The following is a 57671-nucleotide window of genomic DNA, read 5'->3' on the forward strand; positions in this document are numbered from 1 at the left end:
GATGGTCAAAGCTTCAGCACGAAGTTGAGGTTATCGTTCCCTACGCTCCGCGTGGGAAATGCAGGTCTCGACGCTCTGCGTCGCAAGAGGACGCGGAGCGTCCGGAACGGCATGCGACGCAGAGCGTCGCACGATAATTGTTCATCCACACAGCCTCAACGCCCGGTCTTTTTCCGACCCATGACGTGCGAGAACACCGCATGCAAATCGTCCGAGGCACTGTCTTGGTCGAGGTTGAGCTTGCCGTCGATGTGGTCCATGTGATGCATCATCAACTCGACGGCGAGCGGCGCATCGCGCGCTTCTATGGCGTCGATCAGTTGGGTGTGTTCGTCATAGGAACAATGTGTGCGGTTGCCGGTTTCGTACTGGGCAATGATCAATGAAGTCTGCGATACCAGGCTGCGCTGGAAGCTGATCAGCGGCGCGTTTCTGGCGGCTACGGCCAGTTGCAGATGGAATTCGCCGGAGAGACGGATGCCTGCACCTCGATCACCACGGGCAAAGCTGTCGCGCTCGTCGCTGACCATCTGACGCAGTTCGGCCAGTTGCTCGGCAGTGGCGTGCGCGACTGCCAGTTCAGTGATTGCCTTCTCGACCATGCGCCGGGCAAAAAATACCTGGCGCGCCTCTTCGACGCTGGGGCTGGCGACCACCGCGCCACGATTAGGGCGCAACAGCACCACACCTTCATGCCCCAGTCGCGATAGAGCGCGACGAATGATGGTGCGGCTGACACCAAAGATCTCACCCAGCGCCTCCTCACTCAATTTGGTGCCCGGCGCCAGCCGCTGCTCCAGAATGGCATCGAAAATATGCTCGTAAACGACATCGTCCTGAGTAACGCTGCGGCTGGCGCTGGTCGTGCCGCGCGGCTGTTTCTTGAGAGGCAGGGACTGGTCGTTCATGGGCACTCGTGCGCAGATGGATTACGGCGTTGGGACTGGCGCATTGTACACAGGGCAAAACCGGAAACGCGCGCAAAAAAAGGCCCGCAGTGTGGGGCGGGCAAGAGGCACTCAGCTGCCCCGATACGTCGAGTAGCTGTACGGCGAGATTAACAGCGGTACATGAAAGTGTTCCTGACCTGCATCAATGCCAAAGCGCAGCACCACTTCATCGAGAAAGGCCGGTTCATTCAATACCACGCCTCGCGCACGGTAATAATCGCCAGCCTGAAAGTGCAGTTGATAAACCCCGGACTGATAAGTGTCTCCCTGCAACAGGGGCGCATCGCAACGTCCGTCGCTGTTGGTGACAGCGCTGACAACGTGCAGAAGCTGCTGGCCTTCGACCCGATACAACTCAATGCGGATGGCACTGCCTGGGCAACCGTGGGCAGCGTCCAGCACGTGTGTGGTCAATTTCCCCAAAACTTCACTCCTCACATCCGGCGATGGTGAAACAGTGCACCAATGAAGTGCTCTGCATGGTGCGATTGCGACCGATTAAGACACTTTCGCAAAACCCTGTACACAATAAAATCTTCAGTGGATTGCAGCTGACGCCTGTGCTGCTCGCCAATCGTCGAATTACCTGAAAAGAAAGGAAGCAAAGGAAAAATATCAGATTTTTTTCGATTAGCTGACCACTCAGGCAGGTTTCTTGCTTGCTTTATTTGAACCGGCACAAATCGGTAACGAAACCTACAGGGTTACAAGCCGAAAATAAAATTGTATACAATCTGCGCGTTGAAGTGCCTTGTCTGCCATGCGCACCGCACCTGGCTTAACGCACATAACGCACAAAAGGAAGCTTGCAGTGAGCGCTGACTACCCACGCGACCTGATCGGTTACGGCAACAACCCGCCTCATCCACGCTGGCCGGGCAACGCGCGCATTGCCTTGTCATTCGTGCTGAATTACGAGGAAGGTGGCGAGCGCAATATTCTGCACGGTGACAAGGAATCAGAAGCCTTTCTGTCCGAGATGGTTGCTGCGCAGCCATTGCAGGGCCAGCGCAATATGAGCATGGAATCGCTGTATGAATATGGCAGCCGCGCAGGTGTCTGGCGCATTCTCAGGCTGTTCAAGCAGTTCGATATTCCCCTGACCATCTTCGCCGTGGCCATGGCCGCGCAGCGTCATCCCGAGGTGATCCGCGCCATGGTCGCCGACGGTCACGAAATCTGCAGCCACGGTTATCGCTGGATCGACTATCAGAACATGGAAGAAGCCGACGAGCGTGAACACATGCGCCAGGCGATTCAGATCCTCACCGAGATCAGTGGCGAACGGCCGCTGGGCTGGTACACCGGGCGCACCGGGCCCAATACGCGGCGACTGGTGATGGAGGAAGGCGGTTTTCTCTATGATTGCGACACCTACGACGACGACCTGCCGTACTGGGAGCCGAACAACCCCACCGGCAAGCCGCATCTGGTCATCCCCTACACGCTGGACACCAACGACATGCGCTTCACCCAGGTGCAGGGCTTCAACAATGGCGAGCAATTCTTTCAATACCTCAAGGACGCGTTCGACGTGCTGTATGCCGAAGGCGAAGACGCGCCGAAGATGCTTTCCATCGGTCTGCATTGCCGCCTGATCGGTCGCCCTGCCCGGCTGGCCGCGCTCAAGCGTTTCATTGAGTACGTCAAAGGCCATGAGCAGGTGTGGTTCACCCGACGTGTCGATATCGCCAGGCACTGGCACACTGAACATCCGTTTACCGGCAAGGCCGAGCAATGAGCACGTTTAAAACACTGACACCTTCAAGCCTGGGCCGGGACGCATTCATCGCAGCCTTTGCCGATATCTACGAACACTCACCGTGGATCGCGCAGCAGGCTTTCGACGAGGGTGCAGGCCCCGAACTGGATAAGGTCGAGGCCCTGCACGCCCGCATGAGCAAACTATTGCTCGGTGCCCCTCACGCGCAACAGCTGGCGCTGATCAATGCCCACCCGGACCTGGCCGGCAAGGCGGCTATCCAGGGTGAGCTGACTCAGGCCAGTACCGATGAACAGGCAGGCGCCGGTATCCACCACTGCACGCCTGAAGAGTTTCAGCGTTTTACCGAGTTGAACGAGGCTTACAAGGCACGTTTCGGCTTTCCGTTCATCATGGCGGTCAAGGGCAGCGACAGACATAAAATCCTGGCGGCGTTCGAGCAACGCATCCATCACTCGCCCGAGGCCGAGTTCGCTTGCGCCCTGGCCGAGATCAACAAGATCGCACTGTTTCGTCTACAGGCGCTTTGAGCGTCGCCGTTATCAACCTGTTCAGAAGGCAGACAAGAAGCATGAAAGTTTACGCCGCACCGTTCGAGAAGTTCGTGAACCTGGCCGACGCGCGCCTGGGCACCAAAATCCTTTCGGTCACCGATGACTGGTTCGCAGATGCCAACCGGTTGTTCCAGCCGACCCCGGCGGTCTGGAAAGAAGGCGTGTTCGACGACAACGGCAAGTGGATGGACGGCTGGGAGTCGCGCCGCAAGCGTTTCGAAGGATACGACAGCGCAGTGATCCGCCTCGGTGTAGCTGGCACCATCAAGGGTGTAGACATTGATACCTCGTTTTTCACCGGCAACTTTCCGCCTTCCGCTTCGCTGGAAGCGTGCTTTCTGGCCTCTGGCGAACCCGATGAAAACACCGCCTGGACCGAAGTGCTGCCGTCTGTGGAGCTGCAAGGCAACAGCCATCATTACCACGAGATCACCAACGATCAGGCGTTCAGCCACCTGCGCTTCAATATCTACCCGGACGGCGGCGTAGCGCGCCTGCGGGTCTACGGCGTGCCGCATCGCGACTGGTCGAAAGTCAGCGAGGACGAGCAGATCGATCTGGTGGCGGCACTCAACGGTGGCCGGTCGATTGCATGCTCGGACGAGCACTACGGCAGCATGAGCAACATCCTCAACCCCGGCCGTGGCGTGAACATGGGCGACGGTTGGGAAACCGCCCGCCGTCGCACACCGGGCAACGACTGGGTCATTGTGGCGCTGGGGCACAAGGGCGAAGTCGAGAAAGTCATTGTCGACACTCTGCACTTCAAGGGCAATTACCCGGACAGCTGCTCGATCCAGGGTGCTTTCGTCAAGGGCGGTACCGACAGCCAGATCGAAACCCAGAGCCTGTTCTGGCGCGAACTGCTACCAAGCCAGAAGCTGACCATGCACGCCGAACACGAGTTCGCCGAGCAGATCAGCGCCATCGGCCCGATCACCCATATCCGCCTGAACGTATTTCCGGACGGGGGCGTGAGCCGCCTGCGAGTGCTGGGCAAGGTGTCCAGGTAACAACGTGTGAACTCTCGTTCCCACGCTCCGCATCATACACAGGCCTGATTTGGATTCTGGCCGAAGGCTGTAGGAGCGAACTTGTTCGCGAAGGCTTTGTTCCAAACGGTACATCTTCAGGGGGTGTACCGGCCCTTTCGCGAACAAGTTCGCTCCCACGCCCTTCGGGCAGAAGCAGGCGAGAACCGTATTCCAGGCGCGCCAAGTGCGATAAACCCTGAAGCCATTGAAGAAGAATCCGCATGCGCAAATTGATAATCGAGCCACTGACCAAGGAAGCTTTTGCGCCATTCGGTGATGTGATCGAAACCGATGGCAGCGATCATTTCATGATCAATAACGGCTCGACCATGCGCTTTCATCGTCTGGCTGAAGTGCAGACCGCGCAACCGGATGACAAGGCGATCATCAGCATATTCCGCGCCGAAGCGCTGCCGATGCCGTTGACCATTGGCATGCTGGAGCGTCACCCGCAGGGCAGCCAGGCCTTCATCCCGCTGCTCGGCAACCCCTTTCTGATCGTGGTCGCGCCGGTTGGCGATGCGCCTGAATCAGAGCTGACCCGCGCCTTCGTGTCGAACGGCAGGCAGGGTGTCAATTACCATCGCGGCGTCTGGCACCATCCGGTGCTGACGATCGAAAAGCGGGATGACTTCCTGGTGGTTGATCGCAGTGGCGAAGGCAACAACTGCGACGAGCATTACTTTGCCGAGAGCCAGTTGCTGGTTCTCGATCCCAACCCACTGGAAGGGTAAAAACCGTGCTGGCACATATGATGGAATGGCTGAATCTGGGCGTACGCTGGATTCACATGATTGTGGGCGTGGCCTGGATCGGCGCATCGTTCTACTTTGTCTGGCTGGAGAACAACCTCAACCGCAGCAACCCGCGTGAAGGGTTGTCTGGTGATTTATGGGCGATCCACGGCGGTGGCATTTATCACCTGGAGAAGTACAAGCTCGCGCCGCCGACCATGCCGGAGAATCTGCACTGGTTCAAATGGGAAGCGTATTCAACCTGGCTGTCGGGCGTGGCCCTGTTGTGCGTGGTGTTCTACGCCAATCCGACGTTGTACCTGTTGGCGCCGGGCAGCAGCCTCAGTGGTGCCGAAGGCGTGCACATTGGCTTGGGTTCCTTGTTTGTCGGCTGGTTCATCTACAGTTTTTTGTGCGACTCGCCACTGGGCAAGCGCCCTGCACTGCTGGGCCTGATTCTGTTCCTGCTGCTGGTGGCCGCGGCGTACGGGTTCAGCAAAGTGTTCAGCGGTCGCGGTGCCTATCTGCATGTGGGCGCGATCATGGGCACCATCATGGTCGGCAACGTGTTCCGCATCATCATGCCAGCCCAGCGCGCCTTGGTGGCGGCAATTGCCGAGAACCGCACGCCTGACCCAAGCCTGCCCGCCAAGGGCCTGCTGCGCTCGCGTCACAATAACTACTTCACCCTGCCCGTGCTGTTCATCATGATCAGCAACCACTTTCCGAGCACATACGGCAGTGAGTACAACTGGCTGATTCTGGCGGGCATCGCACTGCTGGCGGTCCTGGTGCGCCACTATTTCAATACAAGACATGACAGCCATCGATTCGCCTGGACCCTGCCGGTCGCTGCGCTGGGCATGCTCTGCCTGGCGTACGTCACCGGCCCTGCGCAACCTCCCGCGAAAATCGTCTACCAACCGCTGCCCGGCACCGCAGTTGGCGGTCATCGGGCCGACGAGAAACCTCCGGAGCCGGTCACCGCGCCGGTCGAGGCCAAGCCTGCCAGTACCGGCGCGGACTTCGCCAAAGTGCATGAAGTGATTCAGCATCGTTGCACGGTGTGCCATTCGGCCACGCCTACCAGTCAGTTGTTCAGCGTTGCGCCTGCGGGAGTGATGTTCGATACGCCAGAACAGATTCAGCAGCAGGCCCCGCGCATCAAGGCGCAGGCCGTCACCTCGCCGATCATGCCATTGGGCAACATCACCCAGATGACTCAGCAGGAACGCGAACTGGTCGGTGCCTGGGTCGATCAAGGCGCACACACTAACTGAGCCCCTCGCTAACCAAGCGCTCCTGACACGGGGCGCACTCGCCCCACTTTCGCTCCAGACGCCCTGCGCTGGAGCACTTGAGCCAGACGACGCAAGTCAGTATTCTCCGCCGCCGCTGCAAAACCGGACAACCGCTCCTTGTACGCTGACTTTGACCGAACAGCCAACTAGCTGACTGTACGGTCAGGACTCTGTCGACCCGGAAAAATGACTTGAAACCGACACGTTGATGCCGGTTTGGGGATTACTTCAACTTTTTTCGCTGTTTGGCGCAGCTCTTGCTAACAACACAAAGCTGACCAGACAGACAAATTACTGCAACCACAGACAAAGCGTCATTTAGAGAACGCCAGTCTGAAAAAATCACGATCTACTTCAAGGGACTCACCGCATGAACCGTACGTTTTCCAGCGTGTTACTGGCCAGCAGTCTGCTGGCCGCTGCGCCAGCCATGGCCGGGGATATCTTCCAGTGGCAGAGCAATAGCCTGACCTATCTCAATGGACGAGACTTTGCCGTCAACCCGGCAAACCAGCAGACGTTCACCTTTGAACATGCTGACAGCTGGAAGTACGGCGACAACTTCTTCTTCGTCGACAAGATCTTCTACAACGGCAAGGGAGACGCAACGGCTGGCGATAACAACTATTACGGTGAGTTCTCGCCACGCTTGTCGCTGGGCAAGATATTTGGCCAGAAGTTCGAGTTCGGCCCGATCAGCGATGTGCTGATTGCGGCAACTTACGAATTTGGCGAAGGCGATAACGAGTCTTACCTGATCGGCCCGGCGTTCGATTTGAAGATCCCGGGTTTCGACTACTTCCAGCTGAACTTCTACCAGCGCCAGACCGAAGGCAACCGTCCGGGCGATGGCGTATGGCAGATTACCCCGGTGTGGTCCTACACCATCCCCATGGGCAAATCGGATGTGCTGATCGACGGTTTCATGGACTGGGTAGTGGACAACGACAAGACGTCGCGTGGTACTTACCACTCCAACCTGCACTTCAACCCGCAGATCAAATATGACCTGGGCAAGGCACTGAATTACCCTGAGCGTCAGCTGTACGTCGGTATCGAATACGATTACTGGACCAACAAATACGGCATCAAGGACAGCCGCTCGTTCGACACCGACCAGAACACCGCGAGTTTGCTGGTGAAGGTGTTCTTCTAAGCACGATCCGGTTGTGAAGCTCGTTCCCGCCCTCAGCGCGGGAACGCATTTCTGAAGCCTCTGCGCCCAACCTTGAGAGGGTGTTGCTGCGCAGATCTGTGACGCGGAGCTTCACGGGATGCATGCCAACGCGGAGCATTGGCACGATATTCAACTCCTGCGCGGCGCCCGCCTCCACTCACTCCCTAGCCGCTTTCCAAACCTTGCCAATCAGCGTCACGACCAACACCAGCACCGCGCCAGCGATAACCCCGGCGACCGCATCGATCAGCGTCGGGACGACCATCGACAGCCCGCCCACCGCACCGGCTGCAGCTTCGGTCACGCCTTCGACCCAATGGTGAGCAAATGGCAGACCGTGAACCAGAATCCCGCCGCCGACCATGAACATGGCCGCAGTACCGACAATCGACAGTACCTTCATCAATACCGGCGCAAGCCATAGCAAAGCACCACCGATTTTCTGCGCCGCAGAGCTTGCAGTCCTTTTCAGGTACAGGCCCAGGTCGTCAAGTTTGACGATACCTGCCACCAGTCCATAGACACCCACGGTAATCAGCACAGCGACAATAACCAGTACACCGACCTGATCCATGAACGGTCGGGCCGACACTACGCCCAGCGCCAGCACGATGATTTCTGCCGAAAGAATGAAGTCGGTGCGAATCGCGCCTTTGATACGGTCCTTTTCGAACGCCACCATGTCCACTGAAGCATCCGTGGCCGCCTGCTTGCGCTGATCATGCTCTTCGCCGGTTTCGGGATGCAGCCATTTATGGGCGATTTTCTCGAAACCTTCAAAGCATAGGAACGCGCCGCCGATCATCAACAAGGGAAGAATCGCCCAGGGCGCGAAGGCGCTGATCAACAGTGCCGCCGGAACCAGGATTGCCTTGTTGAGCAACGAGCCCTTGGCCACGGCCCAGACAACGGGCAGTTCGCGATCGGCTGAAACTCCGGTGACCTGCTGGGCATTGAGCGCCAGATCATCCCCCAGCACACCCGCGGTTTTCTTGGTGGCCAGTGCCACGTCATCCAGCAGGGTCGCAATATCGTCGAGCAGGGTAAGCAAGCTTCCAGCAGCCAAAATAAAAATCCTTGAGCAAGTAAAAAAAGGAAATAGCACTGATTGAATCATGCGCCAGGGTCAATCGTGTGGCAGTCAACAACTCTGACCTTCATCAGACGTGAACGTTTGACGCTGCGTAGTACAAGCAGGCCACGTCGAGCAACCGGTTAAATGGGTAATTGCGTGGTCGACACCACCTGACGCAGTCCCATGAACGAGCGGATCTGTCTGACACCGGGCAAGTACAGCAGCTGTTCGGCATGCAGGCGGTTGAAACTCTGACTGTCTTTGGTGCGCAGCAGCATGAAGTAATCGAACTCGCCGGTGACCACATGAAACTCCATGCAGCCGGACACCTTCTGCGCGGCTTGTTCAAATTGGGCAAATGAATCCGGGGTCGAGCGGTCCAGCACCACACCGATCAGCACCACCATGCCCGCGTCCAGAACGTCACCATTGAGCAACGCCACCACGCCCTTGATAACGCCCGCCTCCTTCAAACGCTCGACGCGCCGCAAACAAGCAGGCGGACTCAGCTTGACCTTCTCGGCGAGTGCCACGTTGGAAATCGAGGCGTCACGTTGCAGGGTCTTGAGAATGGCGCGGTCAATCCTGTCCAGCAGCGGTGCTACATCGCCAGCGGACTTTTTAGTGCGTTCATTTATTGCTTTCATGATGAATTTCACAAAATAAAAGTTTGCATTAGTGGCATGACACTAACGCTGATTTTGCAAATAGACAATTCTTTGCAACCACGATTATTCAGCTATTTCCTATGATAGGAACCACTTCAGGCACACCGTTCAAACGTCGAACTCATTCCTTGCAGGCCTGAATCAACTTATCAACGGAGCCCCGATATGAACCTGAGCAAGTTCAAGCGCTACCCTCTGACCTTCGGCCCCTCGCCCATCACCCCTCTGAAACGCTTGAGCGAGCATCTGGGTGGCAAGGTCGAGTTGTATGCCAAGCGCGAGGATTGCAACAGCGGTCTGGCCTTTGGCGGTAACAAGACCCGCAAACTGGAATACCTGGTGCCGGAAGCCATCGACGGCGGCTACGACACACTGGTGTCGATCGGCGGCATCCAGTCCAACCAGACCCGTCAGGTGGCGGCTGTAGCGGCGCATCTGGGCATGAAGTGCGTGCTGGTTCAGGAGAATTGGGTCAACTATTCCGACGCGTTGTACGACCGGGTCGGCAATATCGAGATGTCGCGCATCATGGGCGCCGATGTGCGCCTGGACTCGGCAGGCTTCGATATCGGCATTCGGCCGAGCTGGGAAAAGGCCATGGCCGACGTCGAGGAAAGCGGTGGCAAGCCGTTCCCGATTCCTGCGGGCTGCTCGGAACACCCTTATGGCGGCCTGGGATTCGTGCGTTTTGCCGATGAGGTGCGTCAGCAGGAAGAAGAACTCGGCTTCAAATTCGACTACATCGTGGTCTGCTCGGTGACCGGCAGCACTCACGCAGGCATGCTCGTCGGCTTCGCGGCCGATGGCCGGGCACAGCGTGTGATCGGTATCGATGCGTCGGCCAAACCGGAAAAGACCCGCGCGCAGGTTCTGCGTATCGCTCAGAACACCGCAAAACTGGTAGAGCTGGGCCGCGAAATCACCGCCGAAGACGTGGTGCTCGACACCCGCTACGCCTACCCCGAATACGGCCTGCCGAACGAGGGCACCCTTGAAGCCATTCGCCTTTGCGCGCGCCTTGAAGGCGTATTGACCGACCCGGTCTACGAAGGCAAATCCATGCACGGCATGATCGACATGGTGCGCAATGGCGAATTCCCCGAGGGCTCAAAAGTGCTCTACGCACATTTGGGCGGCGTACCGGCGTTGAATGCCTACAGCTTTTTGTTCAAGGACGGTTAAGCCATCCCGAAAGTTGCCTGAATGGCCCGCGAATTCGCGGGCCATTTTGCACCTGCTCAAAAAGCCGACAGACCTGAAACGGAAACTGCATCCACAGGTGTATTCACATGTATTACACTGCACCCTTATGTAATACAAATAACTACGTGTGAGGTGTATATGTCCACAATGTCTCTACGTCTGCCGGACGAAATGGCGGATACCCTTGCACACCTTGCAAAGGCGACCGGGCGCAGCAAGTCATTTTTGGCCCTCGACGCGCTCCGCGAATACCTGACTCGCGAGGCATGGCAGATTGCCGAAATTCAGCGCGCGATTCAAGAAGCCGACGCTGGCGAGTTCGCCAGTACAGAGGACGTAAAAGCTGTCATGGACAAATGGTCTGGCAATGCAGGTTGAGTGGCTTAAAACGGCGCTAAAGAATCTGGATGAGGAGGCAGCGTATATCGCACAGGACAATCCAGCTGCTGCCGCAGCTTTCGTGAAAGCAATTCAATCAAGCGTGACGCAGCTCGCGAGCTTTCCCGCCATGGGCCGGGAAGGACGGATTGCCGGAACCAGAGAATGGCCTCTGCCAGACCTGCCTTACCTGATTCCATATCGCATCCGTAGCGGCCGGCTACAGGTTCTAAGGATTTTCCACACCAGAAGACAATCGCCCCCCGTGTGGTGAACCGCAGACACGTTTACTGTGCACACAGCTTCACTATCAAAGCCGAAAATACTTCTGCAGCGCCTGCGCCAGCAGGCTCACCGCCTCGTCGTTCTGTGACGACGGCGAGCGCAGGAAGACGATTTCGTGCTCGGGAATTTCAGGCAGGTCATCGAGAATCTGCATGGCTTCCGTGACTCCGCTCCGATCAATAAGGCTGATCGCCAGGCCCGCTTCCACACAGGCTTTGATCGCCTGATTGGACGGGCTTTCGAGAACTACACGGATTTTGCGGCCGTTGTCTTTGAGCGACGCCATCATGGCTTCACGATAAGGACATTGCGCTGCGTGAATGGCCAGCGGCAACGGGTCCGCAGATCCCAGTGCGACGCTGGCCGGCCCGACCCAGACCGGCTTGGTAGATACCAGAAACTGCGTATCAGCACTTGGCTGCCCTTTGGGTTGCGCGATCACTGCTGTCTGTAACTTGCCGCGCGCAACCTGCTCGCGCAGGGTGTAGCTGGGTGCGGTTTTCAATTCCAGCACCACATTGGGCCAGGCCGCAGCGAACACCGGCAGGATGTCGCGGATGACATGAACGGCGTACTCATCCGGAACACCCAGTGTGATGCGCCCAGCCAGATGAGTCCCTTGCAGGTCAGCCAGCACGCGGTCATGGGTGGACAGCAATTCCGTCGTCGAGACCAGCAAACGCTTGCCCAGCGCAGTGAGAGACACCGCCTGGTTGTCCCGATTGAGCAAACGCCCGCCCGCTACCGCCTCAAGCCGCTGGATATGCACACTGACTGCCGCGGGGCTTTTGTGAAGTTGCTCGGCAGCCGCAGAAAACTTCCCTATTCGCGCCACGGCATGAAAAGTACGTATCAGTTCGATATCGAGAATTGCGCTCATGATTCATAAAACCTGAACAACTACTGCACTTAATTTTGATTTATTAGATTACGCTGACTTCGTAACCTGTGTCCATGAATCAGCACCTATCGATTTCTCCGAGCGTAACGCGGCCTGCCTGGCATCAGGCCATTCCCCTTATCTTGCTGGAAGCAGCCCTTGTCCTGACCTGGAGCTCGGGTTTCATCGGCGCACGGTTTTCGCTTGATTACGCACCACCACTGCTGGTGGTGTTCTGGCGTTGTGTGGTGGTCACGTTGATCCTGCTGCCTTTCGTCGCCAGGCAACTGAGATCGATACCGCTTGCCACGCTGTTGAAAAATGCGGGAATCGGTCTGCTGGCCATGGCGGGCTATGTCGCAGGCGTTACGCAGGGCATCGCGCTGGGCGTACCTGCGGGACTCGCGGCGCTGTTTGCCGACTTGTTGCCGATGGGCATGGCACTGCTGGCTGCCGCAGTGCTCGGGCAGCGGCTTGTCTGGCAAATCTGGGCGGGGCTGGTGGTCGGTCTGGTCGGCGTGGTGCTGGTCACGTACAGCGCGCTGGCGGTGGGAGATGCGCCATTGTGGGCCTACGGCCTGCCACTGCTGGGCATGTTATCGCTGGCCATTGCGACGCTGTGGCAGAAGCGTTCGACCCACATGCAGCCCATGGACCTGCTTCCCAACCTGTGGCTGCAATGTTTTATATCGAGCTTCGCGTTCGCCATCATCCAGGGAACACAGGGCAGCCTGGCCCCCATTCCCAGTACCGGGTTTGCGTTGAGCGTGATCTGGACGGTGGGGCTGGCAACTTTGGGCGGGTACGGACTGTATTGGGTGTGTCTGCGCCGCGCATCAGCCACCCGCGTTGCCAGCGTGCTGTACCTCAGCCCACCGGTGACAATGCTCTGGGCCTGGGTGATGTTCAACGAGCCGCTGTCCTGGCAGATGGCGTCAGGCATGGCGGTGTCGGGTGTCGGTGTGTGGATGGTCGTACGGGCGGAAGCGCGGCAGGTCGCCTCGTGACCGAGTCACAAGGCGCCTGATGCAGGGAAGTTAAATCTTGAAACGCGCCACCATGCTCTGCAAATCGCTGCCCAAACGGGCCAGTTCTACAGTCGATGCGGCGCTTTGCTCGGTTGCCGAAGCCGATTGATCGGCAATGTCGCGCACGCTAAGCACGCTGCGGTTGATTTCGTCGGTCACGGCGCTCTGCTGCTCGGCCGCGGCAGAAATCTGCTGGCTCATCTGCTCGATCGTACCGATGGACTGATTGATCTCAACCAGTGCCTGCTCGGCCTGACGAGCCAGCACGACTGTGCCTTCGGTGCGTTGCAGGCTGGCATCCATCAGACCCGATGCGGCACCTGTACCTTTTTGCAACGCCTGAATCAGCGCTTCGATTTCCGTGGTGGAGTTCTGGGTACGCTGAGCCAGCGAACGTACTTCGTCAGCCACCACCGCAAAACCACGGCCCTGCTCACCCGCACGTGCAGCCTCGATGGCCGCGTTGAGCGCCAGCAGGTTGGTTTGTTCGGCAACGGCCTTGATCACGTCAATCACGCTACCGATCTTGCCACTGTCTTCGGTGAGGCGCTGCATGGCTTCGCCCAGCTGTTTCACTTCACCGGCCAATTGGCCGATTTCGCGAGTGGCGTGCTGCACCACACTGCTACCGTGAGCGGCACGTTCGCTGGCCTGTTTGGCCGCCAGCGAAGCGTCTTCGGTATTGCGTGCTACTTCCTGCACGGTCGACGCCATTTCGTTCATGGCGGTGGCAACCTGGTCGACTTCGTTTTTTTGCAACGTGACGCCGGCACTGGTCTGTTCGCTGACAGCAGACAATTGTTCGGCCGCCGTGGCGATCTGTGTCACACCGTTGCCGATGCCACCGATCAGGCCGCGCAGAGAAACCGTCATGTGCTGCATGGTGTTCTGCAGCAGGCCCAGTTCGTCCTGGCGGGTGGTGCTGCTGTCATGGGTCAGATCACCGTCCGCAATCCGGCGCGCCGCAATCACGGTGCTGTTCAACGGCACGGTAATCTGACGCGTGATCAGGAACGCAGCAAAGATGCCGACCAGCAGCACGACCAGCGCTACGCTCAGCAATTGCACCACAGCGGTTTGTTGTTCCTTCTTGGCACTGATGACCTGCAACGCCGCCAGATCATCGGCACGGGCAGCGGTCGCTATGGATTGCTGTTGCAGATCGGTACGGACTTGCTCGGTCTGCTGCAGCATGTCCGAAATCGACGACATCAGGACCTTGTATTGTTTCAACGCCACCAACGCGGCATCCACTGCAGCATTTGCCTCGACAGGCAATTGGCTGCGAGCGGCGTCCACTTGTGCGATCAGGGCGTCGGCGGCCTTATAGGTGGCCTGACGGTTGTCGGCATTCGGAACGCTCAGGTAGCGGCGAAACACCAGACGGAAATTGGTCATGCCGTTACGCAGGTCGCCAGCGATCTTGACCTGCCTGATGCCGGTTTCATTCGGCGAACGCAAGGTGTCGTCAATGGTCTTGTTCAGCAAATTCTCAAAGGTCGCGCTGACGTCATCGGACACCTTGATGATCGGTTTCAACGCCTCGTCGACTTTCTGATTGATGCCGACCAATTGGTCGAACGTCTGCTTCAGACCGCCCACCTGCTCCTTGATCTCGCGCAGCTTGGCCAGGTTGCTCGAGATCACGAACACCTGCAGGCCCTGATCCACACTGCGGCTCAAGGTATCCAGCGCGCTGGCGTAGTTCTGCACACCTGCGGCGGTAGGACCGGTCGCATAGGCTTGCGCAGCGATCCGGGCATTCAGGACGTCAGCCTTGATCTCGGCGACCTTGCTGCTTTTGCCCATGCGCTCGATCAGCAGGTTGGTGCTGGAGTAGCCGATGACGGTGACGGTCAGTACTCCGAGCAAAATAGCGGCAAAGCCCAGTCCGAGCTTCTTGCTGACTTTCAGATTGTCCAACCATTTTGCGCTCATTACGTGTGTGCCTTTGATTTTTCGGGATGCACGTGAATCGGCGCTGAAAGATTTAACTTGATAGTTAACGTTATCGGAATCACGCACGCGCCAATCGAAGGCACCCTGAAGCCCAAGAATTACGTGGCCGGAGCGCGATGATGAATATTTATTTAAATCGCCTGAGCAGAATTTTTCCGATGATTGGCACCGCGCGAAACCGGAAGATCACGCAATGAAACTGCCTTGATCTTCGCCTGTACGGAGCCATCGGAGATTGGCAACAGCGTCAGACGTTGCGGTCGGTGAAATGAACATCCAGCCGGATGTTTTCCGGCTCGTTGATCGCTGCCAGGTACTCGTCTACGGTGATTTCTCCGACGCAGGCCCGTGCGCCCGGTTGTGGGCGATAGCCACCGGCCATTTTGCCGCTCAGCGCGACGGCAGCACTGCCGGGGATCTCTGGGCCCTTGTCGTTCAGTGCAGTCAATTGCGCACGCATGTGCAGCGGCTGGCCGGTGAGGTCGACGCCATCGACATCGATGTACATCGCGCTCTTTCGATCACCCCAGTGTTCAAAGCGCGCGCCCCAACGGTACAGGCGCTCGGCCCACGACGCAGGATCGCGCAGCAGCCCACAGCGAATCGCCAGCGCCAGCAGCCAGGTCGCGATGCCGCCGGCCTTGAGCGCGGAGCCGGCCTTGAAGCTCAGATGCTGCGCGGCATAACGTGTCGCGAATACATCCAGGTCCGGGACGTCGACATTGGCCACCAGCCGTGTGCCCATGCCGGGCATCCGGCGCAGGGTCAGGTCCATCCAGCCATGGACTTCGTGGACCTTGCCGTTGCGCAGTTGCCTGATCGGCCGCCCGGCATTGGCCAGTACGCCACGCACGGTCGACAGACCGGGCATTTTCGCTGCCGAGGAGATGCCATGCTCTATCGAATCGATGCGCAGAAAACGCTGGCGATGCTGATCGATGATGGCCGCCGAAAGCGTCGGCACCGAGCTGCAACCGCTCAGCACACAGACGCCCGCCTCACGCGCTAAGGCATCCAGAGTGGCGATACCGGAGACGAAGGTCCGGCAATCCGACAGGTCGCAATAATTCACACCCGCCGCGATGCAATGCCGGGCCACGGCATACGACTGCCCCTGAAAAGGCCCCGCCGTGTGGATAAGCAGGTCAATGCCCAATTCACCCAGCTCACTGCCCGCGCCGTCCTGCATGATGTCCACGCACCAGCTCTCGCAGAATCTGCCAGCCAGCGTTTGCAGTGCGGCAACCTTTTCCGCCAGCTTGCGCGGGTCGCGACCGGAGATGACCAGTTCGATGTCCGGCATCATCGCCAGATGATTGCAGATAAGGCTGCCGAAGTTGCCGTAGCCGCCGATGACCAATACGCGAAATGCCATTGACTCGTCCCTGAAATGCTGAAGGGTATGACCATGCCTTGCTACTCAGCGATTGCCGCGAGCGATGGCGATGAAATGCGCGTGCATTATTGATCATTGGCCGAATGCCGAGTACAAAACCCTGTGCCTTTTTGATCGTGCAAGGAGCAACGGATGCTGAAACTACACACCGAACGACTTTATCTGCGGACCCTGCTCGCCAGTGACTGGCCGTTGTTTCTGAGGCTGCACTCCGAGCCTCAGACCATGCAGTACGTCTTCGGGGAAATCGAAGAAGCACAAGTTCGCAAAGGCTTTGAGCATCGCCTTCCGGTGTGGACGCCAGAGTCCGATCACTGGCTGTGCCTGGTGGTCGTCGACAAGCAGAGCGGCGTGGAGCTGGGGGTCAGCGGCTTTCGCATCATGTCGCCAGGGCATGCCGAAGTAGGCTGTCTGTTGCTGCCGGAACATCAAGGCAAGGGCTTCGGCACCGAATCCCGCCGGGCAATCATCGACTACGCTGCCGCCATCGGCCTCGATTCACTGGAATCGACCGTGACCGATGGCAACATTGCCTCCTGCAAGGTGCTGGAGAAATGCGGTTTCTCTTTCGAACGCCGCGTCCCGCATGCCTATCAGATCGGCGATCAGTGGTTCGATGACCTGAAATATCACCTGCGACTGAGGTGACAAGCCCGCAGCCAAGCGTTAGCCAGGCTGCGGCAAGCGGCTCAGGCTTTGGGCCGCCCTCCCAGAATCGTCACTCGCTCGCCATAGCGCGAGTGCGGGAAGTAATCCCACACCGCGTGATGCTGGGTGCAGCGGTTATCCCAGAACACCAGCGTGTTGGGCTCCCAGCGCACGCGGCAACTGAGAGAGGGTTCACGGGCGATCAGGTCGAACAGCATGTTCAGCAGCGTGCGGCTCTCTCCTGCGGACAGTTGCACGATATGCGAGGTGAAACCGGAATTGACGAACAGGCTGCGGCGTCCGGTTTCAGGGTGGCGAACCACCACAGGGTGCTCGCTTTTGGGAAGGTTGGCAGGCGGCTGATAGCCCTTCCACGGAATCTCGCCATCGTGAATGGCCGTCAGTTCGCCAAGAAACGCCTGCATCGCAGGCGAGAGCATTTCTATGGCCAGGTGCATGTTGGCAAACAGCGTGTCGCCACCGGTTCCAATGGCGGGCGTCTCTTTGACATACAGCATCGAGCCCATCGACGGCTCTAGGTCAGCGGTGCCATCGGTGTGCCACAGCTCGCCAGCAGCGAAGCGTGACTGGGCGTTGGCGCGCACCACGACCAGCTCCGGGTCATCGCCATCAATGCTTTCTACCGGCAAGGCACGTAACGGTCCAAACAGCCGGCCAAAGGCTTTGTGCTGCTCGACCGTCAGGTGCTGATCACGAAACACCAGCACGTGGTTTTCCAGAAAAGCGCGGCGAATTTCCTTCAGTTGCTCCGCACTGAGTGGCTGCGACAGGTCGACCCCGCCGACTTCGGCACCGATGATGGGTGTCAGGCGGTTGACCGTGATGCTGTGATACGGCGCGCGAGACGCCCCCGCGATGCCTTCGATGGCCTTGAGTGCCATTTGATCCATGATCCCTCACCCTTGAATGGTTGGCATGGCCGATCACCATGTCCGTGGTTCGTCTACGGGAACGTCAGCCCCGCCTGAAAAACGTGCCGCTAACGCGCTCAGCCCTCCCCTGCTGGCAGGTCTGCGTTGATCATCTCGGCAATCAATTGCGCCCACGGCGCTGCGACAATGCCGTAATGATCAGTGTCCAGAGGCTGCCAGCTCAGCAGGTGCGGCAACAGGTCTTGCCAGGCACGCTGCAGGTCTGCCATTTGCCAGGCGCTGCCCATGCCATATGGATTGGGACGCGTAGCAATGAACAGTCGTGCCTTGGTATCAGGCAGTTGCGCGGGCCGATGATCAGCCATGCTCGCCATGTTGTTCTGGCAGCAGACGATCAGGCTTTGCAGGTAACGTGACGCGTCTTCGCTGGCCTTGCTGGCGGCAGTGTTGGGGGGCCGCCGTGCGGAAAACTCGCGCTGGAAGACTTGCTGAATATGCTCTTCGTCGATCCGCGCCAGCTCGGTCCCGGCATCCGGCGTAGGCGGATCGATCAGGTAAAGCAACGGCTGCTCGCAATCGTCTGCCAGCAGGCTGCACATCGCCTGCGCCACCCACGCGCCGAACGACCAGCCGGCCAGCCGCCATGCTGTGCCGTCGGGGTGATGGGCCTGCAACGCGTCGAGATACAGCTGCGCCCGTTCGACCAGGCTGATATTCGGCAGCTCGGGCAGGCGCAAGGCCGGGTCGGCAATTACCCACACACCCAGATCAGGGTGCAGCGCCGAGGCCAGCTCGCGATACGCCTGAACATCGCCGCCCACCGGATGGATCAGGTACAGGCGCTCGCGGTCAGCCCCCGCATGCCATTGGTCAATCCTAACCGCGTCGGTCCATCGGTCTTCGACTGCAGCCGCACCGCCCTGCGCTGACTGCACCAGCGCCAGTACCTCGCGCAGGCTGACCTTGTGGCTGAACTGTGACAACTGGAATACCACACCCGTCGCGGCCTGCAATTCGTCGATCAGGTCCAGCAAGGTCAGGGAATCAGCCCCCAGCTCGTACAGCGAGTCATCCGGATCCAGAGCGCTTACGCCAAGCCATTTGCACAGGCAGCCATGCAGACGCTCCGGCAGACCGGTTTCTGCCGCAACGGCTGGCGCAGTGTCGACCAGCGTCAAGCCAGCACCGCTATGACGAGCCGGGTAAAACTGGCGTGCGGTGTTCAGATCGGTCGTCGAAATCAACAATTGCGGCAGTTGTGCAGTCATGGCGGCGTCGAATACCTGGCAGCCCTCTTGCGACGACATGCCGACCGCCAGGTGCCGCTGATGCGCTTCATCGCCGATGCCGCTGGCAGCGGCCATACCGGTTTCCCTCCAGATATCCCAGTTGATACCCAGGCGCACGCAGCCATTTTCGCCATTCGGGCGGTAATGGGCGAAGCCGTCGAGCACCGCGCTGGCGGCGGCATAATCCAGATGTCCAGCGCCGCCAAACAGCGCCGACATCGATGAGCAGTACAGCACAAACCCAGGCGTCATCTGTTCGATCAACGCTTCGACCGCCAGCATGCCGCGGGTCTTGCTCGCCATCGCTTCAGACAGCAGGTGAGCATCGCGCTGACGAATCAGGCTGCCCGCTCCGGTCCCGGCAGCATGGATCACTCCATCAAAGCGTCCATAACGCTCGCGCAGTTGCTCAAGCACCTGGGGCCAGCGTGCCAAATCGGCGATATCCGCCTGAACGCTATCGATACGCGCGGCATAATCGCCCAGCGTCTGCGGACATTCCCCACGGCGCGACAGCAGCACTACCCGCCGCTGGCTTGATCGCAGCAAGTGTTCACACAACGTGCGGCCGATGCCACCTGTGCCGCCGAGCACCAGAAACGTGCCATTTACCGGCAGCAGATTCGAAACGACCGTTGGCAGCGCGAGCGAGCTCGGCTGCAACTGTGGCTGCCACAGATAACCGTCACGAATGGCCATGCGCCGTGGCAGCGACGTCGGTTCGGCGAGCAGCGTCGCCAGTTGCCGAGCCTGTGTGCCCCATTGCGCAGTGGGCAGATCCAGCCAGTGACAGCGTATCGGGTACTCCTGCGGGGCCACTTCGGTAATACCTGCCAGCGCCGCCAGCTCCGGACGCATGACCTGACCATTTACCGGGCACGCCTGCCAGGACAGCAGCCAGAGTCGCAAAGCGGTCTTCTGTGCGCGTTGCCCCCAGGCCTGCAAAAACGCGCTGACCGTGTCCAGACACGCCCATTGCGCGGCGGCAAGGCTTTGCTCGTTGACCACCCCGCCAACCGAGAGTGGCAAGGCATGCAGCCAGTCGAGTTCGGTCGCCGCCTGCCCACTCTGATCAAGCTCGGCGATCAGTCGGCTAAACGCTAACGGGTCCAGTGGATCAAGCTCATAACGGTTCGGGCCAAGCTGCTGATAACCATTACCGGCCTGCACCTCGATGACGTGCCGATAAACGCCCTGCAGGCTGCCAAGCAGTGCGGCATCAACGCGCTCGTGACTGCACACCACCAGCCTGTCGCGACGCTCGCCAATCGGTTGTGTGCCCAGACGACGCACTCGCTGCCACTGGCGCTGATAAAACCAGTCCGCCATTAACTCGCGCTCAGCGGTTTGCGGCGGCTGCTCGACATCGGCAGATGGCTTGAAGCGGAAGGTCTGCAAGTCGAACGCCGACGGCGGCAAGTTCCACGGTGGCGGCGCCGAACGCGTCGCCACCTCGATACTGGCCCCTGCATACCAGGCTTCCAGCAACGCCTGCGGCGAGTGTTCACTGGCCTTCAGACGCACGTCCGAGACCGTCACCCGTTTGATCGAAGAAGGTTGCAAGCGCAGCGTGTGACCAGGCTGGCAGATCACCGCAAAGCGCCAGGGCAATGCGCGTCGCCCGTTTTGCAGGTAACGCAGCAGCGCGGTCTGTTGTTCGGGAAAGGTATTTAGCCACGCGTCGATTGCCGCGACGTCCCGCTCCAGCGCGGTACGGCTGTGTGCCGACAGCAACAGGCACGGCGGGCATTCCTCGGCGCTGTCTGCCTGCGATGGCGGCGCGCCGACAATCACATGCGCGTTGGTTCCGCCGATACCGAAACTGCTCACCCCGGCCAGCCGCCGACGGCCTTCGGGCCATGGCCGTGAGGTGGTGGGTATGTAGAACGGTGAGTGCTGCAGGTCGATTTGCGGGTTGATCCGGGCGAAGCCCAGATTGGGCGGAATCACCCCATGAAATACCGCAAGCGTCGCACGAATCAGCCCGACTACACCCGCCGCCGCGCCCAGATGGCCGACCTGGCTTTTCACTGAAGCCAGAGCGCAACTGGCAGCGGGCGTTGCACCGAACGCCTTGCTCAGTGCGGCCACTTCAATAGGGTCGCCCAGCAGCGTGCCTGTGCCGTGGGCCTCGATGTAGCCCATGTCAGCCCCTGTGACACCCGCCTTGCGCAGGGCCTCGCTGATCACCGCGCTCTGCCCCGCCACCGAAGGCGCGGTGTAGCTCATCTTGGCCCGGCCATCGTTGTTCAGCGCAGAAGCCTCGACCAGCGCATAGATCCGGTCGCCATCGGCCTGGGCGCGGGCCAGCGGTTTGAGCACCACCACCCCGTAGCCGCTGGCCCCGATGGTCCCGCTGGCATCGTCACTGAAAGGACGGCACAGCCCGTCACGAGAGAAAATGTGTTGCGGGCGATAACGGTAGCCATCCGTCAAAGTCGGATCGACGAGCACCCCGGCGGCCAGCATTACATCACTGTCGCCCTGGCGCAGCATCGCCGCCGCAAGGTGCACGGCAATCAGCGAACTGCCGCACGCTGCCTGAACACTCAGCGCCGGGCCGCCGAGGTCCAAGTGGTACGCCGCCTTGGTGGCCAGAAAGTCTTTGTCGTGGTGCAACGCCATCTGAAAGCCGTCCGGCAGATCACCCTCGGCGGTTTCGCGCAGCATTTGCTGGAAATACGTGGTTTCGCCGCAACTGGCGATCAGGCCAATGCGTGGGCCATCGGCTGTGGGCGTGATTGCAGCATGTTGCAGTGCCTGCACACAGCCCATCAACAGGTGCCGTTGTTGCGGGTCCATCAGCCGTGCTTCCTGAAGGCTGATGCCGAAGTATTCCGGGTCAAAATCCAGCATCCCCGCCAATTGACTACGCGCGCCGACCAACCCATCGGCGGCGTCGAACAGCTCGATGCCCAACTCGTTTCCCTGGACCATTGCCCAGAACTCGGCGAGGTTGCCGGCCCCCGCCACATTCACCGACATACCGATGATTGCCATCGGCTGCTCGCCAGCATCGGAGCCTTGCGCACGCGCCACTGAAACCAATGGCGAGGCCGAAAGATGCTGCGCCAGACGGCGCACAGTGACATGTTCGAACAGCGCTGCCATCGCCACTGGTTGTGGCAGTTGTTCGTTGAAACGGGCATGCAGGCGCATCAGGCCGAGGCTGGTGGCACCGGCCTCGAAGAAGGTCTGATCAAGCTCGATATCACGGCCGATGACCGCCACGAACAACTCGCTCAGTTGCTGTTCAAGCGCGCTCAGCGGCACTTGCGCAAGTGCACTGCGACGCCGTTGCAGTGCCTCGCCCAGCGAACTCAACGCCTTTCGGTCGATCTTGCCGCTGGGCGTACGCGGCCAGGCATCGACACAGCGGTATTCGTCGATACGCACATGCGCAGGCAAGTGCAGCGTGACCTGGCGATCCAGCTGCTGCACGTCAGGCGGCGTGCCTTCGACCTGCAACCAGGCCACCAGACGTGGCGGTTGGCCGTGCATGGCCACCACCGCATTGCTCACCTGAGCGTCCTGCATCAGTGCGGCTTCGATCTGCCCCAGCTCAAGACGCTGGCCACTCACCTTGACCTGTTGATCGTCACGGCCAAGGTAGTGCAGGCAGGCATCGGCATCAGCCCGGGCGAGGTCGCCGGTGCGATAGAACAGCATGTTGCCCTCGGGCTGCGGCAACTCGACAAACCGCGCGGCATTCAGCACCGGGTCGGCCAGGTAGCAGCGCGAAATCATCGGCCCCGCCACCAGCAGATAACCCCGGCTGCCACCTGGTACTGGCTGGTCGTGTTCGTCCACCAGCAGCAGCCGCGCGTTGTTCACCGCCAGCCCGATGGGCGCTCGCAGTGGCCAGTCCTGAACCGCCGCTGGCAAACGCCAGGCGCTGACCACGTGGGTTTCGGTCGGCCCGTAATGATTGAACAGACGCGTCTGCGGCATGCCCCCAAACCAGCTGCGCAGTGCATCGGTGCAGAGCAGTTGCTCGCCGGCCGTGATCACCTCACGCAACGCCTGCGGGTAAACGCCCTGGCTGACTGCCGTCTGCGCCAAGTGCTGCAAGGCCACGCACGGCAGGAACAGCCGCTCGATGCGCGCTTGCTGCAGATAACTCAACAATGCCTGGGCATCCTGCCGCCAGCGTGGGTTGATCAGGTGGTAGCAGCCACCGCCGCAAAGCGTGCTGAAAATCTCCTGAAACGACACATCGAACGACAGCATGGAAAATTGCAGGGTTACCGATCTGGCTGGCAAATGACCTTGGTTACGCTGCCAGTGCAACAGGTTGCAAAGGGTTCGGTCCGGCACCTGAACGCCTTTCGGCGTACCCGTCGAGCCGGACGTGAACAGCGTGTACAAAGGTCGCTCGCCCGCATGATGGCGACGTTCGAATGACCGTGGCGCAGCGCTCAGGTCGACCCGATGACGGGCCACCCGACCAGCATTCAATTCATCCAGTGCCGCCTCGGTGACAGTGCTGTACAGCAGGCAACACGGCTGTGCCTGCTGCATGACCTGACGCTGCACCGCCAGTGGATAACCAGGGTCCAGCGGCACGGCCGTCAGGTTGAGTCTGGCCAGCGCCAGCAAGGCCACGATGTGCTCGACCGACGCTTCGAGGTACAGCACCACTTGCAGCGGTGCGTCATACCCTTCCGGTAACGGGCATCGCTCGACCAGAGTCGCCGCCAGGGTGTCGGCCAACGCATCCAGTTCGGCATAGCTGATACGCTGCTGATCAGCGACCAGCGCCGGGGCATCCGGTGTGCAATTGACCTGATGTTCGAACCAGTCAGCCAGGGTGCCGAACGGAGCCTCATCGCTGCCACCCTGACTGGCGGGCGGCAGGCTGAAGCGGTACGGCGTGAGCAGATCGTCAAGGATGGCCGAAGGTTTTTCCAGGAGCAGATCAAGACCCTGTTGAAACACTTGGTTGACGGCGTTCATTTGCGCGGCGTCGAAATAGCTGCACTGGTATTCCCACCAGCATTCCAGTTGCGAACCGGCATCGACCACCGACAAGGTCAGCGGGCATTTGGCCTGCACGGTCTCGGTGAGTTCGAACGTCGCTCGCAAGCTGGTACGGGCGAGTCTGGCGTAGTCGGTATTTTCCAGCACGAACATGAAATCGAACAACGCACTGCTCGACGACAGCCGCAGGTCTTCGACCAGATCAGCCAGGGCGACGTCCTGCAAGGCCAGCACCTCGCGCACTGTGGCAGTCTGGCGGTGCATCTGCTGGTCGAGCGTCATGCTGTTGTCGAGCACCGTCGGGATCAGCACGGTGTTGGCAAACATGCCGATTGCGTCTTCGAACTCGGTCAATGGACGGTTGGAGACCGGGCTGGCGATTCGCGGCCGTTCGCAGCCGGTCAGCGCGTACACGCTCCAGGCATAAACGCTGAACAACACTTCATAGCGGGTGACGCGTTGCTGGCTGCAAAACCGATCCAGTGCGGCACTGCGCATGGCACCCAGCGGCTGGCGGTACAGCCGTGCCTGCGGGCCTGGTTCACGAACCGCCACCAGCGGTGGAGAACATGCTGGCTGCTGGCGATGCAACCCGGCCAAGGCACGGCGCTGGTCGCGATAGCGCGGGTCGACACGCCATTGCCGTTGCCAGAGCGCAAATTCCAGCGTGCCCAGCCCAGGCAAAGGCTCCGCATTTGCCCGCCCGTGCAGCGCATCGTCGTACAGTTGCACCAGATCATCGAACAACAGGTTCATCGACCAGCCATCGATGACAATGTGGTGCAGGTTCATCAGCAAGCGACAACTGCCATCGGCAAACGGCAATAGCCAGGCCTGGCACAGGGCTGATGTCGCCAGATCGAAGGGTGTATCGAACACCAGCGTCGCGAAGCTACGCCAGGTCTGTTCGCTGAACGCCCCCACAGCAAAGGTGCGGCACAGCACGTCGCGCTCGCAAACCTCCTGATAAAGCCCGTCAGCCCCGGACACGAAGGCCGTGCGTAACCCGCTGTGTCGGGCCAGCAGGCGCTGCACGGCTTCAGCCAGCGCGGGCAATTGAATGCCTGACGCAAGGTGCAGAATGAGCGGCACGTTGTAGGCCGTGGCTTGCGGCGTGCGTTGCTGCATCAGCCACAAGCGGCTTTGCTCGGCAGTGGCTGGCGCACGCCCGACCCTGTTGACGGGTGGCGCGGGTGGATAGGCAGACGCAGCGCCCTGTTCATCGCTCAGGCGTTCGGCCAGTGCTGCGAACGATTCGCCCAGCACCGCGCCCAGCATAATTTCGCGTCGCCAGTGCGTGCGGATTGCAGAGCGCAGGCGCATGGCCTTGAGAGAGTCGCCACCACTGCCCAGCCAGTCATCCTGGCCGTTGAGGTCGGGCTGTGCCAACAGCCTGCGGGCCTGGGTCAACAGCCAGTCCAGTGCGGGCGAGTGCTGATCGTCAGGCAGTGAGCAGGCTTGCGGTCGCCATGGTTTCAAGGGCTGCTCCAGCAGCGCACGCTGATCGATCTTGCCATTGGCTGTCAGCGGCAGACGCTCAAGCAGAAACAGCTGATGCGGGCGCATCCATGCCGCCAGGTGTTCGCGCAGGTGCTGGTCCAACTCGCGATAGTCCAGCCCTTCGCGCGGCACGATGAACGCCAGCAACTGATGGTCTTCGGCCGCTTGCCTGCGGGTACAGACATGCGCCTGCGCCACCCGCGGATGGTCCAGAATGCGTTGTTCGACCTCGCCCGGCTCGATACGAAAACCGCGCACCTTCACCTGGCGGTCGATGCGGCCCAGGTACTCGATCAGCCCCTCGGCATTGACCCGTACCTGATCGCCGGTGCGGTAATAAAGTGTGTCTGCAGCGTCGAGCGCGGGCAGGCGCACGAAACTGTGTTCGGTCTCTGCGGGACGGTGGCGGTAACCGCGTGCCACCCCGCTGCCACTCAGGTAAAGCTCGCCCGCCTCGCCGACAGCAACAGGTCGCTGTTGCGGGCTCAGCACACGCACGCCTGTATCCGATAAAGGCCGGCCAATTGGCACTGTATCGCCGGCAAAGTCACGGGCAATGGGATGGCACAGCGCAAAGGTGGTGCATTCAGTGGGGCCGTAGGCGTTGAAAATCCGGCAACGGCTGGCGGGATTGGCTTGATACCAGGCACGCACCGCAGCGGCGCTGACTTGCTCGCCGCCGATCAGTAGCTGGCGCAGGCTGGCAAAACAGCCGGGGTCATCCGCACTCAGCGTGTTGAACAGCGAAACGGTCATGAACAGGTTATCGACCTGTTGTGTTTCCAGCACTGTGGCCAGCCGCCGTGCGTCCTGCAGGTCTGCGTCGGCAATGATGACGCAGCAACCGCCATTGAGCAGCGGTGCCCACAGTTCGAAATTACAGGCGTCAAACGCCGGGTTGGACAGGCAGCCAAAACGGTCGCCTGCACGAATCTCGATGTAGCTGTCGGCCTGGACCAGACGCAACAGGCCGCGCTCGCCCACTTCCACTGCCTTGGGGGTGCCGGTAGTGCCCGAGGTGTAGAACAGAAAGCTCAGCTCGGCGAAGTCATCAGGCACAGGCTGCGGCGGCTGATCAGGGTAATCCAGCAGCGCCTCGACGCTGATGTGCCAGCCACGCAGCGTCGAAACGGCATCAGAATCTTCGCTCAGGGTGACCAGCCCGACACACCCCCCATCGTCCAGCATCAGTTCCCGACGCCGTAGCGGGCTGGCCCGATCCAGTGGCACCACGACGGCCCCCACCTTCAGGGCCGCCATGATTGTCGCCACCCACTGCCAGCCACGCGGCATGCACAGGGCAAGTGGATCGCCGCGCCCTGCGCCTTGTGCCAGCAACCCCCTGGCGATGCGCTCGCTGGCGCTGGCCAGTTGCGCGTAGCTCAGCCTTACGTGCTGATCGATCACCGCCATTGCCTCGGGATTGCGTCGCACCTGCTCGGCAAAGCGCGACAGCAGAGTCGCGGGGTGCCGGACCATACCCTCCTTGTGGCTGCTCATCATTGCGCCTCCTGCGTGTCGAAACGTTGCAATTCCTGCCTGAGCGTCTGCGAGACACGATGCACCTCGGCACTTTCCAGCATGTCCCAGTGCCCGCCGTGCACCAGCCGGGCCTTGTAACCGTCACCCGCGCGGCGACGCCAGAAGCTGCGCAGCTCACGCAACTGCGTGCGGCTGAAGCCTTCACGGGCCTGAATCAGCACGATGCGCCCGGCGTGCGGTTCGCATTCGTAAGCAGCCATTGCCAGGCGGTTGTGGTTGTAGAGGTGGAAATAACGCTCGACCTGCGCGTCTTCGATACCGGGGTACATGCCGTTGAAGCGCACCAGCTTGTCGCGAAATTCAGCCATGTCGACGGTGCCGATCTGTTGCCGAAACCCCGGATCATCCGAGCCCTGGGTATCGAGCAGCACCACCGTGACCTGACGATTGCCGGCAGCCGTCAGGCGCCGGGCCATTTCGTAAGCCACCAGACCGCCGAACGACAGCCCGGTGAGTATCAGCGGTTGAGACGTTAATGGCGCGATGCGCCGTAGATAGGCGTCGGCCATCGCTTCGACGCTCGGCTCGGTGCTCTCTCCAGGGTTCAACCCCGGCGATTGCACACCGTACACACCGATAGCGTCCGGCAGTTCCTTGGCCAGCGACAGGTAGCAGAACGCAGTGCCGCCCGCCGGGTGAATGCACACCACGTTGCGTTGCCCGGCACCGCGGCGGAATTCGATCAGGTTGCCCTGCGCCGAAGTCAGGCTGGCGCCGGTACGCAGCCAGCCGCCCAGCGCCTCGATGGTCGGGTGGCCGATGATCACACGCACAGGCACCTCGACGCTGAACGCCCGGCCAATTTCGTAGGCCATCTTGATCGCCGCAATCGATGTCCCGCCGACGTTGAAGAAGTTGTCGCGGATGCCGATTTGCGGCACCAGCAGCAGGTCTTTCCAGATCTGATACAGCGCCAGCTCGATATGGTCCCTGGGGCTGCCGAGGTTGACCTGCCGTTCGGCCAGGTCCTGATCGGCCAATGCCGCGAGAGCCACACGGTCGACCTTGCCATTGACCGTCAACGGCAAGGCGTCCAGCCACAGATAAGTGCTGGGCATGACGGCGCTGGACAGGGTCGTCGCCAAGTGGGCCCGCAGCGCGGACTCGTCCACTGCGCCGTCGGCGACACAGCACGCCACCAGACGCTGGTTCTGCGCGGTATCGCCAACGATCAGTGCCACACTGCTACGGATGCCGGGAAACAAGTCGAGCCGCGCTTCGATTTCACTCAACTCCAGGCGGATGCCGCGCAGCTTGACCTGAAAGTCGTTACGACCGAGAAACTCCAGCTGACCGTCCGGGCGATAGCGCGCCAGATCACCACTGCGGTAAAGCCGGTCGCCAGCAACAAACGGGTTGTCGATAAACCGCTCGGCAGTGAGTTCGGCCAATCCCATATAGCCCCGCGCAACACCGACGCCGCCAATGTGCAACTGACCGGTAACACCGGCTGGAACTGGCGCATTGCGCTCGTCGAGCACATAAAAACGGGTGTTGGCGATAGGTCGGCCGATGGGCAGCTGGCGCGGCGGAACCTCTGCGCCGGGCTGCAGCGTCCAGACACTGCTGATCACTGTGGTTTCGGTCGGGCCATAGACATTGTGCAAGCGCGCATGCGGCAGACGCTCCTGAAACAGTCTGGCCACTGCGGGCGACAGCTCCCCGCCGCCACTGAACACATCCTTCAGGGAGTGACAGGCGCTGACCTCTTCGACCTCCAGAAACAGTTGCAGCATGGCCGGGACAAATACCATCGCGGTGACGCTTTGTTCGCGTACCACCTGCGCTAGGTAACCGGGCTCGAAATGCCCGCCGGGACGGGCGATGACCAGCCTGCCCCCGGTAAGCAACGGCCAGAAGATCTCCCAGGCCGAAGCGTCGAAACCGAATGGAATCTTGTGCAGCATGCTCCCGCGTTCGCCACAGAACTGCTGACACCAGAGCAGCAGGTTGCTCAGCCCGCGATGCGTGACCATCGCCCCCTTGGGCAGCCCCGTGGTGCCGGAGGTGTACAGCACGTACGCCAGATGGTCGGCGTTGACCCTGACACGCTGCGGGTCTGGATTGTCTGGCGAGCATTGAGCCCAGAGCACGGCATCAGCCTGCACATCGAGGATCGGCACCTCGCAGTCTGCAACTTGCAGGGCCTCGCGGAGAATCTTGCGCGTCGGTCCGAGAGCAAGCAACACCACCGGGCAAGTGTCGTCGAGAATATGACGCAGGCGCCCTGACGGATAATCCGGGTCCAGCGGCACATAGGCGCCCCCGGCCTTGAGCACCGCCAGCAAGGCCACCGGCAGTTCCAGCGAGCGCTCGATACAGACGGCTACGCGCACGTCCGGGCCGACGCCGAGGGTGAGCAAGTGCTGCGCCAGCCGGTTGGCCTGGCTGTTGAGCTGGCTGTAACTCAGTGACTGACCTTCGAAAATGACCGCGCACTCATCTTCGCGACGCGCTACCTGAGCCTCGATCAGGCGATGCACGCAATCGACAGGCTGCGTCAACGCTGCCGGGCTGTTCCAGTCGTGCAGAATCTGTTCACGTTCGGCTTCTGTGATCAGCGTCAGTGCGCCAACCGGCTGTTTCGGGTCCAGCGCAACCTGCTCCAGCAGGTGTGGATAATGCCCACTCAGGCGCTCGATGCTGGCCTGGTCAAACAGATCAGTGTTGTATTCCACCAACAGGTTCAGCGCACCGTCGCGCTCGACCCATTCGAAGGCCAGATCAAACTTGGCCGTGGCACTGCCGGTGCCATATGGCGTCATGCTCAGCCCCGGCATCTGCACAGCGGTATCCGGGGTGTTCTGTAGCACCATCATCACCTGAAACAACGGCGAATAACCGGTATCACGCTGTGGGTTGACGGCCTCGACCACACGGTCGAAAGGCACATCCTGATGGGCGTGGACATCCAGCAGCGTGGCACGTACCTCGCGCAACAGTTCAGCAAAGGTCTGCTGCGCATCGAGACGCTGGCGAATCACCTGGGTGTTGACGAAATGGCCGATCAGAGGCTCGATTTCAGGACGGCTGCGGTTGGCAAACGGCGTACCGATGCACAGGTCCCGCTGACCGCTGTGGCGCCACAGCAGCACGGAAAGCGCGCCGATCAACACGTTGAACAGCGTGCCCTGGGTTTGTCTGGCCAGTGCATTAAGACCGCGCAAGGTGCTGCCATCGACTGTCGAGCTGAAGGTCGCCCCAGCGTAACGCTGCACGGTCGGGCGTGGTCGGTCGGCAGGCATGTCGAGCAGCGGCGGCGCGTCGGCCAACGTGCGCTGCCAGAAAGCCAGTTGCCCCGCCAGCGCCTCGCCGCTCAGACGCTGTTGCTGCCAGCAGGCGTAGTCGGCGTACTGCACTGCCAGCGGTGCCAGACTGGACGCCTGATCGCGCAAAAAATCTCCATACAAGGTGGTCACTTCATGAAGGATCACCCCCATCGACCAGCCATCGGCAATGATGTGGTGCACGCTGTACAGCCACAGATACTCGTCATCGGCCAGCCGCAGCAGCGAAGCCCGCAACAGCGGGCCGCTGGCCAGGTCGAATGGCGCTTTGGCCTCCCGATCGACAGCCATTCCGACCTGCACTTCACGCGCCTCTGGCGACAGGTCACGCAGGTCGACCTTCGGCATCGCCAGCGCCATCACCGGGTGCACGATCTGCCGTGGCTCGCCGTCCACACTGGCAAACGTGGTGCGCAGCATTTCGTGGCGCATGATCAATTCGTTCAGCGCCTTTTCCAGCACCGGCACATCCAGCGTGCCCTTCAGCAAGATCGCAGTGGGCACGTTATAGAACGCATTGCCCGGTTCCATCTGGTCGAGAAACCACAGCTGGCGTTGCGAAAAGGACAGCGGCAGCGCCGTTAGCCCGACAGCACGACGGGGGATCGCCGCCGGGTCGGTGCCGCTCAGCAAGGCGATCAGCTCTGCCTTGTGTTGCTTGAGTGCCTGCAACATCTCGTCACTGAGAAACCCGCGTGGAGCCTTGCAACGCAGTTTGTCGCCGTCCACTTCAAGCACCACGGCATGACGACCGAACAACTCCAGCAATTGATAGGCATTCATATCTCTATCTCCTCCATGTCGCTGGCGTCGTCCGTTTGATCCGCAGCAGAAGCGAACACCTCGATCTGCGTGCGGCGATGTTCATCAGCAGTGCGCAGGCCGCCCACCATCGAGTAGATCAACTGATGATTCGGTCCCAAGTCGAACAACGCCGACAATTGCTGCTCTTCGAGCGAGCCCATGCCGCACAGGCCAAGGCCCTGCTCCACCGCAGTCATGGTCAGCAATTGCGCCATGCCTCCGGCTTCGATATGGCAGAAGTCGCGACTGCGCTCGCCATACAGCGGCCGGATTGCGGCCATGTCGGCGATGAAGAACAGGGAGAACGCAGCGTTTTCGAATACCGGACGATTGACGAAGTAGTCGTAGGTGTCCGGGTCCAGCACGTCACTGTCGAGCCTCAGCAGGCGGTGCTGAACCGGGTCGTAGTAATAGGCACCCGCTGCGACACCGGTTACCCGCTGCGGCTTGACGTACAGGTAGCTCTGGATCGGGTACAGGCCGCCTGCGGACGGGAACTGGTACTTGATCTCTCCATCCAGTTGCCCCTGGGCCAGGCTGGCCAGCAAGCCGGCGAACGCCTCGGTCGGGATCGGCTGCGCAGCGAACTGACGTACCGAGCGGTAATCGCTGAAGCGCCGCACCAACGCCGGGTCATCCGGGCGCGCAAGGTCCAGCGCCGGAACCTGCGCGGTGAAGGTCCGACGCCCACGCTGATCGGCCTTGAAGCGCGCCCGCTGCTGCGGATCTTCAATCACCTGCTCGGGCGAAGCTGCCCGTTGCCGGACGCTGTCGACCACGCTGCCATCGGCCAGAGTCTGGCGGTACATGCCGAGCAGATTGAGCAGGGTCGGCTGCGCCAGCAATTGCGCAACGTTGGGGCGGAACTGCAGCTCGCCAGACAGCGCATTGCTGATCCTGACAATGTCGATCGACGTTGCGCCCAGGTTCAGCAGATTGGCGTCGGCAGCAATCGAAGGACGCTTGAGCACGCCCTGCACAATCGTCACCAGTTGTTGCTCCTGTGGCCCTTCGACTTCAAGCGCGGGACCTGACGCCTGAGCCTGAGTCGGTTCCGGCAGGCGTTTCTTGTCGACCTTGCCGTTGGCCGACAGCGGCCATTCCTGCACGAAGGTAAACGAGCTCGGCACCATGTAGGCGGGCAACTTGTCTGCCAGGTACTGGGCAAAATCACTGGCCTGCAACGAGGGATCGGCCTTGAGTACGTAGCCCGCAAGCCGCTTCTCGCCCAGCGCTTCGCCCAGCACCCGCACCACAGCGCTTTGCACGCCGGGATGGCGATTGAGCGCAGCTTCGATCTCGCCCAGCTCGATACGATGCCCCTGAACCTTGACCTGGGTGTCTTCCCGGCCCAGGAACTCGATATTGCCATCGGGCAACCAACGGCCCAGATCGCCAGTGCGATACAGACGCTCGCCGGTCAGCGGGTGAGCGAAGAAGCTCCCGGCACTCAGGGTTTCATCGCGCCAATAGCCCTTGGCCAGACCGATACCGCCGATATACAACTGACCGGCCACCCACGTCGGGCGAACCTGCAACGCATCATCCAGCACATAGAAGCGCTGGTGATCCATTGCCTTGCCGTAGGGAATGCTGCGCCAGTGGGGATCGACCTGTTGCAACGGATACAGGATTGACCAGATAGACGCCTCGGTCGCCCCGCCCAGGCTGATCAGTCGCAAGGTCGGCTGCGACGCCCAGGCGCGTTCGGGCAGCGTCAGGGGAATCCAGTCGCCCGACAGCATCGCTACCCGCAGGCTCGACGGCAATGCACTGCGCTCGCCTTCGGCATACTCCAGCAACATGCCGAACAAGGCTGGCACCGAATTCCACAGGCTGACCTGATGCCGCTCGATCAGCGCCAGCCAGTGCGCCGGGTCGAGCGCCTGCTGCGGTTCGAGCAACACCACCGCAGCGCCCGCGGCCAGCGTGCCGAAGAAGTCATAGACCGACAGATCGAAACTCAGCGAAGAAATCGCCAGCACCCGGTCCGTGGCACCGACGGCAAAGCGCCGGTTGATGTCGAGCAACGTGTTGACCGCGCCGCGATGATCGATGACCACGCCCTTGGGCATGCCGGTCGAGCCCGAGGTGTAGATCACATAGGCCAGGTCGTCTGGCGTGAGGTCTATAGCGTGCAATTCAGGCTGATCGGGAATGGCATCGCCGGAAATGACCGGGTCGGTCACGCTGATGACCTTGATCTGCTCGGGCCATTCGATGCGTTGCAGCAGTGCGGGCTGAGTCAGGGCCAGACTCGCTTCGGCACGCTGCAAAATGTGCTCCAGACGCTCTGTCGGCAGCGCCGGGTCGAGCGGCAGGTAGGCACCGCCTGCGTACTGGATCGCCAGGGTTGCCACGACCTGTTCCCAGCCACGTTCCATGACCACCGCGACCAGCCTGTTGGGCACCACGCCCATACGCTGAAGCCGCGCCGCCAGATGCCGCGCTTCGGCTCGCAGCTGTCGATAACTCAACTGGCGCTGCGTGCCGATCACCGCCAGCGCGTCCGGGGCAGCAAGCGCCTGACGGTCGAACAATTCGTGCATCAGCGCCGAGTCGACAGGACTGGCATCGGGCACGGGCAAGCGTGCCAGCGGTATCAGCTGCGCGGTGTTGGCGCTCCAGGCATCCGGCGCCAGCAGACGGTCCAGCAGCGCGTTGTAGGCGACGAACATCTGCTCGATCATGCCCACCGGAAACAATTCGTCGATGCTGTCCCAGTTGAACAGCAGGCGCCCTTCCAGCTCCAGCAACGTGTGGTCCAGCCACACCTGCGGGGTCTGGGTGATGCTGTGCATGTGCTCGGCGTTCAGGGCGTCGGCCAGATTGAATTCGGCCAGTTCCGGCGCCGCCTCCGACAGCGTGCTATTGAAGACAACCGGCATGGCGGTCTGCTGCACACCACGGGCCTGGGACAGCTCGCGCAGTACCCGGACCCCACTGACCACTGAATGGTCGATGTCTTGCCACAACCTGGCCTGCACGGCGCGCGCCTTGTCAGTGAAGCTCGCTGCCGCTTCAAGGCTGACTTCGAGCAAGATCAGCGAGGTGAAGTCGCCGATGATGTCATCGACATCCGCGTGCAAGGGCATGCGATTGAACAGCGGCAGACTCAAGGTGAAGCGCGGCTGTCGACTCCACAGCGCCAGCACTTCACTGAACGCGGTCAGCAGCATCACCGACGGCGTCACGGCAAATTGTCTGGCCAGCTCCTTGAGTCGCGACCACTGCTGCACCGACAGTTCGCGGTCGCGGCGGGTAAAGTGCGGCTGGCTGATGCTTTCGGGCTGACACACCAGCGGCAGGTCCGGTGCGGGCGCCAGCGTAGCGACTTTCTCGCGCCAGTAACCCAGCGCCTGTTCGTAGCGGCGGTCACTGCGCAAGCGCTGTTCGGCCAGCACGTAGTCGCGAAAGGTCAAGCCCGGCTCAGGCAGTTGCAACTGCGGGTCGGCATAAAATGCCATCAGTTCGCGCGCCAGAATCTGCGTACTCGCCGCGTCGACGATCAGGGCATCAAGGCTGATGTGCAGATGGCTGATGCCGTCATCGAGCAACGACAGACTGAACTCGAACAATGGCCAGCGACTGGCGTCCAGCACCTGATGGGACTGACGTTCGCGGGTCTCTTGCAGGGCCTGCTGCGCAGCGGCGACGGGCAAGCCGCGCAGATCACTGCGTGGCATCCGATACGTCGGTACGCTCTCCAGAACCTGCTGCGTGCCGTCGCTGCGAAACACCACGCGCAGCATGTCATGCCGCTGGATCATGCGGTTCAGCGCCTGCTCGAAACGTGGCACGTCGAGGTCGGGAATGCGCAGTTCTTCGTAGCCGTGGGCACTGACACCGCCGAGGCTGACCGAAGACTCGCGGCCAAACCAGTACGCTTGCTGGATATCGGTCAGTGGAAATGGCGCGTAACGTGCGCCGCGATCAGCTTCAATCGGGGTAAACGGCGTTTCAACCAAATGGCCTTCGCCACGCCCGAGCCGTACCTGCTCTGCCAGATCCACCAACACAGGCGTCTTGAACAGGCTGCTCAGGGACAACTGCGCGCCCATGCGCTGGTTGATCATGTAGACCATCCGCGTGGCCAGCAGCGAATGCCCGCCCAGGTCGAAAAAGTTATCGTGGAGGCCGACCTGCGCGCATTTGAGCACCTCGGCCCAGATCTGCGCCATCTGCCGCTCGGTCTCATCACGCGGGGCCACGTAAGTGCTTGCGTTCTGGCGCTCTGGTGCAGGCAGGGCTGGACGGTCAAGCTTGCCGTTGCGGGTCAGTGGCAGTTGCGCCAGAGAAACCCAGGCGGTCGGGACCATGTGTTCCGGCAGATGGCGCTGTAGCCCGGCGCGCAGGGTTTCAGCGCTTGCCGGGCCCACCACGTAAGCCACCAGACGCTTGTTGCCCGGCACGTCCTCGCGCAGCAGCACGACCGCTTCCTGCACGCCCGGCTGTTGTTGCAGAAGGCTGTCGATCTCGCCGAGTTCGACGCGAAAGCCGCGCAGCTTGACCTGCTGGTCGATCCGTCCCAGATACTGCACGTTGCCGTCGGCATGGAACCGCGCCAGGTCACCGCTGCGGTACATGCGCGCGCCGGGCTGCGGATCGAACGGGTTCGGCAGGAAGCGTTCGGCGCTCAGCGCCGAACGATTCAGGTAGCCACGGGCCAGACAGGTGCCCGCGATGTACAACTCCCCGGCCACACCGACCGGCACCGGGTTCAAGTCGCCGTCCAGCACGTACAGACGCGCATTGGCGATAGGCCGGCCAATCGGTGGCGCATCCGGCCACTGTCCGGCTTCGTCACAGTTAAGACTGAACTGGCTGACCACATGGGTTTCGGTCGGGCCGTACTGATTGTGCAACTGCGCGCCGCCAAGGCCGCAAACAAAGGCACGCAGTTCATCATTGATCAGCAACGCCTCGCCGGCCGTGACGATTTCACAGCCATCCGCCGGACGCGCGGCATCGGACTCGCTGAGACCGGCCAGTTGCTGGAGCACGGCAAAGGGCAGAAACGCCCGTTGTACGCCTTCGGCCACCAGCGTCGGGCGCAGTGAAGCGAGGTCCTTGCGAGCAGTTTCGCTCATCAGCACCAAGCTGCCGCCCTGACACAAGGTGCTGCAGATTTCCTGAAAGGACACGTCGAAGTTCAACGAGGCGAATTGCAACACCCGTTGCGACACAGGTGCCTGTTCCAGTTGCCAGGCGATCAGATTGTCCAGCGCGGCACGGCTGTGCGCCACGCCCTTGGGCCGCCCGGTCGAGCCGGAGGTGTAGAGCACGTAAGCCAGATTGCCGGGGCTGACGGGCACGTGCGGATTGGAAGCGGAATACTGCGCCCACTGCTGCGCATCCACGTCCAGGCAGCAGATCGACAGCGTGTCGCGCAGCGGCGGCAGGTCTGCGCGCAGGGAGACCTGAGTCAGCAGCAGGGTCGGTGCGGCGTCACCGAACATGAACGCCAGCCGCTCGGCCGGGTACGCGGGATCGAACGGCACGTAAGCGGCACCGGCCTTGAGAATGGCCAGCAAACCGATAACCATCTGCGGCGAGCGCTCCAGACACAAACCCACACGTTGCTCGGGCTTTACACCTTGCTGGATCAGGTAATGTGCCAGGCGGTTGGCAGACTGATTCAGCTCGGAATAGGTCAACGCTTGCTCATCGGCAAGCAACGCCACGGCATTGGGCACGCGCTGCACGATAGCCTCGAAGCGCGTTACACAATCGGGCTGCCGCGAGGTGTCGCGTTCAGTGCGGTTCCAGTCATGCACAATCTGGCGATGTTGCTCGGTGTTCAGCAAGGCGACCGTCGCAAGGGGCTGCTCACTGTCCTCGACCATCTGTGTCAGGATGCGGCGCAGGTACTCGCCCATCTGCATCACGGTCTCGGGCTCATACAGGCCCGAAGCATATTCCAGACCGCCGACTATCTGCCCGTCACGCTCGCTGAGCGCCAGTTGCAGGTCGAATTTGGCCACTGGCTGACTGCTTTGCAGCACGCTGACGTCAAGTCCGGACAACGTCAGGTCCGAATCCTGATGCTGTTCCCAGGCGAACAGCACCTGAAAGACCGGGCTGTAAGCCAGACTGCGCGGCGGGTTGAGCACTTCCACCACCTGATCGAACGGCAGGTCCTGATGTTCCTGAGCTGCAAGCGCGACGTGGCGCGCCTGTTGCAGCCAGCTCGCCACTGTCGGGTTGGCGGAGCGGGTCATGCGCAAGGCCAGGGTGTTGACGAAGAAACCGATCAAGCCCTCCAGCTCCTGCTGGCTGCGGTTCGCCGAAGGCACACCGATAACCACATCATCCTGCCCCGACAGGCGCATCAACAACAGCGACCAGGCGGCCAGCAGGTTCATGAACAGCGTGGTGCCTTGTTGCGTTGCCAACGCGCGCAGCCGTGCGGTCAGCGCGCGGTCAAACATCAGCGGCACGAAGCCGCCACGGTAATTCTGGACCGCTGGACGTTTGTGATCGGTAGGCAACTCCAACAGTATCGGCGCACCGCTCAACGTTTCACGCCAGTAACGTCGCTGCGCTTCCAGCACTTCGCCAGACAGCCACTGGCGTTGCCAGACTGCGTAATCCACGTACTGGATCGACAGGGGCGGCAATGGGTCGGCCTGTTTGTGGAGGGCTGCTTCGTACAACACCCCCAGCTCACGCGTCAGCACGCCCATCGACCAGCCATCCGAAATGATGTGGTGCTGGGTCAGCAGGAGCACGTGATCGTCTTCGGCCAGCTTCACCAGGCTGACGCGCATCAGCGGCCCGACCGCCAGGTCGAACGGCCTGCTGCCCTCCTCGCCCATCAGCTCAAGCAGACGCGCCTGGGCATCAGGCTCGCCATGCAGGTCGATGATCGGCAATGCAGCAATCGTCCCCGTCGCAGCAACCCGCTGCCGCCCCTCACCCTCGACGGCGATGAACGTGGTACGCAACGCCTCATGGCGGGCCACCAGCCGGTTGAAACTGCTTTGCAGTGCAGCCACCTGCAACGGTCCGCGCAGGCGCAGATTCAACGGCATGTGATAGGCCGCGTTGCCACCCTCCATCTGCGCCAGAAACCACAGCCGCTGTTGGGCAGACGACAACGCGTGTGCGCCGCAACGCTCTATGACTGTGATGGGCGGACGAGCGCTGCCCGAGGCGCTGCTCAGTTGCTCAGCAAACTGCTGCAACACAGGGGCGGCAAACAGCGCAGACGGCGACACGTCCAGACGCAATGTCTGCCGAACCTTGGCCAGCACGCGCATCACCAGCAGCGAGTGGCCGCCAAGCGCAAAAAAGTGATCCTGACGACCGACCCGCTCCACGCCCAGCACCTCGGCCCAGATCGCCGCGAGTGTCGTTTCCAGCGGGCCCTGAGCCGCCTCGAACGCGTGTTGATCGAACGCATCGGCACCCGGTTCCGGCAATGCACTACGGTCCAGCTTGCCGTTGGCGGTCAGCGGCAGCGCGTCCATGCGCACAAACGCTGCGGGGATCATGTAGTCCGGCAGGCTGAGTTGCAGGTGCTGGCGAAGGCTTTTCGGCGTCAGCCCTGCATCAGCCTGTTCGTGAAAATAGGCGACCAGCCTGGGCACACCGACGCTGTCCTCACGCAGCACTACAAGGTTGTCACGCACACCGGTAACTTCGGCCAGACGCGCCTCGATTTCACCCAGCTCCAGACGCAGACCACGCAGCTTGGCCTGCGAGTCATTACGCCCGAGAAATTCCAGGTTGCCGTCTGCGCGATAACGCGCCAGGTCGCCGGTGCGGTACAAGCGCTCACCGGCCACGAACGGGCTGTCGACAAAGCGTTCAAGGGTCAATTGCGGCAAGTTCAGATAGCCGCGTGCGACACCTGCGCCGCCGATATACAGCTCCCCCGTAACACCTGGAGCAACCTGTTCGGCAAACGCATCGAGCAGGTAAATCCGCGTATTGGCCAACGCCCGCCCGATGGGCAGCACCGCATCAACGTGGCTGTTGCTATCGAACTCAAAACAGGTGCTGTCGATGCTTGCTTCAGTGACCCCGTAGGCCTGAACAATCTGCACGCGCTCGCCACACAGCCTGCGCAGTTGCCGCGCGCTATGGGCAGTCCAGATGTCAGATCCGCAGACCACCGTGCTCATGAACGACAGATTGCGCCCCGTCTCCTGCGCCCAGACCAGCAACGGGTTGAGCACCGCAGGCACGAAGTCCGCAAAATCGATGCGCGCCTCGCTCAACAAGCGATACAGCGCGGGCGGGTCCATCAGCGTGTCGCGCGGGCACAGAACAAGCGTGCCGCCAAAGCCCAGTGCGCGAATCAGATCGGCGCTGAACACATCGAAGGAAAACCCGGCCATTTGCAGGTGATTGAGGGGTTTGTGCAGTGCGTATAGCCGCTCCCATGCAGCGCTCACCGCCATCAGCCCGCGATGCTCGACCATGACGCCCTTGGGTGTGCCGGTCGAGCCCGAGGTGTAGATCACATAAGCCAGATGACGCGACGTGAGCCCGACCGCATGCGGGTCCGGATTGTCTACCGGTTGCGCTGCCCACAGCCGGGTATCGGCCAGATCAAGCAGCGGCGCTGACGCCGCACACTCCTCAAGCGCCGCCAACAACGCCGGACGCGCCGCTGCATGGCTCAGTAGCACACGCGGTGCACTGTCCGCCAGCATGTGTGCCAGACGCGCTTTTGGGTAAGCGGGGTCGAGCGGTACATAAGCGCCGCCCGCCTTGAGTATCGCAAGCACGCCGACCAGCATGTCCAGCGAGCGCTCCAGGCACACACCGACGCGCACATCCGGTCCGACGCCGAGGCTGCGCAGGTAATGGGCCAGACGGTTGGCCTGGGTATTGAGCGTCGCGTAGTCAAGCGCGTCCTGTTCAAAGCGCGCGGCTATGGCGTCGGGTTTGCGCCGCACCTGAGCCTCGAACAGGCCGTGTACACACCGGTTTTCGGCAAAGGGTTGCTCTGTATCAGGATGAGCGAAGCCCGTCCCGCGCGAGGAAGATTTGTCGACCATCAGGAACCACCGTCCGTGAGCAGATTATTTTTATGAACGGACAGAGGCACAGAGCGTCCCGCCCGTCAGGCACGGCATAGGAAATGCCGGATGTACCTTGAGACTCAGGGAGAAGGTGCGGCGCGTGCTCTTGCGCTCACGTCATGACCAGACATGGAAGCGCTTGGGGGGATCGCAGAGAAATGACGGGCGAACGCGGCAAGGCGCGACTCGCATACAGAAAGGGGGGTGGCTGGCTCGTTGACGAGACTGATCGCTCTGCCCTTGGAACTGACGTTTGCATACCGCGTGACCAATTGAAACCTCATCTTCCGTTTGAGGGTCAACGACGGGGAACGGCCTGCGCCGGGTGTCAGCGCCAGGGTGGACCCGATCGGCTGCGACTGCGGGGTTGTAGACCCATGGCAATCATTGACGCTGGGTTTTTGGCCCTGAGCGCCCGGGATAATAACCATGATTTTTGGCAGTGAGGCAAACAAAAAGTTACAAACCCCCAAAGTGTCCGTCAAACGGCACTGCTGCGCGAACCAGACATCTGTTTAAAACTCAGCGTGCGGTTAAGACTTTTCCCGCCTCCGGGTGCAATACTCAACGCCTGAATCAGACGAATCCTCCTTTCATGACCCTTACTTACCGACGACTGACCCCGACCGATGCAGTGGCTTATCGCGCGTTGATGCTTGAGGCATATGATCGCCACCCGGACGCCTTTACCTCTGATGTGAAAGAACGTGAAACGCTGCCTGGCGAATGGTGGGAAAACAGGCTGGATAACAGCAATACGTCGACCGAAGCAGTGTTTGCCGCCGTCGAAGACAACAAACTGCTGGGCGTAGCCGGGTTGTCCGTTGAAACCCGAAATAAGGCCCGGCACAAGTCAACCTTGTTCGGGATGTACGTGCCTCAGGCTCACAGAAACAGAGGCATTGGCTACCAATTGATGTGCAGCGTGCTCGAGCATGCCAGATCCCGTCCTGAGCTTCTGGTCGTACAGCTCACCGTCACGCAGGGTAATGCCGCAGCACAGGGGCTTTATGAGCGCATGGGCTTTGTGACCTTTGGCGTTGAACCACTTGCAGTTGCCGTAGGCAGCCGGTTCGTCTCCAAGGTGCATATGTGGAAGGATTTACGGGAGTAAGTTATCCCCTAGCCATTTTATCTGCGTTCAGCATCCGAGCGCCTCGGCTGCGTCGGTCAGAGAGTCGACAATAACGTCCCAGTCCTGTTCGGCAGTAAGGTCAGACGTCTGGCCTGGCCCGTGCTCGGACGGGCGTCGGACGAATACCGTCTTGAAGCCATTCGCACGGGCAGCCGCCAGGTCGGAGTTATGCGCAGCCACCATCGCGACTGCTTGCGGGGCCAGGCCCACGGCGTCTGCCGATTTCAGGTAGGTCTGCGGCGTTGGTTTGTAAGAGCCCGCTATTTGCGCGCCGACAATTACGTCCCACGGCAAGCCAGCGAACTTTGCCAGGTTGAGCATGCCGGCAATATGCCCGTTGGAAAGCGTGCCAATAGAGAACCTGCGCTTGAGCCGCGTGAGGCCGGCGACGGAATCGGGCCATGGATCAAGCCGTTCCCACGCCTTGTTGAGCTCGATCAGTTCGTTATCCGGAATGCTGCCGAAGTCTACCTCGTGCCGTGCCAGCACGGTTTCCAGACTCTCCCGGTTGAGCACGTCAAGTGTCACGAAAGGACGCTCACCCGAGCGAACGCGCTGCATGGAAGGCTGGTAGAGCCCGCGCCATTGATCGGCAAAAACGAGGGGGTCGACGTTCACGCCATGACGCAGCAGAAAGGGCGCCGCGGCGCGTGCCACACCACCTCGCCAATCCACAACAGTGCCGAATACGTCGAACCCGAGAAAACCCACCTGTGCAAATCTGGCCATATTATCGCTCCGGTAATGTGTATCGTCGCTTATAGTTCTACACAAGCAGTCGCTCGGAGGACAGTCGTTTCCGGGCAGACATTGCCCTCGTTGAAGAGGTAATGAGTGATATCGAAACCGGTCGGCGACTGGCCAATCAACGATGGATGGAGAATTCATGAACTACGTGAAGCTTGGAAACACAGGGCTGGATATTTCCAGACTGTGCCTTGGGTGCATGACCTTCGGCGAACCTGATGCCGGAACGCATCCCTGGACACTGGACGAAGAAGCAAGCAGACCGATCATCAAGCACGCCGTCGAGCAAGGCATCAACTTTTTTGACACCGCCAACAGCTACTCGGCAGGCACCTCGGAAACCATCGTCGGAAAGTTGCTGAAAGAGTTCACGCGCCGCGACGAAACCGTGATCGCCACCAAGGTGTTCTTCCCGGCAAACATGTGGGAAGGCTCGACAAGGCCCAACGAGAAAGGGCTCTCGCGCAAAGCCATCATGTCCAGTATCGATGCGAGCCTGACGCGGCTCGGCACTGATTATGTCGACCTGTACCAGATTCACCGCTGGGACTATGACACGCCCATCGAGGAAACCATGGAAGCCCTGCACGATGTGGTCAAGGCAGGCAAGGCCAGGTACATCGGCGCGTCATCCATGTATGCATGGCAGTTCGCCAAGGCCCAGCAGGTCGCGGTCGCGCACGGGTGGAGCAAGTTTGTGTCCATGCAGAACTACCTGAACCTGGTGTATCGCGAAGAAGAGCGCGAGATGATCCCGCTGTGCATTGATCAGGGTGTCGGCCTGATGCCCTGGAGCCCGATGGCGCGTGGCAGGCTGACCCGGCCCCATGGGCAGCAGACCGAGCGGACCAGGACCGACGTCTCCGGTCAGTCGTTCTACCAGGCGACGGAAAAGGAAGACGGCCGGGTGATCGATGTTGTGGAACAGGTCGCAGCAGAACGAGGTGTGCCGATGGCGCAGGTCGCACTGGCCTGGGTATTGGCCAAACGAGGGGTTTCGGCACCGATTGTCGGCGCGTCCAAAGCGTCCCAACTGGACGATGCCATCGCCGCACTGGAGCTGGTGCTCAGCGACGAAGAGATCCAACGCCTTGAGGCACCTTATGTACCGCATCTGGTGACCGGATTCGTCTGATCCGCACAGCAGAAACCCGATGCCGGCGAACGTTACAGCGTCGCCGGTAACCTGATGGACCGCAGTCATCCGATAGAACGGTGACCAGCAACGCTTAGATTACGAAGACAACATCACAGCACTCGTAACCGTCACACATTTCTGAAATAACACCTGTCTATCTCGCCGCACGCAAATATCTATTTGGCGACCGACCGGCTGCACGGTATTGTCTGACTATTCGCAATGAATGGCCGTTTGCCAGCGCTTGATTCGACTTTATCCACTTCCCCCGTTCGAGTTCCTTCCATGAAAAATCCGGTTTCTCTGGCTACCCGCATCGGCTTGGGGTTTGCCGCGGTCGTTTCACTGCTCATATTGATCACCGCTGTCGGCATTCAGCGGGTTGGCTTCATCGACAGCACCCTGGAAGACGTTGGAGACAATGCCGCAAAGGTGCAACGCTATGCGATCAACTTTCGTGGTAGCGTGCATAACCGGGCGATCGCCCTGCGCGATGCGGTGCTGGTCAACAATGATCAGGACCTCGCGCTCCATCTGGAAGAGATGACCCGCCTGGAAAAGGACTACATCGATTCGGCTGCACCGATGGATCAACTGTTCTCCAGGCCGACCGTAAGTGCCGAAGAGCGGCAACTGCTGCGTGGCATCAAGGAAATCGAACAGCAGACGCTGGGCTCTACCAAAAGCGTCATTGCCTTGCGCCGTACCGGTGACATCGCCGGTGCCCAGGCCCTTTTGCTGAGCCAGACATCGGGCGACTACAGCGAATGGCTGAAGCGCATCAACGCGCTCATCGACCATGAGGAAGCCTCGATCAGGGTTCAGCTGGATAATGTGCAGGCGACCGCCAGCCAGTTCCGTGGCCTGATGCTGCTGGCAACGGCTTTCGCCGTGCTGCTGAGCATCGTGCTGTCGGTTTTCATCATTCGCTTTGTGAAAAAGACGCTTGGCGCGGAGCCTGTAGAGGTTGCGCAGGCCATTCGAAGATTGGCGGCCGGCGATCTGCAGCAAACCATCACCACCGCGCATCCCGACAGCGTCATGGGCGTATTGAAAACCGCGTTGACTCGTCTCTCGGAAACCATCACAGAGGTGAGGACGGCTGCCCAAGAGGTCAGCCAATCATCCACCGTGCTGTCGGCGGCTTCATCTGCCAACAATACCCAGATCATGGTGCAGACCCGTGAAGCCGAACAGGTGGCGACCGCTATCAGCCAGATGGCCGCCACTGTCAATGAAGTCTCGGGCTATGCAGCACAGGCAGCGGACGCTGCACGTTTGGCAGACAGCGAAGTGGCGACCGGTAACCGCCTTGTCGAAGGCACTACCACTGCCATCGAGCAACTGGCGGCCACGCTGACTGAAACAACAAATACTGTGGAGCAGGTGTCCAGGCACAGCGAGCAGATCGAAACGGTGATCGAGGTGATCAACTCGATTGCCTCGCAAACCAATCTGCTGGCGCTCAATGCGGCCATTGAAGCAGCCCGTGCGGGTGAGCACGGCAGAGGCTTTGCGGTCGTCGCCGATGAAGTTCGTTCCCTGGCGAATCGTACCCAGCAGTCGACCCAGGAAATTCAAAACATGATCAGCACGCTGCAAGGCGGTACTGAAACTGCGGCGCAGAACATGCGCGACAGCTGCGAACTGGTCAATCGCGCCGTTGACCAGACACGCAACGCACAAAGTGCTCTGTCCAGAATCAATCAGGAAGTGGGCGCGATCAATCACATGAATGCGCAAATCGCCAGCGCTGCGGTTCAGCAAAGCTCGGTGGCAGAAGACGTTGCCATGAACATCAACAGTATTCACGACTCGACACTCAAGTCCGCCAATGGATCGCAGCAGGTGGCAAGCGCCAGCGAAGAGCTGGCACAGCTTGCAGATCGCCTTACCCGCAAGGTCGCGTTTTTCAAAGCAGGCTGACGGTGTGAGCAGGTATTCGGCGATGGATGCTGCATCGCCGGATACCTCATTAGCGGCAAATCAGTCTGTGCAAATGACCGACCTGGAGCTACGTATCGCCAGCGCAACGGTGAACATGGACAGCGCGGCACATACCGCACCGATGACGATGGCGGCGGTAAAGCCGGCCCGACCGGACACCTCGCCGCCGATGAACGCCCCACCGCCAATCGACAGATTCACCACACAGACCAGTAACGCCTGAACACCCTCCACGCGGTCATTGGAGGCCTCGAAACACCAGATCTGCGTGGTGATGGGGATCATCCCGAAAGCGAACCCCCAGACCAGAATCACCGGCCAGAGCAGCCACGGGTTGCCGACAAACATCAGCAATGCGGTCAACGATCCCAGCATCAGCAGGGTCATGATCAGCACCGAGAACGGCGCGCTTCTGGCTGCCAGGGCTCCCCCGGCCAGATTTCCTGCCACCGCTGCCAGACCGAAGGCGAAGAGCAATGCTCCCAGGGCCTGCCCCTGGATATGCGCGAACTCCTGCACGAAGGGCGCGAGGTAGGTGTACGCCGCGAAGTGCCCGACGTAGATCAACAGTGCGGCGGCGAACATACGACGAATGCGTTGCTCGCCAGCCAGCGACAGCATCTGACTGATGCCGGCAGAGCGCTCGCCCGGTAACGCCGGTAAAAACGCTGCGATCAACAGCCCTACCGCAACCGTGACCACTGCCGCTGTTTCAAATGCCGTCCGCCAGCCGAAGGCTTCACCGATCAACGTGCCAGCCGGAATACCGGCAACAGTGCCGATCGAGACGCCCGCCAGCACATACGCGGTGGCCTTTACGCCCTCCTTGCCGGGCCTCAAGCGAGGCCCGAGCGAACCGGCAATCGTCCAGAAACCTCCCAGTGCGAAGCCAAGCAGGACCCGGCCGGCAAGCGTCAGCCAGAAGTGCGTCGACAGCGCCACTATCAGATTGGACGCCAGCAATATCGACAGCAGCCCCAGCAGCAGGCGCTTGCGATCAACATGACTGAACAGAGCAATACAGGAAGGTGCTGAAATGGCCGCGAGGATGCCGGGGACAGCCATCATCAAGCCCGCTTGGCTGATGCTGGTTCCCAGGTCACGAGCAATATCGGGCAGCAGCCCGACAGGGAGAAATTCAGTAGTGACGGTAGCGAATGACCCAAGGGATACACTGCCTACAGCCCACCATGAAGCGGGTTTTATTACGAGGTTTCCAGCAGTTTCAAAACGACTCACAGCGGTTCCAGAATTCGGGGATGTCAGCAGCTGACCCGTCGGGCCAGCGCGTGGATGCGCCTAACCCTACCGTGTAAAGCCTTGACGAAGCCACCTTGCGAGAGAAATTCTGTGTCAACGACCCGCGATAATTTCTGCGGAAACTGGCTATCCGGCCGATGCTCTGCGTCGAGGTTTCGTCGGTGACGCAGAGCGTCACGAAAGGCGTTCCCATGCAGAGCATGGGAACGCTCACACAGGCAGTCGTGACCTACTTGTTGCGGGTCACTCTCCAGACGGTGTTGGCCAGGTCGTCGGCGATGATGAGCGCGCCCTTCGGATCAACCGTCACGCCTACCGGCCGCCCGCGAGTCTTGCCATCAGCACCACGGAAACCCGTTGCGAAGTCCACCGGTTCACCCGCAGGGCGTCCATTGCTGAACGGCACAAAGATGACCTTGTAGCCAACCGGATTATCGCGGTTCCAGCTGCCGTGCTCGCCAACGAAGACGCCGTCAGCGAACTTGTCACCCATGGCCGGGATGGAGAAATCCACACCCAAAGCGGCAACGTGCGAACCCAGGCTGTAATCCGGCTTGATCGCCGCAGCGACCTTGGCCGGATTCTGTGGCTGGGCACGCGTGTCTACGTTCTGGCCCCAATAGCTATACGGCCAGCCATAGAACGCGCCCTCCTTCACCGAGGTCAGGTAATCCGGAACCAGATCAGGGCCCAACTCGTCACGCTCATTGACCACCGTCCACAACTGCCCGGTACCCGGCTGAATCGTCAACGCGGTCGGGTTACGCAGACCGGTCGCATAAGGCTTGTGGGCACCGGTTGCGGCGTCGATCTGCCAGACCATCGCGCGATCGATTTCGACTTCCATGCCACGCTCGGTCACGTTGCTGTTCGAGCCGATGCCAACGTACAGGGAGCGACCATCAGGGCTGACAGTCAGTGCCTTGGTCCAGTGGTGGTTGATTGCCGAAGGCAGATCGGTAACCTTGACCGGCTCACCGCTGGCCTTGGTCTGACCGTCCTGGTAATCGAAGCGAACCAGCGCGTCCTGATTGGCCACGTACAGCTTGCCATCGGCAAACGCCAAGCCATAAGGGGCATTGAGGTTTTCGGCAAAGACTGTCTTCAGCTCGTACTTGCCGTCACCGTCCGCGTCGCGCAGCAAGGTCAGACGATTGCCGCCTTTGACCTTGGTATTGCCCTGGGCTTTGATGACGCTGGCAATCACATCCTTGGGCTTGAGCTTGGCAGCACTGCCGCCGCGACCTTCGGCAATGAGGATGTCGCCGTTCGGCAACACGAGGGACTGGCGCGGAATGCTCAAGTCGGTGGCAATCGCAGTGATGCTGAACCCCTCGGGTACGGTCGGCTTTTGATCGCCCCATGCAACGGGCTCGGCAATCTTCATGCTCGGCAACAGGCCACGTTGCGGTTCCGGTAGTTTCGGGTCCGGCCCGCGTGCCTGGGTACTGTCCGCTTCACCACCACAGGCGCTCAGCAGCAGCGCCATGCTCAATACTGTCAGTGCGTGAGAGTGCTTCATTCTGCACCTCCCGAACGCAGGCTGGTCAGCCCTGTCCATGTCGCAACACCGGCCAGTACGGTCACGATAACCGACAGGATCAAGCCAGACGGCATGACCGCCCAAGCGTCTTTAGCATGCTCGAAAGCATTGACCAGACCCAGCACCCAGGTGACCAGCAACAACAGAAAGTACACCACGGGACGACCGGCCTTGTGATCCGCACGCACTAGATTGACCAGCGCGAACAGCAACGCCAGCCCGCAGAACAGCAAGCCTCCCGCAATCAGCCAGGCGGCAAAGTTGCTCCACTGAATCTGAAAGGTCTGGTAGTAGGCGATGTCGCTCAGCAATCCGCCAAGAAACAGAGGAACGGTTCCTGCAAGCAAGGTCGCGTGTAGCGGGCCTGGCGTATATCGGTAGACGGGATGGGTGGTTACAGTCATGACGGCTCCTTTTCGTTCGGCGACCCTGGATCAATGCTCAGTGCGAATGCACTCGCCTGTCAGGGTCGCGCTGAATGCGCATAGAAAAGGATCATGCTGGCGAAGCGATAGTTCAGCACTTTTCATTTCGAAATATTTTGAAAACGCTACTGGCTTGCAGTGCGCTTGTTTCGCCGGCAACGCTCAGAGCAATAAAGCACCTCATCCCAGCAGCGCGCCCACTTCTTGCGCCAGGTAAACGGCAGCCCGCAGACCACACAGGTTTTGACCGGCAGTTCACTCTTTTTCAAAGTGCCTCTCCGGCATCGAGTCTGGCCAGCAATGCCTCGCCTCGCTCCCACAGCGCCTGCTGTTTGGGTTCAGCCATGCGATCAAGGTTCTTGTAAATAATGCCCATACGCTGGTTGCGCCGCAAAAGATCGCCATGGCGCATCAGAAAATGCCAGTAGAGCGCATTGAACGGGCAGGCATCGTCAGTCGTGCTTTCAGTGACCTTGTAAGCGCAGCCACGGCAGTAGTCAGACATGCGCTTGATGTACTGGCCGCTGGCGCAGTAGGGCTTGGAGCCCAGGTAGCCGCCATCGGCGTGCATGACCATGCCCAGCGTATTGGGCAGCTCGACCCAGTCGAAAGCGTCCATGTAAATCGCCAGATACCACTCGCAGATCTGGCTCGGCACGATACCGGCAAGCAGCGCAAAGTTGCCGGTCACCATCAGGCGCTGAATATGATGGGCATAGGCATGCTTGAGGCTCTGGCCGATCGCCTGACTCATGCAGTTCATCTTCGTTTCGCCGGTCCAGTAAAACTCCGGCAGCGGCCTGCTGTTACCGAACAGGTTGCCATCGGCATACTCGGGCATTTTCAGCCAGTAAACGCCACGCACATATTCCCGCCAGCCGATCAATTGGCGAATGAAACCTTCGGCGGCATTCAGCGCCACCCTGCCCGACCAGTACGCGGACTCAACGTCACTGCAGATCTGGCGCAGATCCAGCAGGCCGATGTTCAGCGCAGCGCTGATCCGCGCGTGAAACATAAACGGCTCATCAGTGGCCATTGCGTCTTGATAATCGCCGAAACAGGCCAGCCCGAAATCGAGAAAGTAGTCCCACAGCGCCTGAGCATCGACATGCGTCACCGGGTAATCGAAATCATCCAGCGAACCGTAATGACTGGCAAAACGTTCAGCTACCAGTGTCAGCACGTCGCGAGTGATCCCGTCTGCCGAGAAGCGCATCGGGTAAGGCGCAGCGACGCCCTTGGGCAGCGCCTTGCGGTTTTCCGCATCAAAATTCCAGGCACCGCCCACCGGTGTGCCATCGCCGTTCAACAGCAACCGGCTCTTGCGCCGCATCTCCCGGTAGAAGAACTCCATGCGCAACTGCTTTTTACCCTGCGCCCACGACGAAAACTCTTCGCGGGAACAGAGAAAGCGCGTATCGGCATACCATTGAATCGGCAACCCGCTGTCCTTGATCGACTGCTCCAGCCGCCAGTCACCGCACTCGGTGACGTGCAGCTCTTTGGCTTGCAGCAGGGCCTGCCAGCGCCGCAACTCACCCGGCACTGAGCCTGTGTTCTGCGGATCGTCGAGCGTGACGTACTGCACCCGAACGCCGCGCTCACGCAGCGCCTCGGCAAAATGACGCATGGCGCTGAAGATCAGCACGATTTTCTGCGGATGATGCGGCACATGGCTCGCCTCCTCCATCACTTCGACCAGCAGGACCGTATCGCGCTCGAGGTTCAGGTCTTTCAGGGACGCGAGATCGAAGGAAAGCTGATCGCCGAGGACAAGGTGGAGACGAGGGGGTTGAGTCAATGGAAGAGGCTCCGCATGGCGTCTGCAAGGATCTGAAAAGCTGTGGCGTCAGGCTGCAGCCAGCACATCAGGTCCAGCTATCCGATGCTCCGCAGCCATAAAACTTGTACCAATGTAATTTCATGTACAAGATTTTCATAGCGTTTTTCGATGAGTTACCTGTCATGGTTGTTGCAGGTACAGCTGCGGTGGCCGAGTGGTGTCCTGCAACTGGCAGGCACCTACACGATCAATGCCAGGCCACCGGCCCGAATCAAACCGACTCGTAACCCGCCAGCCCCGCCACCCGTTCAACCCACCGCAAAACACTCGGATACGCCCCCAGCTGCACACCGCCTTCCGGTGCCAGCACCACATACGGATAAACCGCACACTCGGCAATCGTAGGCCGCCCCATTGCCAGCCAGTCATGCTGTTCAAGGTGTTTGTCGAGTAGCCCCAACACAACAGACGATTTCTGCAGGGCCTCGGCCTTGTTCAGCGCAGCGCCGAATTTCTGCACCAGTCGCGCCGCGCAAAGGCTGTGCTGGATCTCGTTGCCGGCGAACGACAACCATTGGGCGATTTCGGCCTGGCCTTGAGGGTGAGCGGGCCACCACGCCAGGCCGCCATATTCGCCAGCGAGGTAAATCAGAATGGCCTGCGAGTCGCGCAGGACGACCGGACCATCTTGTAGAACAGGTAATTCGCCCAGAGGATTGAGGTCAGACAGTGGTGGCTTTTTATGCTCGCCGTTCAGAAAGTCCACCGCTACCACTTCAAGCTCGATATGGGCCAGGGCAGCGAACAAGCGGACTTTGTAGCAGTTGCCGGAGGCTTGCAGATCGTACAGTTTCATTGTGTGTCTCCATCGACGAGTTGATTGAATTCCAGAACGTTGCCATCGGGGTCGCGGATGAACAGTGCAATTCGTCGCGGGCCGATGGGGTGCGGCCCTTCAGTGACGACAATTCCCTGCGCGTCGAGCCAGCGCTCGAGCGCCTGCAAGTCATCGACGATAAACGCCGGGTGCGTCATGCCGGGTAGTTTCAGCGGGGCATCCAGCAACACGTTGTGAGCACGGGGCACGCGAACGCCATTGAAGATCAGGTTGATGCGCACGCCGTCCGGGCTGAGCATCTCGTTGGCTTCGTAACGTGGAAAACGCGCACTCTCGACAAAACCAAGCGCCTGATAGAAGGCCAGTGCGCGGTTTTGGTCGCTGACGCGAATACCGATGTGGTCGTATGCGAGAATCCGGGCGGGGTTGGGTTGCAGACTCATGAGGTTGAAACTCCGGTTGGAAGCAGTTTCGCAAGTGTCGGCCACGGCAGCGGTTTCACCTATGCTGCGGACCTCACAAGACCTATGCACTAATCGCACAAATCAGAAGGTGGCAATGGACAGGCTCAAGGCAATGGCCAATTTCGTGCGGATCGTCGACAGCGGCAGTCTGAGTTCGGCGGCGGATGTCACCGGGCAATCGGTTGCGTCGCTGGTCCGCTCGCTGGCCGCTCTGGAAAGTCATCTGGGCGTACGCCTGTTGAACCGCAGCACGCGGCGCATGGCTCTGACCGATGAGGGCGAGGAGTATTTGCACTGGACCCGGCGCATGCTCGCGGACTTCGATGATATGGAACAGCGCCTTGATGGCCGCGACGGAATCGTACGCGGCCTTCTTCGGGTGACGGCACCTGTCGAGTTCGGACAGCGTTATATCGCCCCGTTGGTAAACGCCTTTCTCTGCGAGCATCAGAACATCAACGTCGAGCTGAACCTCAATGACCAGATCGTGCCTCTGCTTGACGAGCGCCTTGATCTGGCGTTGCGCATCGGCCATCTCCCGGACTCGGCGATGGTCGCGCGCAGAATCGGTGCGACCCGGCTGGTGACCTGTGCAAGCCCGGATTACCTGCGCACCGCCGCGCTTCTGGACACCCCGAAATCCCTGCCTGAGCATGCGTGCATCACGCTGGCTTCGCATGGCCGGCAGTGGTACTTCCGACAGCAGAGCAAAGAGTTGATACAGGACATCACACCCAGACTGGTCTGTAATCAGGTCCGCGCCGCCAGCCTGGCCTGCGTACAGGGTCTGGGCGTGACCCGGCTGATGCATTACCAGGTTGCAGATGAACTGGCTGACGGTCGCCTGATCAGGGTACTCAATAACTTCGAAACGGCAGATCTGCCGATTCAACTGGTTTATCCGCACGCCTTACAGCTCTCGCCACGGGTCAAGGCATTCGTCGAATGGGCAATTCCACAGCTGGAAAAATGCCTGCCTGATCCCTCTCTTCAAGACCGATAGCGCTGCCAAAAGCTCATCTGATGTACGGCACAGAGGAACCTGTGCTCGCAGTGGAAATGTGAAAATTTTGTTAACTATTTGTTCGCAGTGTCTTTTTCTGACAGAAACAACCTGCCACAATAATGCGAACAGTTATCAACATTATTATCATCCAGCCATGGACGGCTTCAGGGAGTGTCGGGTTCATGCCGGGCCAGCAATCGCAAAGCCGTTTTCTTTTTACCCCTGCCCTGCTGACAATGGGCATCTGGATCGCAACTTCTCACGCTGCCTACGGCGCTGAAACGCAAGCCACAGAAGCGTCATCGGCGACGACAATGGAGCTGGGCGCGACGCAAATCAGCAGCGACCAACTTGGCTCTACTACCGAAGACAGTCAGTCCTACACCACGGGCCCGATGCAGACAGCGACCAAATTGCCGCTGACCATCCGCGAAACCCCGCAGGCTGTGACCGTCGTCACTCGTCAGCGCATGGACGACCAGGCCATGACCAGCATCAACGACGTGGTGAAATACACCCCAGGTCTGTTTTTGGACCAGTCCAGCGGACCGGGTCGGCAAACCTACACCTCTCGCGGTTTCGACATCGACAACATCATGTACGACGGCCTGCCCGCCTCCTACTCGGGCTACACGGCAGGCGTTCAACCCAACCTGGCCATGTTCGATCATGTCGAGGTGATCAGAGGCGCTACAGGCTTGGCGACAGGGTCTGGTAACCCTTCAGCGGCGATCAATATGGTGCGCAAACGTCCTACCGCCGTTCCACAAGTCACCCTCACCGGCACGGTCGGGAGCTGGGACGACTACCGCGGCGTATTCGATGCCTCCGGACCACTGAACGATAGCCGCACGGTACGCGGCCGAATAGTCGGTTCCTACCAGGATGCCAACAGTTTCCGCGACAAGGAAAAAAGCGATCACGGCGTTTTCTACGGGGTGGTCGAGGCCGATCTGAACGATGCCACGACCGCCACTCTGGGCTTGTCTCGTCAGGAAGATCAGACCAATTACTTCTGGGGCGGTCTGCCCCTCGGCACTGACGGCCATCACCTGAACCTGCCGCGCTCGACCTATTCCGGCTCGGATTGGGAAAACAAGAAAATCCGCATAGACACCGTGTTCGGTGAGCTGGAGCACCGTTTCGACAACGACTGGAAACTACGCGTAGCAGGCTCGAGCTCGTCGCTGGACGGTCTGTTTTCAGGTACTTACCTGTCGCGCTACAACGGCCCGCTGGAAACGACGGCCTATCAGTCCAAGCCTGAGGAGCAGCAGACTGCGTTCGATGTCTACGCCAGCGGACCGGTCGAAGCGTTTGGGCGCACCCATGAAGTGGTGGTCGGCACCAGCAGGCGCGTGTACGACAAGACCAGCAAGGAATACAGCCCCTACGACACAGGACTGCCGATTGGCGCGCCGAAGCCGGACTTCGTCCGCGATGGCAAGACGCATAGCATCGCCACTCAGGACGCGATTTACCTCACTACACGTCTGAGCCTGGCCGACCCGCTGACCCTGATCCTCGGCGGCCGTCTGGACTGGTACGACTACGACGATCGCTCTGGCGATGAAGACTACAAGGTCACCCGCAATCTGACCCGCTACGCTGGGCTGATCTACAAGCTGGATGAACACCATTCCCTGTACACCAGCTACACCGATGTCTTCCAGCCACAGAGCGCGCAAAGCTTGTCTGGCAAGGTGCTAGACCCCGTCGTGGGCGAAAACTATGAAGTCGGCATCAAGGGCGAATATTTCAACGGCGCCCTCAATGCCAGCCTGGCAGTGTTCCGGATCGACCAGAAAAACCTCAAGACCGAGTCACCGACCCAGGCGGGCTGCGCGGTCCTGACCTGTTACGACGCAGCCGGTCTGGTACGCAGTCAGGGCATCGAGATGGAACTGCAAGGCGCGCTGACCGAGAACTGGCAAGTCGGCGCAGGCTACACCTATGCCCGCACCCACTACCTCAAGGACACCGATCCGGCGAACAAGAACCAGCAATTCAACACCGACACACCTGAGCACCTGTTCAAGGTATCGACCGTCTACCGCCTGCAAGGCGCACTGGAAAAGATGCGCGTCGGCGGCAACGTCTACTGGCAGAGCCGCATGTACAACGACATCGCGCTCACCGATGGAAGCTATCGCCTGGAACAAGGCAGCTACGCCGTTGCTGATCTGATGGCGGGGTATCAAGTGAGCAAGAACCTCGACTTGCAACTGAACGCCAACAACATCTTTGACCGCACCTACTACACGGCGATTGGCGCAAGCTCGGTATGGGGCTCTACCGACGTCTACGGCAACCCACGCAGCTATGCGTTGACGGCCAAGTACAGCTTTTGAGCCTGAGCCACGCTGCTATCAGGCATGCTCGGTAGCAGCGTGGTTACGTCTCACACCCCAAACACCTTCGCCATACCGCCCACCCCTTTGGCCGTCAGCTTCAGTGCTCTGGAGTCCAGATGGCGGCTTACCCAGCCGCGCGTGAGCATCAGCTCCAGCAGCGCCGCCCCCAGAGCGCCACCAATGTGCGGGGCGCGTTCGCTCCAGTCCAGGCAGGCGTAGGCCAGACGTCTGCGTTGCTGACGTACTGCGTCTACGTCGATGCCCAGCGCATTCAGTGATTCGACACCCCGCTCACTGATCACATAGTCCTTGCCCTGCTCATTTAACCAGCCGGCCTTCAGTAAGGCATCGTGTAACTTGACGGCGACTTCACCGGCGCAGTGGTCGTAACAGGTTCGAGCCTGTCGCAAGGCCGAAGGCGTGTTGGGTTTGAAGGGCACGGCGCTGTGTTGAGTCAGTAACAGCAAGGCTTCCAGCGCTTGCGCCACCTGCGCATTGGCCAGTCGATAGTAACGATGCCGGCCCTGTACGAGCATTTCCACCAGCCCCTGCTCACGCAAACGCGCGAAATGGCCGCTGGCACTCGATGCGCCTATATCGGCCAGCGCCGCCAGCTCGGTCGCGGTTCGTGCGCGCCCGTCCAGTAGCGCGCAAAGCATTCGGGATCGTGCTGGGTCAGCAATGGCACCCGCCACTGCCGCCAGCGAGAGGTCTGCTGCTTCAACATCCATAGTTCAGCCATCCCTGAAGTGTTCTCGTAGGCGGTCATCATACTGCTGCCAAACCACTTGAAGGGATTCACCCATGCATCAATCGAGTTTTTTTGGCAGAAAAGTCGTCGCTGCTACATTTCTGATGGCTGTGTTTGGCTGGGGCATCGGCTTTTACGGTCCGCCGATATTCATGTATGCCGTGATTCAGAGAACCGGCTGGTCGACCGCGCTGTGCTCGGCTGCGGTCACGGTGCATTTTCTGGCAGGTACGTTGGTCGTGGTCAACCTGCCTGCGTTGTACAAAAGGTATGGCCTCCCGTGGATTACGGTTTCAGGGGCGGCAACCCTTGCTGTCGGTGTGTACGGCTGGTCGATCGCCAATCAGCCCTGGCAATTGTTCATCGCCGCGGCGCTGAGCGGATTCGGTTGGGTAACCATGGGCGCGGCAGCGGTCAACGCTACCATCTCGCCATGGTTTGTCAGCAAGCGTCCTGGCGCATTGGCGATGGCCTATAACGGCGCGAGCATCGGCGGTGTAGTCTTTTCATCGGGCTGGGTGTACCTGATTGACCGGTTCGGGTTCAGCCTTGCTGCGGTCGTGGTGGGTGTGCTTTCAACAGGTGTGATCGCGCTCCTCGCTTTCGGTGTGTTCCGCTTCAGGCCTGAACATCTGGGTCAGCACCCCGACGACATTCTCCAGATAACCACTGAGCTGCCTCCATTCCAGGACACTGCGCCCATAACGTTACGGAGTAACCGACCATTCCTCACGCTGGCGGCAGCCATGTCGCTCGGGCTGTTCGCACAGATTGGCCTGATCAGCCAATTATTCCTGCTGCTGATTGATCACGTCACACAGCAGACCGCAGGTATGGCCATGGGTGTCGCTACCTGCAGCGCTATCTTCGGCAGGTCTCTGTCCAGCAGGCTGTTAGCGCCAGGCACCTGTCGACGCCACATCGCCTGCCTGAGTTACGCCTGCCAGTGCCTGGGCTGTGTGGTGCTGATGTTTATAGGCACAAGCTCTGCCCTGTTATGGGCCGGCATGATTCTTTTCGGTGTGGGTATCGGCAATGCGACATCACTGCCTCCGCTAATTGCCCAAGCGGAATTTCCCAGGCATCAGGTTGCGCGCGTGGTGACGTTGATCGTCGCCATCGCTCAAGGCTGCTACGCCTTTGCGCCAGCACTCTTCGGTGGTGTCCGGACTTTATTCAACGGGCCTGACAGCGACCTGATAGCGCTGGCACTTGCTGCCAGTATTCAGGCGGCAGCGATACTTGTCCTCATCAGCATGCGGCCACATGGAAAACCGTAGCCAATGCCAAAAACAGAGTGATCACTCTGCTTTTAAAAAAGAATATTAATTTCTATAAAATAGTAAAAAACACTAATTTATTGCCTTAAATATGAATTTTATGGGATTAAATCAAAGTTAAATCCGTATAGTTGATACGTGAATTTACATACCATCAAATATATAAAATTGCATTCGTGTATTTTACCGTTCAGCAATTTTCTGCTTGTCACGCACGTTTTGAAGAACCTGTCGGCCGCCCCGAGCTGCCGACTTGCCTGTCTGCCTGTTTCATATTTCTATTTGGAGACTCTCCCGATGGCCAGCCCCCTGCTGCCTGTTGTTGCCACTTTACTGATGTCCCTCGCCGCCCTGCCGGTGTCTGCCGCTGACAGGCAGAACCCGCTGCCATCCACGTCGAGCGAGCGCCGCGCAGAGGTCGACGCTCAGCGTGAGCAGATCACCGGTGCCGACGCTGCCGTACAGAAAACGCCCAATGGCGCGCAAACGGTGGTGGATGCGCCGATCGACACTGCTGACGCCCCTGCCGGCAATGAAGACCACTGAGTGACCCACTGACTGCAACCGATCAACCTATGAATGACGTAAGGAATAACTCCGTGTCCATGATCAAACAAGGCCTGGGCCTGAGCCTGTTGGCGCTCGGTATCGCCCAGGCAGGCAGCGTGTTCGCT

General features: G+C 60.3%; 39 protein-coding genes and 1 pseudogene (1 of these 40 running past the window's edge). 19 read left to right on the plus strand and 21 right to left on the minus strand.

Annotated features, from left to right (window positions below):
• Nucleotides 1-155 precede the first annotated feature (155 nt).
• The gene (locus tag RYC18_RS22720) at nucleotides 156-908 is read right to left on the minus strand and encodes a GntR family transcriptional regulator (protein ID WP_002552803.1); all 753 of its coding nucleotides are present in this window, start codon (nucleotides 906-908) and stop codon (nucleotides 156-158) included.
• 111 nt (nucleotides 909-1019) lie between these two features.
• Entirely contained in the window at nucleotides 1020-1373 is a 354-nt protein-coding gene (gene uraH / locus RYC18_RS22725) for a hydroxyisourate hydrolase (RefSeq protein WP_002552802.1), read from the minus strand.
• A gap of 388 nt (nucleotides 1374-1761) precedes the next feature.
• Between uraH and puuE the strand changes: the two genes are divergently transcribed.
• The 6 genes from puuE to RYC18_RS22755 all read left to right on the plus strand — a co-directional run bounded on the left by puuE (nucleotide 1762) and on the right by RYC18_RS22755 (nucleotide 7452).
• Nucleotides 1762-2691: an allantoinase PuuE gene (gene puuE, locus RYC18_RS22730; protein WP_004658400.1), complete on the plus strand. Its 930-nt coding sequence runs from the start codon at nucleotides 1762-1764 to the stop codon at nucleotides 2689-2691.
• A complete protein-coding gene (gene uraD / locus RYC18_RS22735) occupies nucleotides 2688-3203 on the plus strand; it encodes a 2-oxo-4-hydroxy-4-carboxy-5-ureidoimidazoline decarboxylase (protein ID WP_016982377.1) in 516 nt (171 codons plus the stop codon). The genes puuE and uraD overlap by 4 nt, the downstream gene beginning before the upstream one ends.
• A 41-nt stretch (nucleotides 3204-3244) precedes the next feature.
• Nucleotides 3245-4240, plus strand: coding sequence for an allantoicase (gene alc, locus RYC18_RS22740; RefSeq protein WP_016982378.1), 996 nt, complete (start codon nucleotides 3245-3247; stop codon nucleotides 4238-4240).
• Nucleotides 4241-4482: 242 nt separating this feature from the next.
• Nucleotides 4483-4995 (plus strand): ureidoglycolate lyase, encoded by a 513-nt coding sequence (locus tag RYC18_RS22745; protein WP_004643995.1) that lies wholly within the window; start codon nucleotides 4483-4485, stop codon nucleotides 4993-4995.
• Nucleotides 4996-5000: 5 nt separating this feature from the next.
• Complete coding sequence (locus RYC18_RS22750) at nucleotides 5001-6275, plus strand: urate hydroxylase PuuD (protein WP_005731456.1); 1275 nt, start codon at nucleotides 5001-5003, stop codon at nucleotides 6273-6275.
• Nucleotides 6276-6666: 391 nt separating this feature from the next.
• Nucleotides 6667-7452, plus strand: a complete 786-nt coding sequence (locus RYC18_RS22755) for an outer membrane protein OmpK (protein ID WP_316886876.1) — start codon at nucleotides 6667-6669, stop codon at nucleotides 7450-7452.
• 178 nt (nucleotides 7453-7630) lie between these two features.
• On the opposite strand, the gene RYC18_RS22760 is transcribed toward RYC18_RS22755, so the two are convergent.
• Both RYC18_RS22760 and RYC18_RS22765 read right to left on the minus strand, forming a co-directional pair.
• The gene (locus tag RYC18_RS22760) at nucleotides 7631-8539 is read right to left on the minus strand and encodes a DUF808 domain-containing protein (protein WP_057402397.1); all 909 of its coding nucleotides are present in this window, start codon (nucleotides 8537-8539) and stop codon (nucleotides 7631-7633) included.
• A 149-nt stretch (nucleotides 8540-8688) separates the two neighbouring features.
• On the minus strand, nucleotides 8689-9195 hold the full coding sequence (locus tag RYC18_RS22765; protein WP_004658394.1) for an Lrp/AsnC family transcriptional regulator: 507 nt from the start codon (nucleotides 9193-9195) through the stop codon (nucleotides 8689-8691).
• 186 nt (nucleotides 9196-9381) lie between these two features.
• On the opposite strand from RYC18_RS22765, the gene RYC18_RS22770 reads away from it, so the two are divergent.
• The 3 genes from RYC18_RS22770 (at nucleotide 9382) to RYC18_RS22780 (ending at nucleotide 11071) form a co-directional block, all read left to right on the plus strand.
• On the plus strand, nucleotides 9382-10398 hold the full coding sequence (locus RYC18_RS22770) for a 1-aminocyclopropane-1-carboxylate deaminase (protein ID WP_044320600.1): 1017 nt from the start codon (nucleotides 9382-9384) through the stop codon (nucleotides 10396-10398).
• 159 nt (nucleotides 10399-10557) lie between these two features.
• Complete coding sequence (locus RYC18_RS22775) at nucleotides 10558-10797, plus strand: CopG family ribbon-helix-helix protein (protein ID WP_316886893.1); 240 nt, start codon at nucleotides 10558-10560, stop codon at nucleotides 10795-10797.
• On the plus strand, nucleotides 10787-11071 hold the full coding sequence (locus RYC18_RS22780) for a type II toxin-antitoxin system RelE/ParE family toxin (protein WP_004658391.1): 285 nt from the start codon (nucleotides 10787-10789) through the stop codon (nucleotides 11069-11071). The genes RYC18_RS22775 and RYC18_RS22780 overlap by 11 nt, the downstream gene beginning before the upstream one ends.
• A gap of 36 nt (nucleotides 11072-11107) precedes the next feature.
• Here the strand turns inward: RYC18_RS22780 and RYC18_RS22785 are convergent, their stop codons facing one another.
• Nucleotides 11108-11962: a LysR family transcriptional regulator gene (locus RYC18_RS22785; RefSeq protein ID WP_054996354.1), complete on the minus strand. Its 855-nt coding sequence runs from the start codon at nucleotides 11960-11962 to the stop codon at nucleotides 11108-11110.
• 74 nt (nucleotides 11963-12036) lie between these two features.
• On the opposite strand from RYC18_RS22785, the gene RYC18_RS22790 reads away from it, so the two are divergent.
• Nucleotides 12037-12969, plus strand: coding sequence for a DMT family transporter (locus RYC18_RS22790; protein ID WP_039847441.1), 933 nt, complete (start codon nucleotides 12037-12039; stop codon nucleotides 12967-12969).
• Between the two features lie 30 nt (nucleotides 12970-12999).
• Here the strand turns inward: RYC18_RS22790 and RYC18_RS26590 are convergent, their stop codons facing one another.
• The 3 genes and pseudogenes from RYC18_RS26590 to RYC18_RS22800 all read right to left on the minus strand — a co-directional run bounded on the left by RYC18_RS26590 (nucleotide 13000) and on the right by RYC18_RS22800 (nucleotide 16324).
• Nucleotides 13000-13872 (minus strand): methyl-accepting chemotaxis protein, encoded by an 873-nt coding sequence (locus RYC18_RS26590; RefSeq protein ID WP_371911635.1) that lies wholly within the window; start codon nucleotides 13870-13872, stop codon nucleotides 13000-13002.
• A gap of 33 nt (nucleotides 13873-13905) precedes the next feature.
• Nucleotides 13906-14928: pseudogene (locus RYC18_RS26595) on the minus strand (methyl-accepting chemotaxis protein); the annotation flags it as partial.
• Nucleotides 14929-15196: 268 nt separating this feature from the next.
• Nucleotides 15197-16324 (minus strand): saccharopine dehydrogenase family protein, encoded by a 1128-nt coding sequence (locus tag RYC18_RS22800; RefSeq protein ID WP_016982384.1) that lies wholly within the window; start codon nucleotides 16322-16324, stop codon nucleotides 15197-15199.
• A gap of 153 nt (nucleotides 16325-16477) precedes the next feature.
• Here RYC18_RS22800 and RYC18_RS22805 point away from each other — a divergent pair, with 153 nt between their 5' ends.
• Nucleotides 16478-16993 carry a GNAT family N-acetyltransferase gene (locus tag RYC18_RS22805; RefSeq protein WP_005783120.1) on the plus strand — a complete coding sequence of 172 codons (516 nt, stop codon included), beginning with the start codon at nucleotides 16478-16480 and terminating at the stop codon, nucleotides 16991-16993.
• 41 nt (nucleotides 16994-17034) lie between these two features.
• On the opposite strand, the gene RYC18_RS22810 is transcribed toward RYC18_RS22805, so the two are convergent.
• The 4 genes from RYC18_RS22810 to RYC18_RS22825 form a co-directional block, all read right to left on the minus strand.
• Nucleotides 17035-17904 (minus strand): TauD/TfdA dioxygenase family protein, encoded by an 870-nt coding sequence (locus RYC18_RS22810; protein ID WP_316886877.1) that lies wholly within the window; start codon nucleotides 17902-17904, stop codon nucleotides 17035-17037.
• Nucleotides 17905-18002: 98 nt separating this feature from the next.
• Entirely contained in the window at nucleotides 18003-27155 is a 9153-nt protein-coding gene (locus RYC18_RS22815; RefSeq protein WP_316886894.1) for a non-ribosomal peptide synthetase, read from the minus strand.
• On the minus strand, nucleotides 27155-31267 hold the full coding sequence (locus RYC18_RS22820; RefSeq protein WP_316886878.1) for an amino acid adenylation domain-containing protein: 4113 nt from the start codon (nucleotides 31265-31267) through the stop codon (nucleotides 27155-27157). The genes RYC18_RS22815 and RYC18_RS22820 overlap by 1 nt, the downstream gene beginning before the upstream one ends.
• Nucleotides 31264-40299, minus strand: coding sequence for a non-ribosomal peptide synthetase (locus RYC18_RS22825; protein ID WP_316886879.1), 9036 nt, complete (start codon nucleotides 40297-40299; stop codon nucleotides 31264-31266). The genes RYC18_RS22820 and RYC18_RS22825 overlap by 4 nt, the downstream gene beginning before the upstream one ends.
• A gap of 619 nt (nucleotides 40300-40918) precedes the next feature.
• Here RYC18_RS22825 and RYC18_RS22830 point away from each other — a divergent pair.
• Nucleotides 40919-41437, plus strand: coding sequence for a GNAT family N-acetyltransferase (locus tag RYC18_RS22830; RefSeq protein WP_057402498.1), 519 nt, complete (start codon nucleotides 40919-40921; stop codon nucleotides 41435-41437).
• 27 nt (nucleotides 41438-41464) lie between these two features.
• On the opposite strand, the gene RYC18_RS22835 is transcribed toward RYC18_RS22830, so the two are convergent.
• Nucleotides 41465-42187 carry a haloacid dehalogenase type II gene (locus RYC18_RS22835; protein ID WP_316886880.1) on the minus strand — a complete coding sequence of 241 codons (723 nt, stop codon included), beginning with the start codon at nucleotides 42185-42187 and terminating at the stop codon, nucleotides 41465-41467.
• 157 nt (nucleotides 42188-42344) lie between these two features.
• On the opposite strand from RYC18_RS22835, the gene RYC18_RS22840 reads away from it, so the two are divergent.
• Both RYC18_RS22840 and RYC18_RS22845 read left to right on the plus strand, forming a co-directional pair.
• Nucleotides 42345-43340: an aldo/keto reductase gene (locus tag RYC18_RS22840; protein WP_005783136.1), complete on the plus strand. Its 996-nt coding sequence runs from the start codon at nucleotides 42345-42347 to the stop codon at nucleotides 43338-43340.
• A 288-nt stretch (nucleotides 43341-43628) separates the two neighbouring features.
• Nucleotides 43629-45269 carry a methyl-accepting chemotaxis protein gene (locus tag RYC18_RS22845; protein WP_005744289.1) on the plus strand — a complete coding sequence of 547 codons (1641 nt, stop codon included), beginning with the start codon at nucleotides 43629-43631 and terminating at the stop codon, nucleotides 45267-45269.
• Nucleotides 45270-45329: 60 nt separating this feature from the next.
• Here RYC18_RS22845 and RYC18_RS22850 read toward each other — a convergent pair whose 3' ends face one another.
• From RYC18_RS22850 to RYC18_RS22880, 7 genes are all read right to left on the minus strand, one after another.
• Nucleotides 45330-46529, minus strand: a complete 1200-nt coding sequence (locus RYC18_RS22850; RefSeq protein WP_057404039.1) for an MFS transporter — start codon at nucleotides 46527-46529, stop codon at nucleotides 45330-45332.
• A 250-nt stretch (nucleotides 46530-46779) separates the two neighbouring features.
• Nucleotides 46780-48072, minus strand: coding sequence for a PQQ-dependent sugar dehydrogenase (locus tag RYC18_RS22855; protein ID WP_005744287.1), 1293 nt, complete (start codon nucleotides 48070-48072; stop codon nucleotides 46780-46782).
• The gene (locus RYC18_RS22860) at nucleotides 48069-48497 is read right to left on the minus strand and encodes a DUF2231 domain-containing protein (protein WP_002552775.1); all 429 of its coding nucleotides are present in this window, start codon (nucleotides 48495-48497) and stop codon (nucleotides 48069-48071) included. Before RYC18_RS22860 ends, RYC18_RS22855 begins: the two co-directional genes overlap by 4 nt.
• Before the next feature lie 146 nt (nucleotides 48498-48643).
• Nucleotides 48644-48787, minus strand: a complete 144-nt coding sequence (locus RYC18_RS22865; protein ID WP_004658371.1) for a DUF2256 domain-containing protein — start codon at nucleotides 48785-48787, stop codon at nucleotides 48644-48646.
• A complete protein-coding gene (locus RYC18_RS22870) occupies nucleotides 48784-50322 on the minus strand; it encodes a cryptochrome/photolyase family protein (protein ID WP_042916473.1) in 1539 nt (512 codons plus the stop codon). The genes RYC18_RS22865 and RYC18_RS22870 overlap by 4 nt, the downstream gene beginning before the upstream one ends.
• Before the next feature lie 253 nt (nucleotides 50323-50575).
• Nucleotides 50576-51160 carry a glutathione S-transferase gene (locus RYC18_RS22875; RefSeq protein WP_316886881.1) on the minus strand — a complete coding sequence of 195 codons (585 nt, stop codon included), beginning with the start codon at nucleotides 51158-51160 and terminating at the stop codon, nucleotides 50576-50578.
• A complete protein-coding gene (locus RYC18_RS22880) occupies nucleotides 51157-51585 on the minus strand; it encodes a VOC family protein (protein WP_005731427.1) in 429 nt (142 codons plus the stop codon). The genes RYC18_RS22875 and RYC18_RS22880 overlap by 4 nt, the downstream gene beginning before the upstream one ends.
• Nucleotides 51586-51700: 115 nt before the next feature.
• On the opposite strand from RYC18_RS22880, the gene RYC18_RS22885 reads away from it, so the two are divergent.
• The gene (locus RYC18_RS22885) at nucleotides 51701-52609 is read left to right on the plus strand and encodes a LysR family transcriptional regulator (protein WP_316886882.1); all 909 of its coding nucleotides are present in this window, start codon (nucleotides 51701-51703) and stop codon (nucleotides 52607-52609) included.
• 185 nt (nucleotides 52610-52794) lie between these two features.
• Nucleotides 52795-54963: a TonB-dependent siderophore receptor gene (locus RYC18_RS22890; RefSeq protein ID WP_316886883.1), complete on the plus strand. Its 2169-nt coding sequence runs from the start codon at nucleotides 52795-52797 to the stop codon at nucleotides 54961-54963.
• A gap of 50 nt (nucleotides 54964-55013) precedes the next feature.
• Here the strand turns inward: RYC18_RS22890 and RYC18_RS22895 are convergent, their stop codons facing one another.
• The gene (locus RYC18_RS22895; RefSeq protein WP_117139958.1) at nucleotides 55014-55697 is read right to left on the minus strand and encodes an ArsR/SmtB family transcription factor; all 684 of its coding nucleotides are present in this window, start codon (nucleotides 55695-55697) and stop codon (nucleotides 55014-55016) included.
• A 73-nt stretch (nucleotides 55698-55770) separates the two neighbouring features.
• Here RYC18_RS22895 and RYC18_RS22900 point away from each other — a divergent pair, with 73 nt between their 5' ends.
• From RYC18_RS22900 to RYC18_RS22910, 3 genes are all read left to right on the plus strand, one after another.
• Complete coding sequence (locus tag RYC18_RS22900) at nucleotides 55771-56997, plus strand: MFS transporter (protein ID WP_316886884.1); 1227 nt, start codon at nucleotides 55771-55773, stop codon at nucleotides 56995-56997.
• A 297-nt stretch (nucleotides 56998-57294) separates the two neighbouring features.
• Nucleotides 57295-57543 carry a hypothetical protein gene (locus RYC18_RS22905; RefSeq protein ID WP_002552767.1) on the plus strand — a complete coding sequence of 83 codons (249 nt, stop codon included), beginning with the start codon at nucleotides 57295-57297 and terminating at the stop codon, nucleotides 57541-57543.
• 59 nt (nucleotides 57544-57602) lie between these two features.
• Nucleotides 57603-57671, plus strand: the 5' portion of a protein-coding gene (locus RYC18_RS22910; RefSeq protein ID WP_316886895.1) for a beta-glucosidase. 2622 nt of this gene lie beyond the right edge of the window; only the first 69 of its 2691 coding nucleotides appear in the window; its start codon is at nucleotides 57603-57605; its stop codon lies off the right edge, out of view.

The organism is Pseudomonas syringae group sp. 247E2 (genome assembly GCF_032587795.1).
GTDB classification, from domain to species: domain Bacteria; phylum Pseudomonadota; class Gammaproteobacteria; order Pseudomonadales; family Pseudomonadaceae; genus Aquipseudomonas; species Aquipseudomonas amygdali.

Bases quoted from the DNA above. Each gene is read 5' to 3' on its own strand.
- uraD (WP_016982377.1), top strand. From the start codon at position 2,688: ATGAGCACGTTTAAAACACTGACACCTTCAAGCCTGGGCCGGGACGCA.
- RYC18_RS22875 (WP_316886881.1), bottom strand. From the start codon at position 51,160: ATGAAACTGTACGATCTGCAAGCCTCCGGCAACTGCTACAAAGTCCGC.
- RYC18_RS22805 (WP_005783120.1), top strand. From the start codon at position 16,478: ATGCTGAAACTACACACCGAACGACTTTATCTGCGGACCCTGCTCGCC.
- RYC18_RS22885 (WP_316886882.1), top strand. From the start codon at position 51,701: ATGGACAGGCTCAAGGCAATGGCCAATTTCGTGCGGATCGTCGACAGC.
- RYC18_RS22800 (WP_016982384.1), bottom strand. From the start codon at position 16,324: ATGGCATTTCGCGTATTGGTCATCGGCGGCTACGGCAACTTCGGCAGC.
- alc (WP_016982378.1), top strand. From the start codon at position 3,245: ATGAAAGTTTACGCCGCACCGTTCGAGAAGTTCGTGAACCTGGCCGAC.
- RYC18_RS22775 (WP_316886893.1), top strand. From the start codon at position 10,558: ATGTCCACAATGTCTCTACGTCTGCCGGACGAAATGGCGGATACCCTT.
- RYC18_RS22780 (WP_004658391.1), top strand. From the start codon at position 10,787: ATGCAGGTTGAGTGGCTTAAAACGGCGCTAAAGAATCTGGATGAGGAG.
- RYC18_RS22825 (WP_316886879.1), bottom strand. From the start codon at position 40,299: ATGGTCGACAAATCTTCCTCGCGCGGGACGGGCTTCGCTCATCCTGAT.
- RYC18_RS22790 (WP_039847441.1), top strand. From the start codon at position 12,037: ATGAATCAGCACCTATCGATTTCTCCGAGCGTAACGCGGCCTGCCTGG.
- RYC18_RS22900 (WP_316886884.1), top strand. From the start codon at position 55,771: ATGCATCAATCGAGTTTTTTTGGCAGAAAAGTCGTCGCTGCTACATTT.
- RYC18_RS22835 (WP_316886880.1), bottom strand. From the start codon at position 42,187: ATGGCCAGATTTGCACAGGTGGGTTTTCTCGGGTTCGACGTATTCGGC.
- RYC18_RS22855 (WP_005744287.1), bottom strand. From the start codon at position 48,072: ATGAAGCACTCTCACGCACTGACAGTATTGAGCATGGCGCTGCTGCTG.
- RYC18_RS22830 (WP_057402498.1), top strand. From the start codon at position 40,919: ATGACCCTTACTTACCGACGACTGACCCCGACCGATGCAGTGGCTTAT.
- RYC18_RS22815 (WP_316886894.1), bottom strand. From the start codon at position 27,155: ATGAGCAGCCACAAGGAGGGTATGGTCCGGCACCCCGCGACTCTGCTG.
- RYC18_RS22785 (WP_054996354.1), bottom strand. From the start codon at position 11,962: ATGAGCGCAATTCTCGATATCGAACTGATACGTACTTTTCATGCCGTG.
- RYC18_RS22755 (WP_316886876.1), top strand. From the start codon at position 6,667: ATGAACCGTACGTTTTCCAGCGTGTTACTGGCCAGCAGTCTGCTGGCC.
- RYC18_RS22765 (WP_004658394.1), bottom strand. From the start codon at position 9,195: ATGAAAGCAATAAATGAACGCACTAAAAAGTCCGCTGGCGATGTAGCA.
- RYC18_RS22890 (WP_316886883.1), top strand. From the start codon at position 52,795: ATGCCGGGCCAGCAATCGCAAAGCCGTTTTCTTTTTACCCCTGCCCTG.
- RYC18_RS22770 (WP_044320600.1), top strand. From the start codon at position 9,382: ATGAACCTGAGCAAGTTCAAGCGCTACCCTCTGACCTTCGGCCCCTCG.
- RYC18_RS22845 (WP_005744289.1), top strand. From the start codon at position 43,629: ATGAAAAATCCGGTTTCTCTGGCTACCCGCATCGGCTTGGGGTTTGCC.
- RYC18_RS22745 (WP_004643995.1), top strand. From the start codon at position 4,483: ATGCGCAAATTGATAATCGAGCCACTGACCAAGGAAGCTTTTGCGCCA.
- RYC18_RS22820 (WP_316886878.1), bottom strand. From the start codon at position 31,267: ATGAATGCCTATCAATTGCTGGAGTTGTTCGGTCGTCATGCCGTGGTG.
- RYC18_RS22880 (WP_005731427.1), bottom strand. From the start codon at position 51,585: ATGAGTCTGCAACCCAACCCCGCCCGGATTCTCGCATACGACCACATC.
- RYC18_RS26590 (WP_371911635.1), bottom strand. From the start codon at position 13,872: ATGCAGCACATGACGGTTTCTCTGCGCGGCCTGATCGGTGGCATCGGC.
- RYC18_RS22860 (WP_002552775.1), bottom strand. From the start codon at position 48,497: ATGACTGTAACCACCCATCCCGTCTACCGATATACGCCAGGCCCGCTA.
- RYC18_RS22905 (WP_002552767.1), top strand. From the start codon at position 57,295: ATGGCCAGCCCCCTGCTGCCTGTTGTTGCCACTTTACTGATGTCCCTC.
- RYC18_RS22810 (WP_316886877.1), bottom strand. From the start codon at position 17,904: ATGGATCAAATGGCACTCAAGGCCATCGAAGGCATCGCGGGGGCGTCT.
- RYC18_RS22895 (WP_117139958.1), bottom strand. From the start codon at position 55,697: ATGGATGTTGAAGCAGCAGACCTCTCGCTGGCGGCAGTGGCGGGTGCC.
- RYC18_RS22720 (WP_002552803.1), bottom strand. From the start codon at position 908: ATGAACGACCAGTCCCTGCCTCTCAAGAAACAGCCGCGCGGCACGACC.
- RYC18_RS22840 (WP_005783136.1), top strand. From the start codon at position 42,345: ATGAACTACGTGAAGCTTGGAAACACAGGGCTGGATATTTCCAGACTG.